This window comes from Dehalococcoidia bacterium, assembly GCA_035574915.1.
Taxonomy (GTDB): Bacteria; Chloroflexota; Dehalococcoidia; order DSTF01; family WHTK01; genus DATLYJ01.
Map to the genome: position 1 here is coordinate 1 of DATLYJ010000171.1, position 40,576 is coordinate 40,576.

Annotated in this window: 43 protein-coding genes and 1 tRNA gene; 24 read left to right on the plus strand and 20 right to left on the minus strand. The window is 67.7% G+C overall.

Annotation, left to right across the window (positions count from 1 at the left end):
* The coding region (locus VNN10_15245) for a glycosyltransferase (protein HXH23374.1) at nucleotides 1–2,069 on the plus strand (2,069 nt) is incomplete at its 5' end.
* Between the two features lie 244 nt (nucleotides 2,070–2,313).
* Here VNN10_15245 and VNN10_15250 read toward each other — a convergent pair.
* From VNN10_15250 to VNN10_15260, 3 genes are all read right to left on the minus strand, one after another.
* A complete protein-coding gene (locus VNN10_15250; protein ID HXH23375.1) occupies nucleotides 2,314–2,442 on the minus strand; it encodes an SEC-C metal-binding domain-containing protein in 129 nt (42 codons plus the stop codon).
* Between the two features lie 189 nt (nucleotides 2,443–2,631).
* The gene (locus tag VNN10_15255; protein HXH23376.1) at nucleotides 2,632–3,549 is read right to left on the minus strand and encodes a 5'-3' exonuclease H3TH domain-containing protein; all 918 of its coding nucleotides are present in this window, start codon (nucleotides 3,547–3,549) and stop codon (nucleotides 2,632–2,634) included.
* A gap of 183 nt (nucleotides 3,550–3,732) precedes the next feature.
* Nucleotides 3,733–4,428 (minus strand): glycerophosphodiester phosphodiesterase, encoded by a 696-nt coding sequence (locus tag VNN10_15260; GenBank protein ID HXH23377.1) that lies wholly within the window; start codon nucleotides 4,426–4,428, stop codon nucleotides 3,733–3,735.
* A gap of 79 nt (nucleotides 4,429–4,507) precedes the next feature.
* Here VNN10_15260 and VNN10_15265 point away from each other — a divergent pair, with 79 nt between their 5' ends.
* The 5 genes from VNN10_15265 to VNN10_15285 all read left to right on the plus strand — a co-directional run bounded on the left by VNN10_15265 (nucleotide 4,508) and on the right by VNN10_15285 (nucleotide 7,504).
* Complete coding sequence (locus VNN10_15265) at nucleotides 4,508–4,741, plus strand: hypothetical protein (protein ID HXH23378.1); 234 nt, start codon at nucleotides 4,508–4,510, stop codon at nucleotides 4,739–4,741.
* Nucleotides 4,738–5,457 (plus strand): metal-dependent hydrolase, encoded by a 720-nt coding sequence (locus tag VNN10_15270; GenBank protein HXH23379.1) that lies wholly within the window; start codon nucleotides 4,738–4,740, stop codon nucleotides 5,455–5,457. Before VNN10_15265 ends, VNN10_15270 begins: the two co-directional genes overlap by 4 nt.
* A 93-nt stretch (nucleotides 5,458–5,550) precedes the next feature.
* Nucleotides 5,551–5,919, plus strand: coding sequence for a hypothetical protein (locus VNN10_15275; GenBank protein ID HXH23380.1), 369 nt, complete (start codon nucleotides 5,551–5,553; stop codon nucleotides 5,917–5,919).
* 77 nt (nucleotides 5,920–5,996) lie between these two features.
* Nucleotides 5,997–6,725: a glycerophosphodiester phosphodiesterase gene (locus tag VNN10_15280; protein HXH23381.1), complete on the plus strand. Its 729-nt coding sequence runs from the start codon at nucleotides 5,997–5,999 to the stop codon at nucleotides 6,723–6,725.
* 44 nt (nucleotides 6,726–6,769) lie between these two features.
* Nucleotides 6,770–7,504: a ubiquinone/menaquinone biosynthesis methyltransferase gene (locus VNN10_15285; protein HXH23382.1), complete on the plus strand. Its 735-nt coding sequence runs from the start codon at nucleotides 6,770–6,772 to the stop codon at nucleotides 7,502–7,504.
* On the opposite strand, the gene VNN10_15290 is transcribed toward VNN10_15285, so the two are convergent.
* From VNN10_15290 to VNN10_15305, 4 genes are all read right to left on the minus strand, one after another.
* Nucleotides 7,501–8,178, minus strand: a complete 678-nt coding sequence (locus VNN10_15290) for a metal-dependent transcriptional regulator (protein HXH23383.1) — start codon at nucleotides 8,176–8,178, stop codon at nucleotides 7,501–7,503. The genes VNN10_15285 and VNN10_15290 overlap by 4 nt on opposite strands.
* A gap of 185 nt (nucleotides 8,179–8,363) precedes the next feature.
* On the minus strand, nucleotides 8,364–9,656 hold the full coding sequence (locus VNN10_15295; GenBank protein HXH23384.1) for a CoA transferase: 1,293 nt from the start codon (nucleotides 9,654–9,656) through the stop codon (nucleotides 8,364–8,366).
* Nucleotides 9,657–9,732: 76 nt separating this feature from the next.
* Complete coding sequence (locus tag VNN10_15300; GenBank protein ID HXH23385.1) at nucleotides 9,733–10,641, minus strand: DMT family transporter; 909 nt, start codon at nucleotides 10,639–10,641, stop codon at nucleotides 9,733–9,735.
* A 29-nt stretch (nucleotides 10,642–10,670) separates the two neighbouring features.
* A complete protein-coding gene (locus VNN10_15305) occupies nucleotides 10,671–11,330 on the minus strand; it encodes a VTT domain-containing protein (GenBank protein ID HXH23386.1) in 660 nt (219 codons plus the stop codon).
* A 336-nt stretch (nucleotides 11,331–11,666) separates the two neighbouring features.
* Between VNN10_15305 and VNN10_15310 the strand changes: the two genes are divergently transcribed.
* From VNN10_15310 to VNN10_15325, 4 genes are all read left to right on the plus strand, one after another.
* Nucleotides 11,667–12,452: an enoyl-CoA hydratase-related protein gene (locus VNN10_15310; GenBank protein HXH23387.1), complete on the plus strand. Its 786-nt coding sequence runs from the start codon at nucleotides 11,667–11,669 to the stop codon at nucleotides 12,450–12,452.
* Nucleotides 12,453–12,581: 129 nt separating this feature from the next.
* Nucleotides 12,582–13,889 carry an MFS transporter gene (locus VNN10_15315; protein ID HXH23388.1) on the plus strand — a complete coding sequence of 436 codons (1,308 nt, stop codon included), beginning with the start codon at nucleotides 12,582–12,584 and terminating at the stop codon, nucleotides 13,887–13,889.
* A gap of 69 nt (nucleotides 13,890–13,958) precedes the next feature.
* Entirely contained in the window at nucleotides 13,959–14,213 is a 255-nt protein-coding gene (locus VNN10_15320) for a sulfurtransferase TusA family protein (protein HXH23389.1), read from the plus strand.
* Nucleotides 14,210–14,869 (plus strand): DsrE/DsrF/DrsH-like family protein, encoded by a 660-nt coding sequence (locus VNN10_15325; GenBank protein HXH23390.1) that lies wholly within the window; start codon nucleotides 14,210–14,212, stop codon nucleotides 14,867–14,869. The genes VNN10_15320 and VNN10_15325 overlap by 4 nt, the downstream gene beginning before the upstream one ends.
* Nucleotides 14,870–14,944: 75 nt before the next feature.
* Here VNN10_15325 and VNN10_15330 read toward each other — a convergent pair whose 3' ends face one another.
* The 5 genes from VNN10_15330 to VNN10_15350 all read right to left on the minus strand — a co-directional run bounded on the left by VNN10_15330 (nucleotide 14,945) and on the right by VNN10_15350 (nucleotide 18,960).
* A complete protein-coding gene (locus VNN10_15330; GenBank protein HXH23391.1) occupies nucleotides 14,945–15,271 on the minus strand; it encodes an NIPSNAP family protein in 327 nt (108 codons plus the stop codon).
* A gap of 103 nt (nucleotides 15,272–15,374) precedes the next feature.
* On the minus strand, nucleotides 15,375–17,201 hold the full coding sequence (aspS, locus tag VNN10_15335) for an aspartate--tRNA ligase (GenBank protein HXH23392.1): 1,827 nt from the start codon (nucleotides 17,199–17,201) through the stop codon (nucleotides 15,375–15,377).
* 145 nt (nucleotides 17,202–17,346) lie between these two features.
* Entirely contained in the window at nucleotides 17,347–17,484 is a 138-nt protein-coding gene (locus VNN10_15340; protein HXH23393.1) for a hypothetical protein, read from the minus strand.
* A gap of 217 nt (nucleotides 17,485–17,701) precedes the next feature.
* A complete protein-coding gene (locus VNN10_15345) occupies nucleotides 17,702–18,592 on the minus strand; it encodes a PAC2 family protein (protein HXH23394.1) in 891 nt (296 codons plus the stop codon).
* Nucleotides 18,593–18,884: 292 nt separating this feature from the next.
* Nucleotides 18,885–18,960: transfer RNA gene (locus VNN10_15350), tRNA-Phe, on the minus strand.
* Nucleotides 18,961–19,228: 268 nt separating this feature from the next.
* On the opposite strand from VNN10_15350, the gene coxB reads away from it, so the two are divergent.
* From coxB to VNN10_15370, 4 genes are read left to right on the plus strand one after another with little or no spacing between them, the layout of a single operon-like run.
* The gene (coxB, locus tag VNN10_15355; protein ID HXH23395.1) at nucleotides 19,229–20,074 is read left to right on the plus strand and encodes a cytochrome c oxidase subunit II; all 846 of its coding nucleotides are present in this window, start codon (nucleotides 19,229–19,231) and stop codon (nucleotides 20,072–20,074) included.
* A 47-nt stretch (nucleotides 20,075–20,121) separates the two neighbouring features.
* On the plus strand, nucleotides 20,122–20,772 hold the full coding sequence (locus VNN10_15360) for a cytochrome c oxidase subunit 3 (GenBank protein HXH23396.1): 651 nt from the start codon (nucleotides 20,122–20,124) through the stop codon (nucleotides 20,770–20,772).
* Nucleotides 20,773–20,795: 23 nt separating this feature from the next.
* Nucleotides 20,796–22,454, plus strand: coding sequence for a cytochrome c oxidase subunit I (gene ctaD / locus VNN10_15365; GenBank protein HXH23397.1), 1,659 nt, complete (start codon nucleotides 20,796–20,798; stop codon nucleotides 22,452–22,454).
* A 25-nt stretch (nucleotides 22,455–22,479) separates the two neighbouring features.
* Nucleotides 22,480–22,962, plus strand: a complete 483-nt coding sequence (locus VNN10_15370; protein HXH23398.1) for a cupredoxin domain-containing protein — start codon at nucleotides 22,480–22,482, stop codon at nucleotides 22,960–22,962.
* Nucleotides 22,963–22,997: 35 nt separating this feature from the next.
* On the opposite strand, the gene VNN10_15375 is transcribed toward VNN10_15370, so the two are convergent.
* The 3 genes from VNN10_15375 to VNN10_15385 all read right to left on the minus strand — a co-directional run bounded on the left by VNN10_15375 (nucleotide 22,998) and on the right by VNN10_15385 (nucleotide 25,072).
* Nucleotides 22,998–23,402 (minus strand): YkvA family protein, encoded by a 405-nt coding sequence (locus tag VNN10_15375; protein HXH23399.1) that lies wholly within the window; start codon nucleotides 23,400–23,402, stop codon nucleotides 22,998–23,000.
* Between the two features lie 78 nt (nucleotides 23,403–23,480).
* Nucleotides 23,481–24,077, minus strand: a complete 597-nt coding sequence (locus VNN10_15380; protein ID HXH23400.1) for a hypothetical protein — start codon at nucleotides 24,075–24,077, stop codon at nucleotides 23,481–23,483.
* A gap of 47 nt (nucleotides 24,078–24,124) precedes the next feature.
* Nucleotides 24,125–25,072 (minus strand): hypothetical protein, encoded by a 948-nt coding sequence (locus tag VNN10_15385; GenBank protein HXH23401.1) that lies wholly within the window; start codon nucleotides 25,070–25,072, stop codon nucleotides 24,125–24,127.
* Nucleotides 25,073–25,135: 63 nt separating this feature from the next.
* On the opposite strand from VNN10_15385, the gene VNN10_15390 reads away from it, so the two are divergent.
* The 4 genes from VNN10_15390 to VNN10_15405 all read left to right on the plus strand — a co-directional run bounded on the left by VNN10_15390 (nucleotide 25,136) and on the right by VNN10_15405 (nucleotide 27,395).
* Nucleotides 25,136–25,756: a cation transporter gene (locus VNN10_15390; protein ID HXH23402.1), complete on the plus strand. Its 621-nt coding sequence runs from the start codon at nucleotides 25,136–25,138 to the stop codon at nucleotides 25,754–25,756.
* Between the two features lie 46 nt (nucleotides 25,757–25,802).
* On the plus strand, nucleotides 25,803–26,228 hold the full coding sequence (locus VNN10_15395) for a hypothetical protein (protein ID HXH23403.1): 426 nt from the start codon (nucleotides 25,803–25,805) through the stop codon (nucleotides 26,226–26,228).
* A gap of 11 nt (nucleotides 26,229–26,239) precedes the next feature.
* On the plus strand, nucleotides 26,240–27,043 hold the full coding sequence (locus tag VNN10_15400; GenBank protein HXH23404.1) for a cytochrome c oxidase assembly protein: 804 nt from the start codon (nucleotides 26,240–26,242) through the stop codon (nucleotides 27,041–27,043).
* A gap of 145 nt (nucleotides 27,044–27,188) precedes the next feature.
* Entirely contained in the window at nucleotides 27,189–27,395 is a 207-nt protein-coding gene (locus VNN10_15405; protein ID HXH23405.1) for a hypothetical protein, read from the plus strand.
* On the opposite strand, the gene VNN10_15410 is transcribed toward VNN10_15405, so the two are convergent.
* The 5 genes from VNN10_15410 to VNN10_15430 form a co-directional block, all read right to left on the minus strand.
* Nucleotides 27,392–29,005 carry a glycosyltransferase family 39 protein gene (locus tag VNN10_15410; protein ID HXH23406.1) on the minus strand — a complete coding sequence of 538 codons (1,614 nt, stop codon included), beginning with the start codon at nucleotides 29,003–29,005 and terminating at the stop codon, nucleotides 27,392–27,394. The two genes, VNN10_15405 and VNN10_15410, sit on opposite strands and share 4 nt — an antisense overlap.
* A gap of 75 nt (nucleotides 29,006–29,080) precedes the next feature.
* Entirely contained in the window at nucleotides 29,081–29,269 is a 189-nt protein-coding gene (locus VNN10_15415; protein HXH23407.1) for a hypothetical protein, read from the minus strand.
* A 114-nt stretch (nucleotides 29,270–29,383) separates the two neighbouring features.
* Nucleotides 29,384–29,959, minus strand: coding sequence for a ferritin-like domain-containing protein (locus VNN10_15420; protein HXH23408.1), 576 nt, complete (start codon nucleotides 29,957–29,959; stop codon nucleotides 29,384–29,386).
* Between the two features lie 165 nt (nucleotides 29,960–30,124).
* The gene (locus tag VNN10_15425; GenBank protein HXH23409.1) at nucleotides 30,125–31,345 is read right to left on the minus strand and encodes a sensor domain-containing diguanylate cyclase; all 1,221 of its coding nucleotides are present in this window, start codon (nucleotides 31,343–31,345) and stop codon (nucleotides 30,125–30,127) included.
* Between the two features lie 18 nt (nucleotides 31,346–31,363).
* Nucleotides 31,364–32,185 (minus strand): hypothetical protein, encoded by an 822-nt coding sequence (locus VNN10_15430; GenBank protein HXH23410.1) that lies wholly within the window; start codon nucleotides 32,183–32,185, stop codon nucleotides 31,364–31,366.
* A gap of 309 nt (nucleotides 32,186–32,494) precedes the next feature.
* On the opposite strand from VNN10_15430, the gene VNN10_15435 reads away from it, so the two are divergent.
* The 6 genes from VNN10_15435 (at nucleotide 32,495) to VNN10_15460 (ending at nucleotide 40,300) form a co-directional block, all read left to right on the plus strand.
* Nucleotides 32,495–35,029, plus strand: a complete 2,535-nt coding sequence (locus VNN10_15435) for an O-antigen ligase family protein (protein ID HXH23411.1) — start codon at nucleotides 32,495–32,497, stop codon at nucleotides 35,027–35,029.
* A 157-nt stretch (nucleotides 35,030–35,186) separates the two neighbouring features.
* Nucleotides 35,187–36,452, plus strand: a complete 1,266-nt coding sequence (gene ccrA, locus VNN10_15440) for a crotonyl-CoA carboxylase/reductase (protein ID HXH23412.1) — start codon at nucleotides 35,187–35,189, stop codon at nucleotides 36,450–36,452.
* A gap of 162 nt (nucleotides 36,453–36,614) precedes the next feature.
* Complete coding sequence (locus VNN10_15445; protein ID HXH23413.1) at nucleotides 36,615–38,210, plus strand: hypothetical protein; 1,596 nt, start codon at nucleotides 36,615–36,617, stop codon at nucleotides 38,208–38,210.
* Nucleotides 38,207–39,319 (plus strand): GNAT family N-acetyltransferase, encoded by a 1,113-nt coding sequence (locus VNN10_15450; GenBank protein HXH23414.1) that lies wholly within the window; start codon nucleotides 38,207–38,209, stop codon nucleotides 39,317–39,319. Before VNN10_15445 ends, VNN10_15450 begins: the two co-directional genes overlap by 4 nt.
* A complete protein-coding gene (locus tag VNN10_15455; protein ID HXH23415.1) occupies nucleotides 39,306–39,743 on the plus strand; it encodes a phosphotransferase in 438 nt (145 codons plus the stop codon). The genes VNN10_15450 and VNN10_15455 overlap by 14 nt, the downstream gene beginning before the upstream one ends.
* Nucleotides 39,744–39,862: 119 nt before the next feature.
* Entirely contained in the window at nucleotides 39,863–40,300 is a 438-nt protein-coding gene (locus VNN10_15460; protein HXH23416.1) for a phosphotransferase, read from the plus strand.
* The last annotated feature ends 276 nt before the right edge of the window (nucleotides 40,301–40,576 follow it).

Below are 40,576 nucleotides of genomic sequence, written 5' to 3' on the forward strand. Positions count from 1 at the left end.
GCGCGCAGTTGCTACGGCCGGGTATCTGGGCGCCGAAGCTGCGGGCATCGCTGGCGCCAAAGGCCGGCACGCGAGGCCGGCCCAACGAACCCGCCCGGCCGCTCGCGTTCCCGCCCTCCAGCCGGCCGCAGGCGTCCGTGATCATCTCCGCCCACAACCAGAGCCTCTACACCTACAACTGCCTCCTGGCCCTGGCCGAGAACACTGCCGGCGTCGACTGCGAGGTCATCGTCGTGGACGACGGCTCGACGGACGACACAGCGGAAGTGCTGGACCGGGTCGAGAACCTGCGGGTGGTGCGGCTGGCGCAGAACCAGGGCTTCGTAGCGGCCGCGAATGCTGGCGCCTCACAAGCGCGGGCGGATGTCCTGGTGTTCCTGGACAACGACACGCAGCCGCAGCCCGGCTGGTTGGAGGCGCTTCTGCGGTCGCTAGCGGACCCGGCCACTGGCATCGCCGGCGCAAGGCTCATCGACCCCGACGGGAGGCTGCAGGCGGCGGGCGGGATCGTCACACGCGATGGCTTCACCTGCGACGACGGCCGCGGCGACGACCCGGAGGCGCCGCTCTACCTCTACGCTCGCGACGTCGACTACTGTTCCGCCTCGTGCCTCGCTGTGAAGCGGGCAGTGTTCGAAGCGGCGGGGGGCTTCGATGCTGCCTACTCGCCCGCTTTCTATGAGGACGTCGACCTCGCCTTCAAGGCGCGGGGTCTGGGGTATCGGGTCGTGTACCAGCCGGAGGCGCGCGTCGTGCACTTCGAAGGCGTGTCGCACGGGCGCGACACGGCCCATGGCGTCAGGCGCTACCAGGAGGTCAACCGCCTCAAGTTCACAGAACGCTGGCGTGAGGCGCTAGAGGCGCACGGCGCCTCCTTGCCGGCCGGCGAAGACGGCCTGCGCAGGCGGCCGGCCGGGCCCCGGGAGCGCGACCGGTCCGCGCGCGGGCGCGTCCTGGCGGCCGATTACACCGTGCCCAGCTTCGACCGCGACGCTGGCTCGCTGCGCATGTACCGCCTGCTCCTGGAGATGCGGCGCCTCGGGCTCGCCGTGACCTTCGTGCCGCACGACCGCACACCGCTGGAGCCGTACACGACGGCCCTCCAGCGCGCCGGCATCGAGGTCGTGCACGGCGTGCAGGACCTGGAGGCCTACCTGGCGTCGCGCGGCCGTTATGACGTCGCCTTCCTCTCCCGGCCGGAGGTCGCGGGAGACCTGATGCCGCGTCTGCGGCGCCTGGACCCGGCCCTGAAGGTGGTCTACGACACCGTCGACCTGCACTTCCTGCGAGAGGAAAGGCGGGCGGGCGTGGCAGGCGACGCGCGCGCCCGCCGCAACGCCGAGCGCCTGCGGGAGACGGAGGTGGCGCTCGTGAAGGGCGCAGACGCCACGGTGGTCGTGAGCGAGGCCGAAGCGGCGGTGCTGCGCGATCTGGCGCCGGGCGCGCGCGTGCACCTGATCCCCACCGTCCACGAGCCCAGCGCGGAGGTGGCCGGCCCGGAACGACGCGAGGGGCTGCTCTTCGTCGGTAACTTCCAGCATGAGCCGAACGTGGACGCCGCAAGGTTCCTGGCCTCGGAGGTGATGCCGCTGCTGCGGCGCGAGCTGCCGGAGGCGGTCCTGACCATAGCCGGCGACCCCGCCAGCTCCGGCATAGGGGCGCTGGCGGGAGAGGGTGTCGTCGTGACCGGCTGGGTCCCCGACCTGGGGCCTCTGCTGGCGAGCCGGAAGGTGTTCGTCGCGCCGTTGCGCTTTGGCGCCGGCACGAGCGGAAAGCTGGGAGAGAGCATGGCGGCCGGCCTGCCCGGCGTGACCAGCAGCCTTATCGCCGAGGCGATGGGCCTGCGCGACGGCGTGGAGGTACTGGTCGCCGACGGGGCCGAGGCGTTCGCGGCGGCTACGGCCCGGCTGTACCGCGACGCCGGGCTCTGGGCCGCGGTCTCCGCCGCCGGTCTGGACTACGTGCGGCGTAACCTCAGCCCGGACTGTATTCGCGGCCGCCTCGTCCACCTGTTGCGCGAGGTGGGCCTCGACCTCGAGGCGGCGGCGCCCGCAACCTCGGGCCCGTAGCGGCTCGCCGGCATGTCCGGGACGTGCCCACCACACATCGACCGCGTCATCGCGGCGCAGCCGGACCTGGTCCGGCCCGTGCACCGCTTGTCGCCGCTGGCGGTGGTGAAGGGCTAAGGTGGCCGGGCGAGGCGGAAGGCCCGGGGGATGAAACGGGCCTCGCAGGGGCGGCCACGGCCTGCCCCTGCGAGCCGTGACGTTGGCCTGCATCATTTGCGCAGGTAGTGGTTACGGAGGCTGCCGTCTAAAGCGCCCTGCTTTCAGGCAGCAGTTCTTGAAAGCGCCGGCCTGAGTTGCATGGACAGAGGTCATTGCGGCCGAGCTTCTCGGTTAATTCCTTGGCGCCGTGCACGACCTGCAGGCCTCGCTTCACGCGTGACTCCGAAGGGTAACCATTGCGGCGCTTACTGGTGCGCTCAAAAGCGCGGAGCTTCGTGGAGGTCTTCGTACGTGTTTATGGGCGCACCTCCTTCAATGTGGTCTCGATAGTGTAGCCTCAAGCTCGCAGCGGGCGGGACGGAAGCGGCCCCGGCGGCCGGCCGGACCAGCATGCGCCCCTGCCCTATCGACCTGGAGGGTCCACGGCAGCGGCTGGCGCCCGCGCCACGCTCTCCGCGATCTCTCGGGCGCGGCGCGGGAGGTTGCCGGCGTCGATCCGGCGGCAGAGGGCGTCGAATTCGGGCGTGGGGCCGCGCCAGCGCAGCTCGTCCGCCTCCGTGAAAGTCGCGGCCGACGTGCGGAGCGTGGCGAGGTCCTTGAACAGGAGCGCAAGGTGGCGGTGCTGTGCCAGCGTCTGGGCCAGGACGGCCGCGTTGCGTATTCCGAGGCTACCCCATTCGCCGGAGCGCTCGGGGATGTCCTCGATGTGGCCGAAGCGGTCGAGCACCAGCGAGGCCGTTTTCGCGCCCCAGCCCGGCAGCCCGGGATAGCCGTCCGAGCTGTCGCCCACCAGCGCGAGGTAATCAGGGATCGAGGCCGGTGGTACGCCGAACCTGGCGCGCACGCCAGCGGCGTCGGTGACCTTGCGGGCGCGGCGGTCGAGCTGCACGACGCGCTCGTTGCGGACACACTGGGCCAGGTCCTTGTCCGGTGAACAGATGTAGACGCGCTCGACATCAGGAAGCGCCGCCGCTACTGCCGCGGCCGAGGCGAGCGCATCGTCAGCCTCGAGGTCGACCATGGGCCATACGACGAGGCCCATCGCCTGCAGCGCCTCCTCGACAAGAGGGAACTGCGAGAGGATGTCGGCGGGCACGCCGGCGCTGCTCTTGTAGGAGGGCCAGAGTCCGTTGCGGAAGGACTCGATCACGTGGTCGGTGGCGACGCCGATGTGGGTGCTGCCGGTCTCGAGCATGGAGAGCACAGTCGTGAGCACGCCCCGCGTCGCGGCGACTTCGATCCCAGAGGCCGTCTGGTGCCGCGGCAGGGCGTGGTAGTAGCGGAACAACTCGTAGGTGCCGTCGAGCAGGTAGATATCCACGGAGCTACGTTACCGCATTAGCAGCAGCCACAACTGCGGTACAGCGAAACGTGGGCCTCAGGAGTGCATGGGGAAGGAGGCGCGCAGCTTCGCGCTGGTCCTCATCGTCCTCCGTGCGGTGAGAGTCCTGAGGGCCTGAAGTTTCAGGGCAGCGCTCGAGGGGCAGAGCGCTGCCGCCGCGCCCTAGGCGCTATGCGTTGCGTAGGCGGCGCGGGCTTCGCGGGGGAAGTCGGTTATCAGGATGTCGAGGCCGGCGCGCAGCTTATCGGGCTCGAGGTCGTGCTTCTCGTGCCAGGAGAAAATGCGCAGGCCGCGGGCGTGCGCGTCGGCGACGTGGCCGGCGGAGACGGCGAGCCAGTGCGTGGACACGGCGCGGGCGCCGGAGGCGACGGCAGTGTCCAGAAAGCGGCGCTGCGACGCCGGGTCGAGCGCGGTCTTGAGATAGGCGACTTCTACGTCCGGGAGTCTGCGGCTGGCGTAGCGGCAGGCGAGCGCGCTCTGACACCAGATCAGGACGCGCTCCTGGATGCCCCGCCGCTTGACCTCCGCGACCAGGGGCAGGACAGCCCAGGGCGTCTTCACATCCACGGCGATCACCAGGCCGTCCGGAAGTGCATCGAGCGCCTCAGCGAGGGTTGGGACGCGTTCGCCGTTCGGCAGGCGCAGGCGGCGGATCACGGACGAGGGCGTCAGGGCGACGGGCAGCGGCCAGCCTGTGGTCCGGCGCAGGGTCCGGTCGTGCATGAGGAAAGGGCGCTGGTCCAGCGACATGCGCAGGTCGATCTCGACCCCATCGGCGCCGAGTTCGGCGGCCTTGAGGATGCCGGCGATGCTGTTCTCCGCTTCATGGGCGGGGCATGTGCGGTGAGCAATGATCATCGGCGGCACGAGGCGATCCTAATACGCCTGAGGCCGGGCGTCATTTGACCGCAGCAACCCCAGAGGGAATGCTCTAGCCATGGCCAGGGAAACCGAAGAGCACGCCGCAGGCCTTCCTCCGCGCCGGAGCCTGCGCCGCCGCCTCGCGCGCTGGTACGTGGAGGCCGAGGCCGCGCGCTACGTCTTGAGCGCATCCGTCGTCTTGGCGGCAATGCTCCTCATCCCGGACCTCCTGAACAACATGCTGCTTACGGCGGCCCTGTTGCTCGCCGGCGTGGCGCTCCTGCCGGAGTACCTCAGGAAGCATCTGTGAGCTGGACGGCGCACGACTTCGAACCTTACGCGCTCCAGAAGCACCTCGGCGGCCGCGTGACGATGCTGCCCCTTTACATCGGCTCGCTGGGGCCGGACATGTTCACGAAGTGGTACGTGTACGGCATCAGCCTCTTCGGGGTCGAGATCAAGGCGGACGACCCGGCGCTATTCCATCGCGGCTGGCCCGGGGCGGGGTTTACCCACACGCCGCTCTTCGCCATCGTGGTCGCTTTGCTGGTCTACGCGGTGAGCCGGCACGGGGTCTGGGCCTTCAGCCTGGGCCTCGGGCTTTTCGCCCACGCCGTCACGGACATCCTGGACACCAACGGGACGATGCTCCTGTTCCCCTTCAGCACTGACCGGGTATCCCTCGGCGCCTGGGCCTACGCGGCGGAGGAAGGCAAGCATCTCGATGGTTTCGCCTACTACAGCAGCCTCGGGCTGGTGGCCGACCTTGCAGCGCTGGTGCTCGCGCTCGTGAGCTGGAGAGTGCTACAGAGGGCGTATTTCGAGCAGCATGTCCTGCCGAACGACCCCGTGATGAAGCTCGCGGGTCGCGTGTTGCCACCCTCCGGGCTGCTCGTCATCTACCGGTTCGGTTTCGTCTTCGGGGTCACGCGGCTTCTCGGCTGGCTGGTATTCGCCCACGTAATCCATACCAACGCCTTCGACTTCAGCTGGGGCGGGCCGAGCTGGGTGACGCCGTTCCGCTGAAGGCTGCTGCCACAGCGCTGCAAGCTCCATCGTAACGAGGTTAGTCCCGCGACACCTCCTGAGGCTTAGCGTGGCCTCAAGGAGGTGACGCAATTGGCACTGAGACTGCTTGGGGTTGTCCTGGCCGCGTTTGCCGTGTTCGCTGCCGGCGCGGCCTGCAGTGACAACGATTCTGACGAGGGCGCCACGGTACAAGACCGCCAGCGCTTCGAGGCGCGCGTGCAGGACCGCCTGGATGACATCGATGCGAAGATCAGCGACCTCGAGCGCCGGGCGCAGGCACAGGGCGGCAACGCGCGGGAAGATCTCGAGGAGCAGCTGGACGACCTCAAGGACGAACGCGACGAGCTTGACGACAAGCTCACGCGCCTGAGGAACGCCACGGACGCCGAGTGGCAGCGACTGGCTGACGACATCGAGGATGCCCTCGGCGACCTCGAGCGGAAGATCGAAGACCTCTAGGTGTGCCGCCGGGCTGCAAGGAGAGGAGGGGTGCTGCCCCTCCTCTTTCGTTCGCGGCACGGTTATGATGCGGCGCAGTGAGCCTACCGCGCCGGCCACTGGTCATCGGGCACAAGGGCGCTGCCGCGGTCGCGCCCGAGAACACGCTTGCTTCCTTCGCGAAGGCCATGGAGCTCGGCGCCGGCGGCCTGGAGTGCGACATCCGCGCGACCAGCGACGGCGTGCCGGTGATCATCCACGACGCCACCCTGGACCGCACCACAGACGCCCGTGGGGAGGTGGCGGCTCTGACCCTGGCGCAGGTCAAGGCCGCCGACGCTTCTCTGGGCATGCCGGGCTTCCGCGGCGAGCGCGTGCCGACGCTGGAGGAGCTCCTGACGCTCGTCGCGGGACGCTGCCTTCTGGCCCTCGAGTTCAAGACCATGGATGCAGTCGGGCCCTCGGTCCCGATCCTCCGCGAGCACGACGCGGCTAGCTGGTGCACGGCCTGGGCGTTCAACGCCGAGGTCCTGCGCGAGCTGAAGCGGCTATTGCCGGGGCTGACCCGGACGCAGAACGTAGGCCGGGTCGAGAGCTGGGAGGCGGTCGTCGCCGTGGCGCGCGAGCTCGAGTGCGTGGCTGTCTCGCTCGAGCACCACCTCGTCGACGCCGAAAGAGTGGCGAGCGCGCACGAGGCGGGGCTCCGGGTCTACTGCTGGACGGCGAACCAGCCGGAGGACTGGGGTCGGCTCATCGCCTGCGAGGTCGACGGGATTACGACCGACGACCCTGGCGGGCTCATCGCCTACCTGGACGGCCTGGGCTAGGAAGTTCATTCGCTCAAACCGCGCGCCGACCCTAGACTGAGGCCGTGGCTGCAGCCCATCCCGCCCCCCCGGAGTCGGCGCACGGCGAACCGCGGCTCATTGCCGCGATGTTCGCGCGCATCGCGCCGCGCTACGACCTGCTGAACCACCTGCTCTCCTTCGGCCTGGACCTGCGCTGGCGCAATCTCATGGCGGACCTCGCGCGTCTGCGCCCCGGCGACCGGGCGCTGGACGTGGCGACGGGCACCGGGGACAGCGCCTTCGTGCTCAAGAAGCGCGTCGGTCCCTCAGGGTCGGTTGTGGGCCTGGACCTGACGCGCGAGATGCTCCTGGTCGGCCTGGCGAAGGTGCGGCGCCGCGGCGCTACGCGCCTCGAGCTGCACGAAGGCGATGCCATGCATCTTCCGTACCGGGCGGGCTCCTTCAGGGCAGCGACCATGGCCTTCGGCGGCCGCAATGTGCCCGACCTGGAGGGCGCCTTCCGGGAGATGGCGCGGGTGCTGGAGTCCGGAGGGAGGGTTGTCTTCCTCGAGTTGAACCGCCCGACGCTCTGGGGCTTCCGCCACCTCTTCCTGTGGTATTTCCATACCTTCGCGCCCCTGGTCGGCGGCCTGATCTCCGGAGACCGCAGCGCTTACGAGTACCTGCCGCGCTCGGTGGACAGGTTCGAAGGGGTGGAGGACATAGCGGCGATCATGGCGCGCGCGGGGCTGCGGGACATCGAAGTGCGGCGGCTGGCCTTCGGCTCCGCGGTCATCCACACGGGGGTCGCGCCCTAGCGCGGGCGGACGCGTATCCTGGCGGCGACGGCAAGGCCGAGCGACGCCGGCCCCTTGTCCGTCTCGAGGCTAAGCACATCGACCGAGCGGATGACCTCGCGCACACGAATGCGGGCGCCCGGGCGCAGTCCGTGGGACTCCAGGTACTTCAGGATGCCGCTGTCTTCCTCGAGTTCCTCGGAGATGAACTCCAGGACCGCCTCGTCTCCCTCCTGTAGCTGGTCGAGCGGGACGAGAGCGGGGTCGAGATGGGCGCCGGTCCCCGGGATGGGGCTGCCGTGGGGGCAGGTCTTCGGGTTGCCAAGGAGGTGCATGAGGCGCTCCTCGATCATCGGCGTCAGCCCGTGCTCGAAGATGTGCGCCTGTTCGTGCCCCTCGGCCCAACCGAGGCCGAGCACATCGGTAAGGAACCGCTCCGAGAGCCGGTGACGGCGGGCGATGACCTCTGCGAGCTCCCGGCCTACGTCCGTAAGGTGGATCGCCTTCTTGTCGTCCACGGTGACCAGGCCGTCGCGCTCCATGCGCTTGACGGTGGCCCAGGCAGTAGGGGGCTTGACCCGCATCCAGCGGGCCAGGCGCCCGGAGTACGCCTTCTCCCCTTCAGTCTCCAGGCTGTAGATCGTCTGGAGGTAATCGTCGACCGCGCGGCTGGGGTGGATGTCGTCTCTGTTCACGGGGTTAGTGTAGCTCTGCGGTAGGTCCGAGTGGAACTCTACGCGGGAGGCTCTCCAGAGTTAGCCTCGGCTAATGAACGCCCGGGGCTGCCGTGCCCGCGGCGCCGCCGGCCCCGGGACCATCGGGCGCGCTTCGCGAGAAGCGGCGCAGCACGCTGACGCCCCGGTGGCGCCATCGGTGCGGCTCAGGGCGGGCCGTCGGCGATGATGCGGCGCGCGACGAGAGCGTCGATGGTGTCCTGGTCGTAACCTAGCTCGACGAGAATCTCCCGCGCATGCTGTCCGAACGTCGGCGCCGGCCCCTGGATGGCGAGCGGCGTCTTCGACATCCGCACTGGCGGCGCGGCCGTGCGGTATGGACCAGCGATCGGATGCTCGAGGCGCTCGACGTATCCGTTCGCCAGCACTTGTTCGTCGAAAAACACCTCTTCCGGGAAGCGCAGCGGGCCGGTAGGTATCTTCGCCGCCGTGAAGATGCCGAGCCACTGTGCCGTAGTCTTCGAGCGCATGACGGTCTCCGCCTTCTCGACGAGCTTGCGGAGCCGCTCACGGCGCTCGGGAGTGTCCTCGCCGGGCTCGACGGCGGTGATGAGGCGGCCGTTGACCATGCGGAAGTCCTCTAGCCCCGTAATCTCCAGGAATTTCACCCGCGTGGGGTTGTTCAGGCAGGCGACGATGAGGTAGGAGTCGGCGCTGGCGTAAGCGCGGTAGTAGATGTTCGCCGGGATCAGGCGTTCGGCGCGCAGGGCCAGTTGCTCCTTCCAGGGGCGGTTCTCACGTCGCATCTCCTGGAGGCGGTCGAGGAACTGTTGCGTCGTGTCGGCGTCCAGGGCGTCGAAGTAGCGCAAGCGGCCAACCTGGCCCATCAGGGCCGAGGCCAGCAGTGAGGTCTCGACCTTCTGTCCCTCGCCCGTGCGCTCCCGCACCATGAGGGCAGCGGTGACGCCCCAGGCGATATAGGCGGCTGTCAGGTAGTCCGCATAAGCAGGCACGATCGGCCGCGGCTGCCCTTCGTCGTCTACACCCTGGTTGAGGGCCATCAGGCCCGAAAGGCCCTGGACGACGATGTCGTAGCCGCCCTGCTGCGCCATCGGTCCCTGGGAGCCGAAGGCCGTGTTCTGCAGGTACACGATTCGGGGATTGATGCCGGCGAGGCGCTCGTAGTCGAGGCCGAACTGCAGGCATACGTCTGGACGGTAACCGACGACCACCACGTCCGCTGTCTGGACGAGGCGGTGGACGACGTCGCGGCCTTCAGGCTGGCGCAGGTCGACCGGGATGCTGCGCTTGCCCCGGTTGTAGAGGATGAAGCCCAGGCCCTCCATGGGGATGACGCCGGCGGTGTGGCGCGTCGACTCGCCGTCGATCGGCTCGACCTTGATGACCTCGGCGCCCATGTCGCCCAGGAGCTCGCAGCCCAGTGGCCCGGCGATCATCTGCGTAATGTCGAGGACGCGGTAGCCGGACAGCGGACCCAAGGAGCACCCCTTGTCTCGGCCCGGGAGGGCCTCGGAGTGGCGCGATCTTACGGGCGTCCGGGTAAGCTCGACAACCTCAGTCCGGGGCGACGGCCGGCTCGCCGCTGCGCAGCGACCCCCTGAGGCCCGCGTAGACGCCGGTGAGGACGATGGCCGCCCCGGCGAGTTGGAGGGCCGTCGGCACCTCGTCGAGGAAGACGGCGCCAAGCACAGTGGAGCCGATGGGCTCGCCGAGGATGGCGATGGCGACGGAGGCAGCGGGCAGGTAGCCGAGCGAGCGGTTGATAGCAGTGTGGCCAATGAGCTGGGGCACGAGGGCAAGCAGGGCGAAGAAGAGGTAGCTCTCTGCGCTGTAGCCGGTCGGTGAATGTCCGGCGATGAGCGCGGCCGCGACCAGGACGGCCGCCGCGGTGCTGTAGACGGTAGTGACGTACGGGAGCCATTCGCTACCGGTGGCGCGCAGCCTGCGGCCTGCCAGGATGTAAGCAGCGGCAAAAGCGGCGCCGAGCAAGGCGAAGGCGTCGCCGCGGAGGGCGTCGGTGCCCTGCCCGACATCCTCCGCGATCATGACAGCGCCGCCGGCGCCGGCCGTGACGATGCCGGCCCATGCCAGAGGTGACGGCCTTTCGCCGAGCAGTGGCCCGGAGGCGGCGGCGACGAACAGCGGCTGTGCCGTGACCAGCACGACAGAGGTGATGATCGACGTGTCCTGGACGCTGGCGATCCAAAAGCCGAAGTGGGCGGCAAGAAAGACGCCGGCCAGCAACGTCAGCAGGACCCGGCGCCGGCCGCCTGCCGGCAGCATGGGGCGCCGGCGCAGGGCCTGAAGCGCCAGTAACGGCGCGGAGGCGAGCGTGAGGCGGTAGGCGGCGATGACCAGCGCCGGGGCGTCGGCCTGGCGGATGAAAATGGCTGCCGTGCTGACGGCGGCGACGCCAGCAGCAAGGATGGCGATGTCCGTCCGCCTGTCGCCACTCGATCTCACGGCGCATTAGTACCACAGGCTAGTTCGGCTCAGAGGAGGTCGCCGGCCAGGCCGATCGAGAAGCTGCCGCCGTAAGCGAGGAAGAGGTCCTTGATGATCTTGCCGCCGAGGGCGGCGACGAAGAAGCGTCTGGCCGGCATGCGCGTGGCGCCGGCCGCGGCCCCGGCGAGGTCGAAGAAGGGGTTGGGGAAGGTGCAGAGGAGAAAGATCGTGAGCATGCCGCGGCGTTGCATCCAGCCTTCGAAGGTCTGATAGATGCGCCGGTGGCGTACCAGGTCAGTGCCGGCGTAACCGAGCCCGTAGCCGGAGAACTCGCCGATGGCATCGCCCAGGCCCGCGACGAGGCCGACGAGCAGCGGCGCCGGGACGCCGAGGACGGGGTCGAGCACGACGCCGCCTGAGAAGACGGCCAGGTTGGCCGGCGTCGGCAGCACCAGTGTCGCGGAGCCCGCCATGGCGAGAAAGAAGACACCCGGATACCCCCAGGTGCGCATCCGATCGAGGTCGAGCCCCAGGACGAAGATTGCGATCCCGTAGCCGGCGAGGAGCATGGCGAGGCCGGCGAGGATGAGGTAGTCCAGCCGGAACCAGCCTCGCAGGTAGGCCCGCGCCTGGAGCTCCGTGCGTTCTTTGCGCAGTTCGTCGACGAGCTCCTCGGCCCGCTCGATCAGGTTGTCGGCTTCGGACATCGAGTCCCATGATAGGAGACCCCGGTGCGCCGCCCACCAAGGAGACCAACTTGGGGGCAACATTACGACGCCCGCCGGGCGGGTGAGGGCGCGCCGGGCGCGGAGTCGATGCTTCGGCCGCTACTGTGGGGGCACGGCCGGGGCGTCGCTGCAGATGCTGTAGGCGTTCGCCGGGGTGTAGCGCGGCCTCTAGCAGGCCAATGCCAGTCTCGGAGGCGCCAGGGTGATACCGGCCCGGATCGTTTCGCCGATGTGCGTCCAGCTTCGATTGACACAACGCCCCGCATTCGCGGATTCTCAGCCCGCTACACGCCGCCCGTCTTTCCGGAGGGGAACATGCCCGACGCCGTGCTCTACGAGGTGCGCGACCGCATTGCTTACATAACGTTAAACCGGCCGGAGGCAATGAACGCCCTGAACGCCGCCGTCCGTCAGGGCCTCAACGACTCGCTGCGCCGTTTCCGCGACGACCCCGATGTCTGGGTCGCCATCATCACCGGCGCCGGGGAGCGCGCCTTCAGCGCCGGCGCCGACCTCAAGGAGATGAGCGCTTCGCGCGAGGCGGAGGTGGCCGGCTCGCAGCCCGCCTCCCCGATCGCCGCCGGCCCGGGCGGCGATGTCCTGACTTGGAAGCCGATCATCGCGGCCATCAACGGCTACTGCCTCGCGGGGGGCCTGGAATTGGCGCTGCGCTGCGACATCCGCATTTGCTCGGAGGACTCCCGCTTCGGCCTGACCGAGGTGTCCCGCGGCATCATCCCGGGCGGCGGCGGCACGCAGCGGCTGCCGCGCGCCATCCCTGTAGGCGTCGCCATGGAGATGATCTTCACCGCCCGCCACTTCACCGCCGAGGAGGCCCTGCGGGTCGGTCTCGTGAACAGGGTCGTACCCAAGGCGGAGGTCATGAAGGCGGCCGAGGAAATGGCGCGCCAGATCATTGCCAACGCGCCCCTCGCCGTGCGAGCGACCAAGGAAGCAATCATGCGGGGGCTGGACATGAGCCTGGAGGACGGCCTGCGCCTCGAAGCTCTCCTCTCGCGCATGGTGCGCCTGACGGAGGACTCCCGCGAGGGACCGAAGGCCTTCGCGGAGAAGCGGCCGGCGAACTTCATGGCCCGCTAGGACTGGCGCGCGCCATGCAATAGGTCGAGCGGCCTCCGGCCGATATAATCGGCCTATGCCGCCCCTGCCCGTCAGGTGGTTACCAGGGCCCGGTGAGAACTCTGGCGTAGCGCCGGTGATCTCTTGAGGATGCCGGCCGTAGAGGACCCTCCGGCCGTCGAAGCGCCACCACTGAAGCCACCGTCCCGCCTCTCCGTCATCCTCGCCAGGTCGGGTTTCCTTGGCGCGCTCTCGACGCACGACTTCGCCATGCTGTTTTCCGGGCAGTTCGCCTCGGAGATCGGCAACGGCCTGATTCAGCTCGCCCTGCCCTGGTTGGTCCTGGAGCTCACGGGCTCGGCCTTCCAGCTCGGCCTCGCCTTCTTCGTGCAGTTCCTGCCGATGCTCCTCTTCGGCCTCGTCGGTGGCGTATTCGTCGACCGCTGGGACCGGCGCATGACCATAATCGTCGTCGACACGATCAGGGCGCTGGCCTTCTTCTCTGTCGGCGCCATCTACTACTTCGATGCCCTGACGCCCCTCCATCTGTACGCGGTCATCTTCCTCAGCAGCACGCTGGCGAACTTCTTCAACCCGGCGCGCGCTGCCTTGATGCCGAACCTGGTATCTCCAGCGCACCTGCGCTCCGCGAACTCACTCATGGAGGTGTCGCGGCACGTCGGCTTCATGGTCGCGCCCGTGGTGGGCGGCGTAATGATCGACCTCATCGGTCCGGCCGCGCTCATGCTGGTCGACGGCGCGAGCTTCCTGATTTCGGCCGCGACCGTGACCTGGATCGGCTACCGGCAGCCGCGCACCGAGCCCCAGGCGTCTCTCGGCTTCATGCAGGCAGCCATTGGCGTAGTCGACGAGACGGCGGCAGGGCTGAAGCGGATCATGCAGACCCACCTCCTGAAGGTCGCGATCCTCATCGGCTTCGCCCTTAACGTGATGATTGCGCCGATCGAGGTGCTGCTGCCGCTGTTTGTGGTGAATGTCAAGAAGGCGGGCCCGGATTACTTCGCCCTGTTGGTGGCCGGCCTGCTCGTCGGCCTGATCGCCGGCTCCCTCACCGCGCCGGCAAACTCACGCCGCTTCGGCCTGGGTCGCATAACCATCGGCGCCGTCCTCGTTCTCGGCGTCGTGGTAACGGCCGCCCCCTGGCCGCCCACCCCTTGGCCGCCCTTCGTCGCCATGGCACTGGCGGGCGTTGCCATAGGCACCCTGAATGTCTGCCAGACCACGCTCCTTCAGGGCGCGACCACTGACGATGAGCGCGGCCGAATATCAGCGACGTACTACACCGCCACGCTGGGAGTACGGCCGCCGGGCTTCCTCCTCATGGGCATCCTCGCCTCAGCTATCGACATAAGGGTCCTCTTCTCTCTCGTGGGCAGCATGGCACTGGTGCTCGGGTTGGTGCTGAGCCGGTCCGAGGAAGTGCGGCGGGTGCGTTAAGGGTCCGTTGGAAGCGCTCTGCTAACATTTTTCCTGAGAGCTGTGTGCGTACGTTAAGGAGGTGCCGCCTTGAACGACCATCCCTTCGCCGACTACGTCCTTGACTGCCGCGGTACCTTGTGTCCGATGCCCGTCGTCCGCCTACGCCAGGAGATCGACAAGATCGATGCCGGCAAGGTAATCAAGGTGCTTGCCACCGACCCGGCGAGCGTCCAGGACATGCCCGCGTTCGCGCGCAACACGGGCCACGAGCTGCTGCAGTCGGTCGAGGGCGCCGGCGTCTTCGAGTTCTACTTCCGTAAGACCGCGGAGGGAGCTTCATGACAGCACAGGGTTCCGGAAACGGCAGTACGGGCAGGACAGCGCGGCCGCGCGCGAAACCCGACGCGCCGACCTCGCTGGACCCGGCGCTCGAAGCCCGCGTCGAGGAAATCGTTGCGCGCAAGTTCGCCGAGCTGGTGGAGTCGAACCTGACGGCGCTGACAGCCGCGAAGTCCACTGCGAAGCCGGAACGGAAGCGCCGGCGGCTGGCACTCGTGGCCTCCAAGGGCACGCTGGACATGGCCTATCCCCCCCTGATCCTGGCATCGACGGCCGGCTCGATGGGTTGGGAGGTCGGCGTCTTCTTCACGTTCTACGGGCTCGACATCATCAACAAAAAGCGCAACAAGCACCTCCAGGTCGCGCCCGTTGGCAACCCGGCGATGCCCGTGCCGGTGCCGAACCTGGTAGGCGCCATCCCCGGGATGACGGCGATGGCGACCAGGATGATGAAGGGCTGGATGGACGCGGCGCGCATGCCAAGCATCGACGAGCTGATCGACGTCTGCCGCATGACCGGCGTGAAGATGATCGCCTGCTCCACGACGATGGGCGTGATGAAAGTGAGCGCCGAGGACATCATGGACGGCATGGAAATCGGCGGCGCCGCTGCTTTCCTCGACTTCGCGGCGGACGCCGACGTCAGTCTATTCGTTTAGGAGGCTGGAAGCAGGGTTCCGGATTAGCCTGACGGCGTCCTTCTACCCTGCTTCCTGAGTCTCTGCCCAATACCGCTATCCCAGGGGCGAAAAGTTGGTCGGCGCCATGATCCGGTTCTCGATATGGTGCACGATGGGGCCGTCCTTCTCTGACTCGGCCCGCACTCGCTGCCATTCGGGGTCGGCGGCGAACGAAGCCCAGGCCTTCTGCCTCGCGCCGAGGTCTTCGTACGCCACCATGTACCACAGCTCGTCGCTGCGCCCGCCGATGGCGTTCGTCCAGTAGCCGACATTCTTGATGCCATGCTTCTCGAACAGCTTGCAGGTGTGCTCGCGAAAGCGCGCCTGCAGGGCCCCCATCTTCCCCGGGTGGACTGTGTAGATACGCAACTCGTAGATCATGCGCGGCGCTGTCTCCTCCAGAGTGTTTGACGCGCATTCTAGCGGCACGCTCGGCGCTGTTCGTCCTCCGCGCTAGCGCTCCCGGCTGCCGGAGGCTGGCCGGTTACGCCTTCTTCTCGGGGTACACGACCTTTAGATGGAGTGTCTCGAGCAACGCCGGGTCTGCCGGCGAGGGCGCGCCGGTCATCGGGTCAGAGCCGCTCTTGGTCTTCGGGAAGGCGATTACCTCGCGGATGTCGGTCTCGCCGGCGAATACTGCCACGGTCCGGTCGATCCCTGGCGCGATCCCCCCGTGGGGCGGCGCGCCGAACTCGAATGCCTCCAGCATGTGGCCGAAGCGGATCCGCGCTTCCTCCGGGTCGATCCCCAGCAGGCGGAAGATGCGCTCCTGCTGCGCCCGGTCGTGGATCCGGATGCTGCCGCTGGCGATCTCGAAGCCGTTGCAGCCCAGGTCATAGGCGTTGCTGCGCGCCTTCCCGGGGTCGACGTCCAGGAGTGGCAGATCCTCCTCCTTCACCGATGTGAACAGGTGATGGGTGGCGTCCCAGCGCTTTTCGTCTTCGTTCCACTCCACCAGCGGCACGTCTACGACGAAGAAGAACCGCAGCGTGTTCGGGTCCGCAAGGTTGAGCTTCGCGGCCAGCGCCCGGCGGAGGGCGTCCAGCGCCGGCTTTACGCGGTGCACCGAGCCCGGCTCTTTCATGCCGATGCCGCCAACGCCGGCCACGATAAGCAGCAGGTCGCCCATGCCGGCGCCGGCGCGCGCCGCCAGCCGGCGCGCGGTCTCGAGGCCGAGGTGCCGGAGCACCGGCGACCGCACCTGGTCTTCCGTCGCGCTCGCCGGGTTCGCCAGGAAGGCCACGGACACGAGCCCCTTGGCGCCCAGTTGCCTCACGGTCTCCGTGAGTTCGTCGATCTCGCGGCGGCTGAACTGGGCGCCACCCGGGACACAGATCCCCTCGATCGAGCCGCCGCTCTCCACGGCGCTCTTGAAGACGGCGAACTCGGTGCCGGCGCAGAGGTCCGTGAAGTCCACCAGCTCCAGGCCGTAGCGCAGGTCTGGTTTGTCGGAGCCGAAGCGGCGCATGCACTCCTCGTAAGTCAGGCGCGGGAAGGGGGCGGGCACGTTCAGGTCAGGCCGGACCGTCCTGGCGATGCTCAGGTAGAGCTCCTCGATCAGATCGAGCACGTCCTCCTGGGTCACGAAGCTCATTTCCAGGTCGAGCTGGGTGAACTCGGGCTGACGGTCAGCGCGCAAATCTTCGTCGCGGAAGCAGCGCGCGATCTGGAAGTAGCGCTCGAAGCCTGCCACCATCAGCAGCTGCTTGAACTGCTGGGGCGACTGCGGTAGGGCGTAGAAGTTGCCGGGATAGATCCGGCTCGGCACCAGGTAGTCGCGGGCACCCTCCGGCGTCGGGTTCGCCAGGTTCGGCGTCTCGATCTCGATGAACCCGCGCTCGCCCAGAAAGCGCCGGATCTCGGCCACAATGCGGTGCCGCAGGACCAGGTTCGCGTGCATGCGCTCGCGGCGCAGGTCCAGGTAACGGTACTTGAGGCGGAGAGTGTCCTCCACGGGCACTTCCTCGTTGATGTAGAAGGGCGGTGTGCGCGAGGGGTTGAGGACGGTCACCTCGGCCGCCGCCACTTCGATGGCGCCAGTCGGCAGGCTCGCGTTTTCGGTCCCCGGGCGCCGGCGTGTGACCTCCCCGGCGACCTGTACCACGTACTCGTTCCGGACCTCGGCCGCGGCAGCGTGCGCGGCGGCCGACGTCCGGGGGTTGACCACCACCTGCACGATGCCGGTGCTGTCGCGCAGGTCCAGGAAAATGAGCCCGCCGTGGTCGCGGCGGCGGTGCACCCAGCCGGCCAGTGTCACCTTCGTGCCGGCATGCTCAGCCCGTAGCTCGCCGCAATAGTGGGTCTTCAGCATCGTTGCCTCCCTGCCTGCCGCCTTCGAGGCGGCCCTGGGTACTCAAAGCGAGGGGCCCTTCCAGGAAGGGCCCCTCGAGACTATCGAACCGCTATCCGTTCAGACTCGCCCGGATCCTCCACAGGAAGGACTGGCGAGGGGCGATCTACCCCTCACTCGGGCTGGTATCGGAGACGGCCACCATCGCCATCTCCTGCTCAGGCTCTTGCTGCTCCTGCCGGCTGCGCTTCATCATCCAGAACGCCAGGCCGGCCATAAGCGCTATCAGCGATACCTTCTTCAATCGGACCTCCAGGGCTTTCTTACTATAGGTATCGGTCCGGACGGCGGTCAAATTTCGTCCCGGATGCAACTGCCGCCCCTCCGGCGCGCTGTTATCCGGGAGCAAGCCCCCGCGGCCTAGAGTGAACGCGGTGGTCCCGAAGCCGCAACGGTCTTTCGGGGCCATCGCCACGCGGGGTCAGTTGGCGGGCCGGCGGCCGGTCTGAAGGCGGACGGAGCTAGGGTCGCTGGTCGCGGCCGCGGCGGAAGAACTCCTCCACGTCCTGCAGGATGCTCTCCGCCGGGGGGAGCTCAGGCGCGGCCTCGTTCTCACTCTCGGCCTGCGCCTCGATGGCGTCCAGGCGCTCCTCGAGAGCGCGGACGTACTCGGAGACCTCGGCGTTCTTGGAGGTCGCCTCCTCCAGCTGTGTCCGGAAGGCGGCGGAGGCGCGGATCATGCGCCCGAGCGGGATCTGGACCTCCAGCATCGCTCCCAGCGCCTGCAGCAGCGCGAGCGAAGCCGTCGGGTTCGGCGTCGCTGAGACGTAGTGGGGGACGTTCGCCCAGAGAGACCCGACAGGGATGTTGCGGGCGCGCAGCTCCGTAGTGAGTACGCCGCTGATCCCGGTTGGGCCCTGGTAGCGCCCGGTGCGGGCGCGATTGACGATGCCGGCCCTCGCGGCCATCTCGTCGGTCGGGGCCGTGCCGGTTATCCGTACGGGTCGCGTGTGGGGGAAGTCTACGAACATGGCGCCCAGCGTGATCACGGTGCTGACCTTGAACCGCTCAAGCACTTCCATGATGCACCCCAGGTAGGTCTTCCACTTCAGGTGCGGTTCCACGCCAACGAGCACGATGAGGTCTTTTTCCGGCAGGCGGTGGTAGTAGAACTTGTTCTCCGGCCACTCCAGCTCACGGACCTCACCAACCCAGCGGACTGTCGGCCGTAGCGCCGTGAAGTCGTAGAACTCCTCGGGGTCGATTTCGGCGAGCAGGGGCGTGCGCCAGCGGTCGGCGAGGTAGGCAGCGGCGGCGGAAGCCGCGGCGCCGGCGTCCGACCAGCCGGTGAAGGCGGCGATCATGACGGGCTCGCGGAGGTCGGGTGAGTCGACGATGCGAAGCGGGGTCATCCAGGTGGCCTCCTTTGATAGTGTCTCAGGCCACGTCACTTTTGATTCTAGCACTTTCGCGCATGCGGACATTTCGAGGGAACGCGGGCCATGCCCGTGGGAGCGTCAGATTGCCTGGATACACGACTGGCGGACGGCGGACATTCCGGGAATCGCCGGTCTCGCGCCAGACTGCTCGAAACCGAGCATCGCCCGAGGGACCGTGATGCTGAGGGAGCCGAGCGGCACCCGCACGCCCTGCCCGACTAACGAGGGCCGCGTATATCCGGCCGCCAGACTATGCCAATGGGGCTGGTGCCAAGGGCCGGAATCGAACCGGCGACCCCAGCTTTTTCAGAGCTGTGCTCTACCGACTGAGCTACCTTGGCATAGCGAGGGATAATCCACTATAGGAAAACGCGTCTCCGCCAGTCAAACTCGTGGTGTGCGGGGACCAGGACATCCTATACACCTGGGAGGCCTCTCCTGGAGCGCGGGGGGGCCGGACTCCTGCGCCGGCCTCGTGCGCCGGCGGCGCCCGCCGCGGGCGGCCCCGCTCAGATTCGCGACAGGCCTCCGGCGCACCTCGTGACGCTTGACACAAACTCGAGGCCGTAACTATGCTGCGACTGCCGCAGGGGCAGGGAGGAAGACCTGATGACCACACCGGCAGGCGACACAAACCGCCCTTCCGGCCAACTCATTGTAGCGCTCGTCCTCATCGTAGTCCTCGCTGCCCTCGTCCTCTACAGCTCCTTCACCGTCCTCAACCTTCCCAGAGGCGTCACTGAAGAGAGCGAACACATCTGGAACCTCTACCAGGCGACCCTGGCCATTTCGATGGTCATCTACTTCGCCGTCACGGCGGGGATCATTTACGCCATCTTCCGCTTTCGCCAGCGGAGCAAGGAGCTGCCGCAGCAGATCCACGGCAGCAGCCGGCTTGAGCTTCTCTGGACGGTCATCCCCGTCGGCATCCTGGTCGCCCTCTTCATCCCTTCGCTCGTCGTCATGATCGACCTCAAGACCCCGCCCTCCGACGACGAGGCCGACCTGGTCATCGAGGTGGTCGCGCACCAGTGGTGGTGGGAGTTCGTGTACTGCACGAACGGCGACTGTGCGTCCCCGAACAACGTCCGGGTGCAGCGCACGCCGCCGAACTACGATGACCTGAAGCCGCCCGCGCTGGTGGTCCCTACCGGGCAGAAGGTGAAGGCCTACGTGCGTTCGACGGACGTCGTGCACAGCTTTTACTGGCCGCGATCGCTCTATAAGCTCCAGGCCATCCCCGGCAACGTCAACGAGCTTCACTTCACTGTGAAGAGCGGCAAGGAAGGGACTTACAGCGGCCAGTGCTACCAGTTCTGCGGCCTGCGCCACGCCGACATGCTCTTCGTAGTCGACGCGCGGACGCCGTCCGAATTCCAGAGCTGGCTCAACGAGCAACGCCGCGCCCAGGGCCTGGAGACCACTAATCCGACCGCAAGCGCGGACAGGGACTAAGGCTTGCACCTTCCTACGACTGATTGCTTGGCAGGCAGGACGGGACTATGACGACACACGCCGCCGTTGCCCATGGCCACGCCCCGGACGGGGCCGCGCACGAGCACGCCCAGGGAATGAGCCGGGGCATGGCCGGGATGGTCTTCTTCATCGCCTCCGAAATAATGCTCTTCGGCGGCCTTTTTGCCGGCTACTTCTACATCGTCAACCAGGCGGACACCTGGCCGCCCGAGGGCATCGAGCACACGCCCGGCACGGCCGTCGGGGCTCTCCTCACCGTGGTACTGATCACTAGCGGGCTCCTCGGCCATGCGGGCATCGTGGCGCTGCGTTCGGGGACATACGGATTCGTCCTCCAGACGGGCAGCCGCAAGGGCCTCATCCTCGGCATATCCCTCGCCATCCTGCTGGGCACGATCTTCATCGCCGGGCAGGCCTACGAGTGGCTCACCCTGTTCGACGAGGGCCTCACGGCAAAGTCCGGCGTATACGGCAGCACCTTCTACATCCTCACCGGGTTCCACGGCGCCCACGTGATCGCCGGCCTGGCGATGCTCTGGGTTGTCCTGGTCCGGGCCCTCTGGGGCGACTTCACGCCGAGGCGCCACCTCTTCGCCGATGCGGCGATGCTCTACTGGCACTTCGTCGACGTGGTGTGGGTGCTGCTCTTCGTCATCATCTATCTGGTCAACAAGTAATCGGCCCGCACGAGAGGTAGCTCATGGCCACCGGCGCGATAGCAAGACCAACCCATCACCCGAGGCACTACACCGGGATCCTCGAATGGGTGCTGACTACCGACCACAAGAAGATCGGGATCATGTACCTGCTCTTCACGATCTTCTTCATGCTCATCGGCGGCATCCTGGCCCTTCTCGTCCGTACACAGTTGGTCTGGTCGAACACGGAGGTGTTCTCGAAGGACGCATACAACCAGTTCTTCACTATGCACGCCTCCACCATGCTCTTCCTGTTCGTGATCCCCGTGGGGGCTGGATTCGGTAACTACCTCCTGCCCCTGATGATCGGCGCGAAGGACATGGCCTACCCGCGGATCAACGCCCTCAGCCTCTGGCTTATCCCGCTGGCTGCCATCTTCATGTTCAGCTCCTTCTTCGTCGAGGGCGGGGCGGCCAAGAGCGGCTGGACCGAGTACGCGCCGATGACGCTGCGCACCTTCTCGCCGGGCCACGGCACTGACCTCTGGATCCTCGGCGTCCAGATTCTCGGTATCTCCTCGGTGGGCGGCGGCATCAACTTCCTGGTGACGACGATGACCATGCGCGCCCCCGGCATGACGCCTGCGCGCATGCCGATCTTCGTCTGGATGATCGTCGTTACTTCCGTCCTGGTCGTCTTCGCGACACCGGTCCTCGCCAGCGTGCTGACGATGCTCTTCTTCGACCGCAACCTGGGGACGCACTTCTTCGACCCGCGCGAGGGAGGGAACCCGCTGCTGTACCAGCAATTGTTCTGGTTCTACAGCCACCCGGCGGTTTACATCATGATCCTGCCCGCCATGGGCATCGTCTCCGAGGTACTGCCCGTCTTCTCTCGCAAGCCGCTCTTCGGCTACAAGGCCGTCGCCTACGCGGGCGCTGCCATCGGCATCCTGGGATTCTGCGTTTGGATGCACCACATGTTTGCGACCGGCCTCAGCATCCCGCTAACCACCGTGACCATGTTCACGACGATGATGATCGCCGTCCCGTCCGGCGTGAAGATGTTCAACTGGCTCGGCACGATGTGGTACGGGAGCCTGGTCTTCAAGACGCCGATGTACTTCGCCATTGGCTTCCTCTTCCTGTTCCTGATCGGCGGCGTCGACGGCGTCTTCCACGCCGTCGTGCCCGTCGACTACGCCATCAACGACACCTACTGGGTCGTGAGCCACATCCACTACGTGCTCTTCGGCGGGGCTGTGTTCGGCGTCTTCGCCGGCATCTACTACTGGTTCCCGAAGATGACCGGCAAGTTCCTGGACGAGACGCTGGGCAAGACCCACTTCTGGCTCATGTTCGTCGGCATGAACCTTGCCTTCATGCCCATGCACGTCCTTGGCCTGATGGGCATGCCCCGGCGCATCGCGACCTACGAGAGCGGCCATGGCTGGGAGTGGTGGAACCTCGTCTCCACCGTAGGCGCCTTCATCATCGCTGTCTCACTCCTCTTCTTCCTCTACAACTTCTTCAAGACCCTGGCGTCCGCGCCGAAGACGGCGGGCGACGACCCGTGGGAGGGCAATACGCTCGAGTGGATGACGACGTCGCCGCCGCCGGAGCACAACTTCGACTCGCTGCCGCCAGTCCACAGCGAGCGCCCGGCATTCGACGCCCGGGCAGGCCGGATGTCCTACCGCCCTGGCGCGGCGGCGCACTAGAGGAGAGAGGAGCTAGGACGAAAGCGTGAACATCAAGCCCTGGCAGATCTTCGTCTTCTCTCTCGTCCCGCTGGCGCTGGTGTTCGCCGGAGTCATCGGAGGCTCCTTCTGGGGCGCTGACTCGGGGAAAGAGGTGTTTGGCGCGGCGCCGCCGCCCGCGGCGACGCAGCCGGCGGGCACTCCCAGCGCAGGCGGCAGCCCTGAACCCGGCGGTACGGTCCTGACCATCACGGCGCGAAACCTCCTCTTCGACAAGCGGACCCTGACCGCCCCCGCAAACACGAGGATCACCGTGCGCCTCACCAACGAGGACTCGGGCGTGCTCCACAACATCGCTTTCTACCGCAACCGCCAGGCGACACAGCGCCTCACCCCCGACTCAGTCGGTGAACTCTTCGCCGGCCCGGCGACGCGTGACCTGACTTTCACGACGCCGGCGCGCGGCAGCTACTTCTTCCGCTGCGACGTGCACCCGGACACCATGACCGGGACGTTTACGGTCCAGTAGGGCCGGCCGTTTCCCGGCAGGCGGGCCCGGGCCGTCTAGCCGGCCTTTTCGCCGTCCGCGCCTTCGAGCGCCGCGACATGCTCGGCCAGCACCTCGCGGCGGGCGAAGCGCAGTAGCAGCGCCACGCCGACGAGCACCACGAGCGCGTCATCCAGCTGCCCGAGGACGGGGATAAAGTCGGGCACGATGTCCAGAGGCATCGCGAGGTAGAGGACGAGGGCCACGGGCAGGATGCGGACGGCGACCGGTATGCGCCTGTCACTCAGGATGGCCCGGGCGAGGCGCAGTTTGGGACGCAGTGGCAGCCCGCCGATGCGCTTGAGGAGCTGTCGGTCCTCCATGCTGGTGCGCCGCCAGGACAGGCGCACCGCCACGAGCACCGCGATTGTGAGAGCAACCGCCGCAAGCGGGATCCAGACCAGCGGCTCTATCAGCGGCATGCGCGCGCGGTCCCTTCGGCGGGCCAACGCCGCGCCGTGTCACGGCTGCACGTCCCAGGGCGTTTCAGGCGCCGCACGCTAGAGGAAGAGGGCGTCCGCGTAGAGCTCCAGCGACACCAGGAAGACCCCGGCGCACAAGAGCAGGCCCCGGGCGAGGGATGCCGGGTTGGCCGATTCGTGAAGGCGCAGCGCCGCGAGGACAGCGGCGGTCAACGCCAGCGCCGCGTGCGTCAGAAAGCCGCCGCTTGTCGGCGGTCCGTCGAGGTGAAAGAGGGCGGTGTCGACGGCCGCGAAGAGCAACGCCGGGATGATGAACGCGTCTGCGTAGGCGCGCGGTATCTCCCCTCGCCGGTAGCGGTATTCGCTCCAGCCGCCTATCACCATGGGCAGTCCCATGGCGAAGTGGGCGATGCGGGCGTCCGGTTCGACGACTGTCACGGTCAGCATCCCCCAACCCAGCAGGACGAGGGTCACAGGGAAGATCAGGGTCCGAAGAGTGCTCCGGAACCAGACTCTGCCCGATAGCCTTTCGGCAACCATGAGCGAACCGAGCAGGACAAACCCGGAGCCGAAGGTGTGGTGAGACTCCGCGGGGCGCACGATATACCAGTGCGCGTGCTCCGCGGACAGGTGGAGGAGCACCAAGGGGACTTGCGACAGGTCAAGGCCCGGCATTTTCCCGGTCCACCGGCTCTCGCGTTCCGACTCTTGCGCCGAGGCCCTTAGCCCAGCCTGCGGATGGCTTCCTCCAGCTCTGCCAGGCTGGTTGGGCCCTCAAACTTTGCCGCGATGAGGCCCTGCGCGTCAATGAGAAAGAACCACGGCTCGCTGCGGAGGCCCCACTCCCGCACGGCGTCCGCGGGGACCCTCTCCGGGCTTCCCGGGGTCTTGTAGAACTCGACATGGATGAATTCCAGCCTGTCACGGTACTGCGAGTGCAGCTTCTTCATGATCTCGTATTCGGGTCCGCAGAAGCGGCTGTCGCAGAAGCCGGGCACGGCGAACAGCACGAGCGCCGGCCGCCCTCTCTCGATGGCGTCGGCGATGGTGGTCATGTGGAACTCGGGCAGGGGGTTCGTCGCGGAATCGATCTCCGTGATCTCCGAGACGTCGCCGAGGGTCAGATTGCGGCTGCGAGGCGCCGGCGAGCCGACAGGCGGCGTTACCGAGCGCTCGATCACGTTGAATGAGATGCGCTGCGAGCCCTTCAGCTTCGGCTTCGAGGAGTCGACGCTCACCTCTACGCCCCAGTTCCCGGCGCGGTCGAAGGTTACCGTCGTGACGTACACCCCGACATCCTCGCCCGCGTTGATGTGGACATGCTGCGTGCCGTCCGAGTGAGTATGGATGACCTGCTCGGCAATGCCCGCGTCCCGGGCCGGGACTACCGACTTCGCTTCCGCCTCAAATTTCTGGACGGCCGTGGCGCCGCTGATGTCGAAGAACTTCAGGCGCACCTTTGCGTCCACCACCGGGACGTTGTTCTTGTCGAGGATGCCGACCACGAACCGGTTCGTCCCGACGACTTGCTCCGACGCCGCGATGACCGGGATGAAGTCAGGCTGGCCGTCGATGACGATGACGTTTGGGTCCTCGCGGTCACCGTTGCCGCAAGCAGCGGCAAGAAGGGCGAAAAGAGTCGCCACGGCGAGGAGGGACTTTGTGAACATGGCCACAAGCATGTTAGCACGCCCATCCTTGCGGCGACTGCCGGCCGGGGCTAGCCTCGAGACGTGGCCGCGATCGTCGAAGTGAGGCGCCTCGAGAGACGGGGTGTTGTCCTGGAGGCCTTCGGGATCGCCTACAACCTTCTCGAGGGCGCTCTCTCCATCGGGGCGGGAGTCCTGGCAGGGAGTGTGGCTCTCGTGGGTTTCGGGGCGGACAGCGCCATCGAGGTGAGCGCCAGCGTGGTCGTGCTGGTGCACCTCCTGCGCCGGGACGGTGACCGGCAGGCCGCCTGGGAGGGCCGGCTGGCGGTCTTCGTCGGCTTCACGATGCTCGCTCTCGCCGCCTACGTGGCTGGCCGCGCCGTCTACGACCTCGTGACGCAGTCGGAGCCCGACGAGTCGTACCTTGGCATCGGCATCGCTGCCGCCTCCGTGGTCGCCATGCCGGTGCTATCGCGCATGAAGCACGACATAGCTCACAAGATCGGGAGCCGCGCCCTGGAGGCCGAGTCACGGGAGACGCTCGTATGCAGCTATCTCTCCGCAGCGCTCCTCATTGGTCTGGCTGCGAACGCGGCCCTCGGCTGGTGGTGGGCGGACCCCGTTGCGGCGCTGGTCATGGTCGGCCTCATTACGCGCGAGGGCTGGGAGGCCGTGACGCGACGCGAGCTTTGCTGCGTCGACTGACACTCCGTGCGGCTAGGCCGTCTGCTCCTCATAATGGGAACGGAAGATGATGCAGTGGCCCCCTAGATGCGACCGCTGCCGGCGAGAGATTGACGACTGGTCGAGCGCCGGCCTTTACGGCAAGGGCTGGCTCCACAAGAGTTGCTGGAGCGAGCTCTTTCGCGAGGCCCAGTCCCTGGGCCGGGCCGTCCCTGAGCTCCGGTCGCCGGTCGAGCGCAGTGCCCAGCTCGAGCTGCCGATGATGGTCTTCCTGCTGCTGTTCCATTTCGGGCTCGCCGCCGCCGTCGGTGGTTGGTTCCTGCTCACCCAAACGGACGAGAGCCGCACGGCCGGCGTAATCATCCTGGTCGGCGGCCTGATATCGCCGCTTGTGGGCGCCGCGGGCGCGGCCCTGAACATCCTCAGCCGACGGCGTATCGAAGTCATACGCCAGACGCTCGACCTCCAGGGCGGCTGGAAGCCGGGGCGCTGACGATGCCTCCGGTGTTGCACTCTGGGCACCCGGTCACCTGGAGTGCCTGGCACTTCGAGCCCACCGCCGTGGGCATCGCTTTCGTGGTCCTGGGGCTGTACGTGGCAGGCCTCCGCCACGCGGGCGCGCCCTTCGAGGCCTGGCGGCCCGCTGCCTTCCTGGCCGGCGGCGGCCTGATGCTGGCTGCGCTGCTCTCCCCGCTGGACGCCGCTTCCGACCGCCTGCTCTCCATGCACATGCTGCAGCACGTGTTCCTCACCAGCATCGGTCCGCCGCTGGTGCTGCTCGGCATCCCGGCTCAAACGCTGCGCTGGCTCCTTCCGCAGGGCAGCCCTGGCTTCAAGGCAGCGGCTCTCCTGACCATGCCCTTCGTGGCGGCGGCCGCGTTCATCCTGAACATGTGGCTCTGGCACATCCCGCCCATCTATGAGGCGGCGCTCACGGACCTGAACGTGCACGTAGCGATGCATGTGGCCTTCATGGCCACCGGCCTACTCTTCTGGTGGCCGATCGTCGCTCCCTACCCGGAGCTCTCGACGGCGGGCCCGGGCGCGCGCCTGCTGTACCTCTTCGTTAGCGGCTTCCCCATGGGCTTGCTGGCCCTGCTCCTGCTTTCGTCAGAAGTCATCATCTACGACTTCTACCAGGACCAGCCGTCACGGCTCTGGGGCCTCTCCGCGCTCGAGGACCAGCAAATCGCCGGTGTCATCATGGGCAGCCTGGGCGAGGTCGCCAGCTTCGTCGCTTTCACGCTGATATTCGTCCGCTACTTCCTTACCGACCGTGAGGAGCTGGGCATCACGCCGAACGCGTAGCGCGGAGCACCCGGCCCCGTGCTGCCTGCTCCTTCCCGCTGCCACGCTCCGCCGTGCCCTCGAATCCGCCGTGCTTCCCACCCTTGATATGGACAACCCGCAGCCGCGGGCCTAAAGTACGCTCGCGAATCCAAGGGAGGGGCATATGGACCTGAACGCCGTTCCGCCTGAGTTGCTCGGGATCATCATGGCGAGCACGATTTCAGACGACGACAAGTCCGCCATCAACAACTTCTTCGCGAACCTGGACGAAGCCCGCAGGCCGGAGATCATGCGCGAGATCAGGAGCCGCGGCAACTGGCAGGACAAGATCAAGTACTGCCTGGAGCAGGCCAGGGCGGCGACGGTCTAGCGCTCCAACCGGTACACCTCAATGGGCCCGTAAGGCGGCCCTGCCACTGTCGCGACCAGCCTGCCCTTCTGCGTCAGGTAGCGCTGAAAGCGCTCGCTGTCGGCCGGGGTGAGCTTCGCGAGGATCTCCTTCGTGAGCGGAGACAGTAACAGGTAGTCGGCGTTGAGCCGGCCCATCGCGCCCTCGATGTCCGTCGTTTCGCCGCGCGAGATCTCCGGGTTGGTCCAGTAGAAGAGGAGAAGGAGGCTGCGGGTCTCCAGGTCCGGCAGGGCAAGCCACATCCTGTTGTCGGTGACGACTCGCGAACCCGCTGGCACGACCTCCCGCACCGCGTCGCCGACCGTCGCATAGACGGTCGCGTTGCGCGCGTCCGAGACGTTGCGGATGCCGACGGCGGCGCCCTCGGCGGCGACCATGAGCGCTGCCAGGAGCACGGCGATAGAAGCCGCGCGCCCCATGGGTCTCGAGGGCGGGCGCCAGGAGAGGAGGGCGCGTCCCCCTTCCGCGAGGGCGACGCAGAGGAACGGCACGGCGATCACCCAGTACACGAAGCGCTTCGTGGACTCGAAGAGGGCGAACTCGAGCACCAGGCAGCCGAGCACCAACGCGAGCAGCCTGTGCGGCGCCGAGCCCCGGCGTGCCCGTACCGCCGCATAGGCCAGCGCCGCCGGACCCGCGATCAGGAGGGTTAGGCGGGCCGAGGGCCGCTCGAAGAGCTCGGCCGGGGACATGGACGTATCGATGTCGAGCGCGAGGTCGTAGCGGTCTGCCTCCGAGACGAGGTTGTCGATGTAGAACTGCGGCGAGAAGAAGTCGCTGCGCTGCTCGACGGTGCGTGCTTGCCCGCGGAAGTCCTCCCAGTCTTGCGCGGCGTAGACGAAATACGGCACGAACGGGAGGGCGGTGCAGGCGGCGAAGAGGGCCGCGTGGAGGACGCGGCGCCGGGCAGCCGCGGGAGTCGTGAGCAGGAAGAGAGCTAGAGGGACTACGAAGAAGGCGGCGACGAATTGCGTCAGGCAGCCAAGGCCGAGGACAATCCCGGCGCCAGCCGCATCTGCAGGTCCGGGCGAGCCGCCCCTGCGAAGGAGGACCAGGGCCGCGCCCACCGCGAAGGGCGTGGCAACGAGGTCATAGCGGACCGTCGCCCCGAGGTCGGTCAGGGTCAGGCCGGTGAAAGGTGTAAGGTTCAAGCGCAGCAGGACGAGTAGCGCCGCCGCGCCGGCGCCGGCCCATCTCCCCGCCGTCCGCGAGCCCAGCAAGTAGGTCAGGAGGAGCAGCGCTCCGCCGAAAAACGCGCTCGTCAGGCGCGCCTGTTCCAGGCCCGCGCCGAAGACTTCGAAGACGCCGGCCAGTACGAGGTGGTGCAGGGGCAGGTTGAAGTAGTAGTGCCTGTCGGCGCCGAAGAAGCCGGCGAAGAGGTCTGACCCGAAGACGCCCTCTTCGGCCAGCTTCGTCGAGGCGGATACGATCCAGCCCTCGTCGCCGCCCGCGATCGGATGGTTGCCTATGTTGGGCAGAGTCGTCGCGGCGTAGAACAGCGCGACTGCCGCGAGCACTGCTGCCACGAACGGCCCTTCTCGACGACGGACGTAGTCCAGGGTGCGCTTCACCACGCCGGAGTGTAGTGTCAGCGCGCCCTAGGCGGTATTCGCCGCTCGAGGCCGTGGGTCCTCGGACTGCCGGGCCTAGCCGGCGATGAGGGCGCGGACCACGCCGCCGAAACCGCGACGGTGCGCGGCCTGCACGGCCAATGGCGTCTGCACGAGCCTACCCCGGGCCGCGAGCTCGGCGAGGTGCTGGGCGCGCCTGGCCAGAGCAGGACTCTTCAGGGCCGCCTCGGCCTCTTTCTCGCGTATGTAAGATTCGAACATCATCTCGCACCTCCACGCGCAGGTTAGCCGCGGGGTTGGCGCGGGAAATCGAACCGCGGCCCGATGCGGGCCTCGGACTTTAGGCCGAGTTGAGTGGCAGGCCCTCTGACGCGGGCCTCAGGCGCCGGCCCTGTGGAGCATCTGCGAGAAGTGGCGCCACTGCCGCTCCCAGGCGGCCTGGAGCCCCGCGCGCACGCGCGAAGCGATCAGGTTGCATTCGCGCATGTTGGCGTGGGTCACCAGGCGCTGGATGCGCACGTCTGCCCAGCGAATGTGGCGCTCCTCATCCAAGGTTATCTTGTGCAAGACCTGGGCGAGCGAGGCGTCCACGTGGGGCATGGCGTGATAGCACCTGTCGACCGTGTAGGGCTTCACGCCGCGGTACAGGGCGAACAACCTCTGGAGGTCGTCTCCGGCCTCCTCCGCCTGGGCGAAGGCCCTGGTACCGGCGTCTTTGGGGCCGGAGGTGATCCTGCCGCCGAGGCGTCTGATCTGCTCTCCGATCATCGTCGCGTGACGGCGCTCGTCGATGAGGTGGCGGGAAAGGCCGGACTCCAGTTCGCTGTCAGCGGTCTCAGCCCGCCACTTCTCCAGCAGGGCTATCGTGCTGAGCTTGGTCTGCCAGAGACGCTGCAGGACTTCGATGACTGGCGCCGGCTGCGGCCGGGTCGCTGGTTGCTGCCGTTTGAGCATGGTCCACCCTTCACCAACAACTTCGGCCGGTCGGGGCAAAATCCGTGCTTTTTCGCGCCGGTCCAGGTCGATCTATATGAATCCGTAACACCGCCGGCTCGTTCCGGTCGGCGCTGGCGCTGGGGGCGCAAGCAGGTCCAGGTCTAAGGCGATGGCCGCAGGCCGTCAGGCGACGTTCGCGCGCTTGTTGGCCAGCCGCAACCTTTGCACCGGCGAAAGCTCGCGCTCGGGCGCCATGCGTTCGCGGCGCTCCTCCTTGGCCTGCTCGATGCCCAGCTCCGCGGATGCAAGCAACTCGTCCCGTGTCCCCCCGTCTTCGGGATAGGAGACGATCGCGGCCGAAGCCGAAATCACCTGCTTTTCGCCAGAGGCGTCATCGAACACGGAGAGCGCCGAGAGCTTCTTCATGATCGACGATGTGAGTTCCACTGCTACGGCGCGGTTCGTCTCCGGCAGTAGGACGGCGAACTCATCGCCGCCGTAGCGGGCCACCATCTCCGGCGGCGCAACAGTCGCCGCCAGGGTCATCGCGACGGCGCGCAGGACGCGGTCGCCGAGCGTGTGCCCAAAGTTGGCGTTGAACTCGCCGAAGTCGTCGATGTCGAACAGGATGACCGATAGCCCGCGACCGTAGCGCCGGGCTCTCAGCACCTCCTGCTCTAGGGCTTCCAGGAAGTGGCGCCGGGTAAACGCCCATGTGACGGGGTCGATACCGCCGAAGCGCGTCGTCTCCTCTCCGGCCATCAGGTCTTTCAGGGCAAGCGTGCAGTGTCCGGCCACGAGCTCCAGGATCTCGATGTCGGGCTCGGAGCCCGAGAACATGAACACGCAGAGTCCGAAGGTCTCGCCTTCCATGACCAGCGGGACGCTGGCGACACGCGTGATCTGCAGCTCCTTCTTGATCGCGTCGATGGCCTCGCGGTCCAGGCCCTCGTCGAAGACGTTGCGCAGGTCGTCCTCGACTACGACCTCGCCGCCTTCCATGACGTTTCGGCGCCAACTGCGCAGCGGCAGCGGGAATTCGGCGTCGGCCAGGTTGTAGTTGGCGGCGAGACACGCCTGCTCGATGCCATGGTCCTCCACGTTTGCCAGGGGCGAGGCGTGGAGGATGTCGCGCCTGCGGTCCAGGAGAAGCGGGTAGGTCACCACCGCGCCGGTCACCCTCGGCGAGCGCTCCAGAAACAGCGCCAGCATTTCCTCCATGGTCCCAGCGCTGTGCAGGAAGAGGCTGAGTACGGCGAGCTCGTTGAGCCTCTCGGCGCGCACGTAGACTTCTTCCGCGCTCAGGCGGCGGCGGGGCTCCGGGCGCGCGGCGCGGCGAAGCGCCTCTGGGTCCAGGCCCTCGGGCTTCTTCTTGTTGCCGCCGAACCGCGACATCAGCCTCATGAATCCTCTCCTGCCGTATCAGGCCGCCCTGGTATCGGAGCCCGACAGACGCACGACTGCTCTGTTTCCGTCGATCTCAACCTGGCAACCTCGCTCGAATGCATAGGAGATCGCGTCTTCGATGTCCTCCGCTGGTGGCAGGTCGCGCTCCTCCATCTGCACGGTCACGGAGTGCGAGGAGTAGTTCGCCAGGTTCGCGGTAGCGGCGCGCTCCAGCCGGGCGAGCGTGCGATACACCCGCACGAGTTCCACGCGACCCTCCCTGTCCTCGATGATCATGCAGGCCGGCGACAGGAACGACTTGTCCAGGAGCGCCTCGTAGTGAGGGATGCGCATCTCCGGGCGCGGCATGGCAGACGGCGTCTCCGCCGAGTCCGGACCTTCGAGCTCGGCGCGCGCTTCCATCACTGCCATGCGCACCTTCTCCCGGACATCGTCCTCGTCCAGCGGAGGAGTGGCCTTCTCGACCTCGGCTTCCTCTCCTTGCGCCATGGCCGGAGCGACAGATGGCTCGGCCGGTTCGATCGACGCGACCTCATCGTCAGGAACGTCAGGTTCCGATAGGACGGCGCCCGCTCCCAGCTCAGCCTTGAGCTGTTCGACCGCCCGGCGCACCTGTTCCCGCACGTCCTCGTCCTCTGCGGGCGCCGGCGGCCTCGCCTCAGGTTGCGCTGGCTCCGTTGGCCACCCGCCTTCGCGCAGAGACGGCGATGCTGACCACTGTCCCCAGGCGCCGCCCAACGACGCGGGAGCGGCAGTCCACCCCGAAGCCGGCTCTGGCGTTGGACGCCAGGCTTCGTCGAACGTGGTTGCGGCGCCAGCGCTCTCTTGCGCCGTCATTGCCTCTGGCTGAGGCGTCCCAGGGCCCTCGTCCGCCGCCGCGGCTCCGGGTCCAGCGAGTGCCGCCGGCAGGAGGCCTGCCAGCGCCTCTTCGAGCCGATCGAGGGCTGCACGAAGCTGCGAGATCGAGTCGCGCACATGCGCAACCGCGGCTTCAGCAGCTCCGTCTGCGGGCGCACGAAGGTCTTGCATCGTTGGGGAGTAGCTCCTGCTGGTCTTCTACGTAAGATTGTCGGCGGTCTCAGGGCAAACCTGAGAGCCCGGCGCGGCGGAGAAAAGGTTGCGCCATGCTAGAATTCGGCGGGCCGTGTGGGACGGCCGCACCCTAGGGAAACGCCCCTGCTACGCCTCTCTCGTTCCCGCCTGGCGCCCCTGCTCTCGGCCGCGCTTTTCGTCTGGCTGGCCTACCTTGTCCTCCTCCCCCTGAGCTACAACGAGCTCGACGTCTTCGACGCCACGCGGCGCATGCAGGTCCTCTTCGGCGCCGCGGCGCTTGCTTATCTTGCGCACCTGGCCTGGCACCGCCGGCTACCGGGGCCGACGCGGCTTGACTGGCCGCTGCTCGGGGTGATTGCAGCCTACGGGGTCGCCATCGCGCTCTCGATCTACCCCCGCTTCAGTCTCGAGGCTGCCGTTGTCCCGGCGCTAGCGGTTTTCACTTTCTACATGCTCTCCGACCTCGAGGAGGTGACTCCCCGGGCGATGGTCCGTGGCCTTGCGGCCGTCGGGCTTGCCGGCGCCGTACTCGCGCTCTGGGACGCCGGCGAGGAATACGCCTCCCGCCTCTCCCTCCTGTCCGCGGTTGCCGGCGGCGTCAGTCTGCGCGACATCGTGCCTCCGGCCGTACCGCGCGTCGAAGGTGTGGGCGACCACGTGAACATGATCGCCCTCGCCTTCAATATCACGCTGCCCTTCGTCCTGCTCCTGGCCTTGCAGGGCGACCGGACCGAAAGGCTTGTCGCCCGGGCCGGGGCGGGTGTCATGCTGCTCGCCCTCTTCCTGACGCTGTCCCGCGGCGCCTGGGTAAGCGCGGCCATCGCCTTGCCCCTGTTCGCTGTGTTGTATCGGCTGCATGGCCGCGCCAGCGGGCTGCGCCTCCCCAGGCCGCCTTCGCGGTTGATCCTTGCTGGCGCGGCGCTATCGATGCTGGCCGTTGCTGTCGCCGCCGTCCTCGTCGCCTCGCGCTGGGAGTCTCGCCCCCAATGGCTCTTCCGGTCCTCCCTCTCGCCTCGCTACGACGCCTTCGAGGTCGGCCTGGAGATCGCGCGCGACGAGCCCTTCACGGGCGCCGGACCGAACTCCTACAGCCTTCTGTACAACGTCTACAGCGGCGACTACCCCATCGAGAACTTTCATCCCCACAACGGCTACCTCGCCGTCGTCGTGGACGCGGGGCTCCTTGGCGCGGCCGCAGTGGGGATTGCCGCGCTTGTGCTGGTCCTGAGCCTGGTGCGCGTTTTCCGGCAGGCGCCGGCAGGAAGCCGAGCGATGGCCGCGGCTTGCATGTCCGCCCTCGCGGCCCTTGCCGTGCATGGCGTCTTCGACATGCCCAACCAGTCGAAGACGGCACTGCTTCTGCTCGCCGCTGTCAGCGCGCTGGCGTCGAAGCTCGATCGTCCGGGAGTGTCGCCGCGCGTTGCTTCGACCTCGAACATCCCCAGGCTGGCAATGCTGGCTTTTGTGCCCCTGGCGTTGGCCGGGTGGCTCTGGACGGACCGCGGCCACGCCGCGTACGACGACAGCCTTGCCGACCTGGCAAGAGGGGACTTCGACCGGGCGGCCCGGGAGGCGCTCTGGGCCACGGAGAGAGACCCCGACTACGCCGCCTACCACCTCCACGCCGGCGTTGTCCAGACCATTGCTTACTTCGTCCACAACAACCGCGGTGATCCCCTGCCCGCGTTGCTGGATGGCGGCATCGCTTCCCTGGAGCGCAGCCTCGAGCTCGAGCCCCGCGGCGGCATCGCCCACATCAACCTCGCCCTGGCCCTCCAGGCGAGGAACGAGAGGGAGAGGGCAGTCGAGCACGCCGCCCTCGCGGTCTTTCGCGCCCCCGGCGACGGCACGATTGCCGGAGCCGCAGGCACGATCTTCGAGTGGGCCGGCCGCCGGGAGGAGGCGATCGACGCCTACGCCCGCGCCGTGACCCACGATGCGTCGCTCATTGAATCGCGCTTCTGGGACACGACGCCTTTCCGCCGCGAGGTCCGGTCTGAGGTCATCGCGCGGACGTTCCTAACGGACTGCCGGAAAGCCCGCGTCGTCGCCCTCTACTACGCATACCCGCAAGACGACCTCGCCGCGCTCACGAGCGCCTGCCGGCGTCTGGTGGAAAGATGGCCCTCAGATGCACGTGCCCGCTCGGACCTGGCTATTGCCCTCCAGAGCACTGGCGCGCGGGAAGAGGCCCTGGCCCACGCCCGACGCGCCGTCGCACAGGAGCCGGACAATGCCTACGCGCGCACGGCGCTCGGCTTCGCCTTGCTGGCGCCTGATACCGCGGCGCAAGCGCGCAGGGAACTGGCCCTCGGGCTCTACCTGGGCGATCCCGATGCCGCCGTGCTCCTGCACATGTACTACCAGTCGAGTCAGCTCAGCCCGGACCGGGAAGTGCCGGAAGAGGTGCTGGACCGCCTGGACTCAATGCTTGCCACTGCCGCCCCCTTCGTCTACGAAGGCGGCCGCCAGCAGTACCTCCTCGGCATCCTCTACTACCGGCCTCGCTACTTCCGTGAGTCGCCTGTCGCCATCCTGATACCCAGCGGCCCCGATGGCTGGCTGGCCCTGAGCTCCCCGCGCGCGGAGCGCATCGAGGCGGCTCTGCGGGCGGCCGGCAGGCGCTAGAATACCGACTGGCGATGAGGCGGCCACCATCGGGCAGAGCCCGCGGTCTGCCCCGCGTCCCTTATGCTTCCAGGCGTCCCTGGCGTAATGGACGCTTACAGCGCCTGTGGATATGCTGCAGGGCAGTACCCCGCCGTATTCTGGAGGAGTTCCGCGAGTGACAGCCACCACGAAGAAGTCCCTCTATGACCTCGGCGAGACACCACCCCTGGGGTTCATCCCGGAGAAGATGCATGCTCAGGTAATCCGCCAGAGCCGTTACGGACCGCCTACCCAGGCCTTCGCCCACGAGATCGTCGATGTGCCGTCGATCGAGCCGAACGAAGTCCTGGTCTATGTCATGGCGGCAGGCATCAACTACAACAACGTCTGGGCTGGCCTCGGCATCCCGGTCGACATAGTGCGCCTGCACAAGCAGATGAACGAGGCGGGTGACGACGAGGGCTACCACATCGGCGGTTCCGACGCCTCCGGCATCGTGTACGCCGTCGGCAGCCAGGTCACCAACGTCAAGGTCGGCGACGAGGTCGTCGTGCACTGCGGCATGTGGGACGAGAACGACCCCTACGTCAAGGCGGGTAACGACCCCATGTTCAGCCCCACCTTCCGGATCTGGGGCTACGAGAGCAATTGGGGTTCGTTCGCGCAGTTCACCAAGGTCCAGGCCCACCAGTGCCTCCCCAAGCCGCCCCATCTGACCTGGGAAGCCGCCGCCGCCTACATGCTCGTCGGCGCGACCGCTTACCGGATGCTCACGAACTGGACGCCGCACAACGTGCGCGAGGGAGATGTCGTCCTCGTCTGGGGCGGCTCTGGCGGCCTGGGCTCACAGGCGATCCAGATCGTGAAGGCCTTCGGCGGTATCCCCATCGCCGTCGTGTCGAGCGAGGAGCGCGGCAACTTCTGCATGAGCCTCGGGGCCAAGGGCTACATCAACCGCAAGCAGTTCGACCACTGGGGCCGCTTGCCCGACTGGACGGACGATGCCGCGATACAGAAGGCCACCCTGGGCTTCCGCGCCTTCGGCAAGGCGATCTGGGATATCCTCGGCGAGCGGCGGAACCCGCGCATCGTCTTCGAGCACCCGGGCCAGGACACCATTCCGACCTCGATGTTCGTCTGTGACACGGGCGGCATGGTCGTCATCTGCGCCGGCACCACCGGCTACAACGCCGACGTCGACCTGCGCTACCTCTGGATGCGGCAGAAGCGGCTCCAGGGCTCTCACTTTGCCAATGACGAGGATGCGGCCGGCTTCAACAACCTCGTCATGGAGGGCAAGATCGACCCCTGCCTGGGCCAGGTCTTCTCCTTCGACGAAGTCGGCCTTTGCCATCAGCTGCTGCACGAAAACCGGCATCCGGACGGCAACATGGCGATCCTCGTCGGTGCGCCGCGGCCGGGCATGAAGGAAGTGCCGTAGGCCGTCACGGATCAACGGGCAGCCAGCGGCGCCGGGGCGTCCCCTTGTGGCGCCCCGGCCCTCATTTTCGCCGCGGCGCCGTCTAGTCTGTGGTCAAATCGCACTCGCGGAGGCCAGCTCGAAGTGGCGATAGCCGCCGGACCCGCGCCTGAGGCGGCGCCTTTGCCGAAGGTGGGCGCCCAGGCCCGCCATCCCGGCGCGCGGGCAACGCCCGTGCTCGCCTTTGGGGCCATCGGAGCAGCCGTCGTCGCTCGCGTGGTCGCGGAAGGCTGGGTGTCCGACGACGCGATGATCACGTTCCGCTACGCGCGGAACCTGGTCGACGGCTACGGGCCGGTGTTCAACGTCGGCGAGCGCGTCCAGGGCTACACCCACCCCCTCTGGCTCCTGGTGCTCTCCCTGGCCTCGCTCATCTACGACGACGCCGTCTACCTTTCTGTCGTCCTCGGGGCCGGGTTCACCCTGGCCACATTCGCAGTCCTCGCGCACGCCTTGACCCGCCTCGCTGGCGACTGGAGGGCCGGGCTTCTCCTGACAGCATTGCTGGGCGGGCTCTTCGCCTCCAGTGAGGCCTGGGTCTCTTTTCAGACGTCGGGGCTGGAGAATTCGCTCTCGCACCTTCTCCTGGCGTTGCTCGTGGCCATGGTGGCGTCAGGCCGGAGGCCGGCGCTGCCGCCGCTCGCCGCCCTGTGCTCGCTGCTGGTCCTTACCAGGCCGGACTTCGCGCTCCTGGTGGCCCCGCTCGCCCTCGCTGCGGCCTGGGAGCGCCGGCGCGACCCGCGTGAGCTTGCCCTCTCGGTCGCGGCCTGCGCGCCACTGTTCGCCTGGCTGGCCTTCGCCTGGGCCTACTACGGCGCCCCTTATCCAAACACGGCCTCGGCGAAGCTGGGTATCTACCCAGACCTTGGCTCTGCCATCGACCAGGGGCTGCGCTACCTGGCGGACTGGGCCCGCTACGAACCGGCGCCCGTAATGGCCGCGGCTTTCCTCGGCGTGGTGGGGGCGGCCCTCGCGCGGGGCAGCTATCCGCGGCTGCTCGCGCTTGGCGCCGCGCTCTACGTCGCCTATGTCGTCCTCATCGGCGGCGACTTCATGCGCGGCCGCTTCCTGTTGCCGAGCTTCGTGGTCGCAGCCCTGCTCGGGGCCTTCGCCCTGGCGCCGCGCCTCAGGCGCTGGCCGCTCCTCTCGAGGCCGCTGGGCCTGGGCGTCGCGATCTTCGGCATCGCCATCGCCTGCGGAGCCTGGCAGGCCCTGGCGCCCGCCCAGGACCGGGACGTCGGCGCGAACGGCATTGTCAACGAGAGGCTGTTCTACGATGGTTTCGACATCTGGGACTATCGGCGCACAGGCCGCCTGACGCTGGCCGAAATCGATGTCACGGCGATCGCTGCGACCCTGAAGGGCTTCGCCGCGCAGTGCGGCCCGTTCGCGATCCACTGGGGCACGCCAGGCACGCTGGGCTACCTCACCGGCCCCGAGGTCTCCCTCATCGACACCATTGGCCTCACGGACGAGTACATCTCGAGGCTATCCAGAAGCGCGCTCGTGATCTCGCCGCCGCGGCCGGGCCATCCCTACCGCTACATTCCCGTCTCCTACCTGGCCTCAAGGGGCGACATCGCGCTGGTGCCGGGTTGGTGGGAGCGCGCGGAGGCCGGGGACTGTTCGCTGCTCTCCGAGCCGGCGAAGCTGGCCGGCTCCAGAAAGGTCTTCGACGTCTTCTCTGACCTGATCCTGGACCCGCCGCCCGGCAGGTGAACCGCCGCGGGGCCAGCGCTGCTGCCAGGTGGGACGTCCTCGCCGAGGGTCTATACTGCCGGTCAGGGCTGCGCACAGCACCTGAGGGAGCAACGGGCCTGAACATCCACACCTTCACGAAGTCAGACATACCCGAAGCGGCAGAGCTGCTGGCGGCGCGCCACCTGGCCGCGCGCAAGACACACTCCTTCCTCCCGGCCGAATGGGACCAGCCGGAGCGCTGGCAGGAGACCCTTACTGCGGCGCTCGAGGGTGCGAGCGGTGTGGTGGCCACGGATGGCGGGCGCACGCTGGGCTTCATGCTGGGCCGCCGCGACCTGACCGACCAGCGCTCGATGGGCGCGCGCTACGGCGACCCGCGCGCCGGCTTCGTGCCCTTCGAAGGGCACGCTGTGGCGGCCGGCGCCGACGCCCGCCGGCTCTACACCGTCATGTATGCGGAACTGGGCGCCGAGTGGGTGCGCCGCGGCTTCTTCTCACACGGCATCCAGGTCTTCGCTTCCGACAGGGCGGCCCGTGACGCCATGGTCGACCTCGGTTTCGGGCACAAGTTCGTCGCCGCCTTCCGGCCGGCCGGCGACCCGCCGCCCGCCGCCGAAGCCGCCGGCCTCGAGGTGCGCGAGGCCTCGCGGGCGGACGAAGAAGACGTGCATCGCCTGGAGATGGAGCTCGACTACTATCACGCGACGCCGCCGATGTTCATGCCCGTCGACGCCGAGACCGAAGCCGGCGCCCGGCGCATGCAGGAGACGCTTTACGACAACCCCGAGGCCGCGATCTTCCTCGCCTACCGCGAAGGCCGCGCCGTCGGGATGGTTTCGATGATGGCGCCTTCGTACATGGCGGCGTCGCTGCTGTTCCCGGGCCTCGTGTACCTGTACCAGGGCATAGTGAGCGAGGAGGCGCGCTCCTCCGGCGCCGGCGAGGTGCTGCTCGCCCGCGCCCTGCGCTGGGCGGCGGAGCGCGGCCACACACACGTGGCGCTGCACTACCACGCCGCGAACCCGACCGGCGGCCCGTTCTGGCGCAAGCACGGCTTCGAGGCGGTGCAGCAGGGCATGGCGCGGCTGGTGGACGAGCGCATTGCCTGGGCGCGTGACTGGCGCTGACGCACCGGACATCGACCTCCGGGAGGTCCTGGCGCTATACGGCATCGCGAGCGCGCGCATTTCGCCGCTCCCGGGGGGCATGGTCAACCTGAGCTTCAGGGTCGACGCGCCCGAGGGGGCGTTCGCCCTCAAGTGGTACCGGCCCTGGCTCAGGGAGTCGCGGCCGGAGCGCCTGCGCTTCGTGTGTGAGACGCAGGCGGCGGTGCACCAGGCCGGAGTGCCCGCGCCGGCGATCGTCCCGGACCTGGAGGGAGACCTCTTCGTCGAAACCGGCGCCGGGGCCTTCGTCCTCAGCGATTTCGTCGAGGGGCGCCAGTTCCCGCGCGGGCGCATGCCTGCAGCCTGCGCCGAGGCGATGGGCGCCGAGCTCCACCGGTTGTTCGAAGCTCTTTCGGAGATCCAGGTAGCGGAGCAGCGCTCCTAGCTGACCCGCGAGGCGGCCCTGCGGCGAGTCCAGGACCTGCTGCGACTTGCCGGGAGCGGGGGGCCCGTCGACCGGCGGGCGGTGGCGCTGCTCGAGCATCGCCGCAGCGGCCTGGAGGCCTGGGCGGGCCCCCGCCGGAGCTCGGCCGGCAGCAGTGCATCCACGGCGACTACCAGGACGGCAACGTCATCTTCGACGACAATGACGGAGTCGCCGCGATTCTCGACTGGGATGCGCTCAACCAGGCGAGCCGGGCCTACGAAGTGATGAGGGCCTTCAACTTCAGTTTCCCCGAGGGCGCCCCGGGAGGTCTCGACTTTCTGCGCGGCTACGTCAACGCGGCCAGGCCCTCGCCGGAGGACGCGGCCACGCTCGTCGACGTCTGGTCCTACACCATCTTGCAGCGCTTCTGGCCCGTGGACGCGCGCTACGAGCAGCCGGGGTCGTACCAGGAGCGCTGGGATGTGTTCATCCGCGAGCCGTCGGGCTGGTGGGAGGGCAACCGGGAGCGCATGCGACAGGAGCTGATTCGCTTCGCGAAGGCGGCGCGCGCCTGAGGGCAACCCCCCAGAACCTGCGGAACGCGCACACGCACCTTGCGCTGCCCCACCACGCCGCGAGGCGCAAGCACGGCTTCGAGGCGGTGCAGCAGGGAATGTCCCGCCTCGTCGATGACCGCATCGCCTGGGCGCGTGACTGGCGCTGACCGAACGCATCTATCCGCGGTCTATCACTTCGCTTCTGGAAACGTATTCAGCGTGCTCCAGGCATTGGCGAGCAAGCTTGCAGCATGCAAGCATGACTCTTGTCCCAACCAACAGCGTCTGAGCAGC

Excerpts from the sequence above, each read along its gene's own strand:
- VNN10_15260 (HXH23377.1), bottom strand. The coding sequence starts at position 4,428 with ATGATCATTGCTCACCGCACATGCCCCGCCCATGAAGCGGAGAACAGC.
- VNN10_15265 (HXH23378.1), top strand. The coding sequence starts at position 4,508 with ATGGCCAGGGAAACCGAAGAGCACGCCGCAGGCCTTCCTCCGCGCCGG.
- VNN10_15305 (HXH23386.1), bottom strand. The coding sequence starts at position 11,330 with ATGTCCGAAGCCGACAACCTGATCGAGCGGGCCGAGGAGCTCGTCGAC.
- VNN10_15310 (HXH23387.1), top strand. The coding sequence starts at position 11,667 with ATGCCCGACGCCGTGCTCTACGAGGTGCGCGACCGCATTGCTTACATA.
- VNN10_15315 (HXH23388.1), top strand. The coding sequence starts at position 12,582 with ATGCCGGCCGTAGAGGACCCTCCGGCCGTCGAAGCGCCACCACTGAAG.
- VNN10_15325 (HXH23390.1), top strand. The coding sequence starts at position 14,210 with ATGACAGCACAGGGTTCCGGAAACGGCAGTACGGGCAGGACAGCGCGG.
- VNN10_15330 (HXH23391.1), bottom strand. The coding sequence starts at position 15,271 with ATGATCTACGAGTTGCGTATCTACACAGTCCACCCGGGGAAGATGGGG.
- aspS (HXH23392.1), bottom strand. The coding sequence starts at position 17,201 with ATGCTGAAGACCCACTATTGCGGCGAGCTACGGGCTGAGCATGCCGGC.
- VNN10_15345 (HXH23394.1), bottom strand. The coding sequence starts at position 18,592 with ATGACCCCGCTTCGCATCGTCGACTCACCCGACCTCCGCGAGCCCGTC.
- coxB (HXH23395.1), top strand. The coding sequence starts at position 19,229 with ATGACCACACCGGCAGGCGACACAAACCGCCCTTCCGGCCAACTCATT.
- VNN10_15360 (HXH23396.1), top strand. The coding sequence starts at position 20,122 with ATGACGACACACGCCGCCGTTGCCCATGGCCACGCCCCGGACGGGGCC.
- ctaD (HXH23397.1), top strand. The coding sequence starts at position 20,796 with ATGGCCACCGGCGCGATAGCAAGACCAACCCATCACCCGAGGCACTAC.
- VNN10_15375 (HXH23399.1), bottom strand. The coding sequence starts at position 23,402 with ATGCCGCTGATAGAGCCGCTGGTCTGGATCCCGCTTGCGGCGGTTGCT.
- VNN10_15380 (HXH23400.1), bottom strand. The coding sequence starts at position 24,077 with ATGCCGGGCCTTGACCTGTCGCAAGTCCCCTTGGTGCTCCTCCACCTG.
- VNN10_15385 (HXH23401.1), bottom strand. The coding sequence starts at position 25,072 with ATGTTCACAAAGTCCCTCCTCGCCGTGGCGACTCTTTTCGCCCTTCTT.
- VNN10_15395 (HXH23403.1), top strand. The coding sequence starts at position 25,803 with ATGATGCAGTGGCCCCCTAGATGCGACCGCTGCCGGCGAGAGATTGAC.
- VNN10_15405 (HXH23405.1), top strand. The coding sequence starts at position 27,189 with ATGGACCTGAACGCCGTTCCGCCTGAGTTGCTCGGGATCATCATGGCG.
- VNN10_15415 (HXH23407.1), bottom strand. The coding sequence starts at position 29,269 with ATGATGTTCGAATCTTACATACGCGAGAAAGAGGCCGAGGCGGCCCTG.
- VNN10_15420 (HXH23408.1), bottom strand. The coding sequence starts at position 29,959 with ATGCTCAAACGGCAGCAACCAGCGACCCGGCCGCAGCCGGCGCCAGTC.
- VNN10_15425 (HXH23409.1), bottom strand. The coding sequence starts at position 31,345 with ATGAGGCTGATGTCGCGGTTCGGCGGCAACAAGAAGAAGCCCGAGGGC.
- VNN10_15430 (HXH23410.1), bottom strand. The coding sequence starts at position 32,185 with ATGACGGCGCAAGAGAGCGCTGGCGCCGCAACCACGTTCGACGAAGCC.